This is a genomic window from Shinella sp. BE166, assembly GCF_051201095.1.
Classification (GTDB): domain Bacteria; phylum Pseudomonadota; class Alphaproteobacteria; order Rhizobiales; family Rhizobiaceae; genus Shinella; species Shinella lacus.
Window position 1 is genome coordinate 557,545 of sequence record NZ_JBPEHL010000004.1, and the last position, 57,061, is coordinate 614,605.

The 57,061-nt window shown below is 63.9% G+C and carries 51 protein-coding genes (1 of these 51 cut by a window edge); 13 read left to right on the plus strand and 38 right to left on the minus strand.

Annotation, left to right across the window (positions count from 1 at the left end; translation table 11 throughout):
* From apnL to J2Y63_RS13495, 13 genes are all read right to left on the minus strand, one after another.
* Positions 1-1,654, minus strand: partial view of a D-apionate lactonase gene (gene apnL, locus J2Y63_RS13435; protein ID WP_435266474.1) — the 5' portion only. 215 nt of this gene lie to the left of the window's left edge; 1,654 of the gene's 1,869 nt are visible here — the first part of the coding sequence; its start codon is at positions 1,652-1,654; the stop codon falls past the left edge of the window.
* Complete coding sequence (locus J2Y63_RS13440; RefSeq protein WP_435266475.1) at positions 1,651-2,685, minus strand: Gfo/Idh/MocA family protein; 1,035 nt, start codon at positions 2,683-2,685, stop codon at positions 1,651-1,653. The genes apnL and J2Y63_RS13440 overlap by 4 nt, the downstream gene beginning before the upstream one ends.
* A 2-nt stretch (positions 2,686-2,687) precedes the next feature.
* Positions 2,688-3,755: an ABC transporter permease gene (locus tag J2Y63_RS13445; protein ID WP_256119690.1), complete on the minus strand. Its 1,068-nt coding sequence runs from the start codon at positions 3,753-3,755 to the stop codon at positions 2,688-2,690.
* Positions 3,755-5,293 carry a sugar ABC transporter ATP-binding protein gene (locus J2Y63_RS13450; protein ID WP_435266476.1) on the minus strand — a complete coding sequence of 513 codons (1,539 nt, stop codon included), beginning with the start codon at positions 5,291-5,293 and terminating at the stop codon, positions 3,755-3,757. The genes J2Y63_RS13445 and J2Y63_RS13450 overlap by 1 nt, the downstream gene beginning before the upstream one ends.
* Before the next feature lie 2 nt (positions 5,294-5,295).
* On the minus strand, positions 5,296-5,934 hold the full coding sequence (locus J2Y63_RS13455; protein WP_256119688.1) for a DUF2291 family protein: 639 nt from the start codon (positions 5,932-5,934) through the stop codon (positions 5,296-5,298).
* Between the two features lie 70 nt (positions 5,935-6,004).
* Positions 6,005-6,946 carry a D-ribose ABC transporter substrate-binding protein gene (locus J2Y63_RS13460; RefSeq protein ID WP_256119687.1) on the minus strand — a complete coding sequence of 314 codons (942 nt, stop codon included), beginning with the start codon at positions 6,944-6,946 and terminating at the stop codon, positions 6,005-6,007.
* A 100-nt stretch (positions 6,947-7,046) separates the two neighbouring features.
* On the minus strand, positions 7,047-7,874 hold the full coding sequence (locus tag J2Y63_RS13465) for a phosphogluconate dehydrogenase C-terminal domain-containing protein (RefSeq protein WP_435266477.1): 828 nt from the start codon (positions 7,872-7,874) through the stop codon (positions 7,047-7,049).
* A gap of 199 nt (positions 7,875-8,073) precedes the next feature.
* Entirely contained in the window at positions 8,074-9,774 is a 1,701-nt protein-coding gene (locus J2Y63_RS13470) for a dihydroxyacetone kinase family protein (RefSeq protein WP_435266478.1), read from the minus strand.
* Between the two features lie 78 nt (positions 9,775-9,852).
* Positions 9,853-10,692: a DeoR/GlpR family DNA-binding transcription regulator gene (locus J2Y63_RS13475; RefSeq protein ID WP_435266479.1), complete on the minus strand. Its 840-nt coding sequence runs from the start codon at positions 10,690-10,692 to the stop codon at positions 9,853-9,855.
* 129 nt (positions 10,693-10,821) lie between these two features.
* A complete protein-coding gene (locus J2Y63_RS13480) occupies positions 10,822-11,769 on the minus strand; it encodes a D-ribose ABC transporter substrate-binding protein (protein ID WP_256119684.1) in 948 nt (315 codons plus the stop codon).
* Positions 11,770-11,903: 134 nt separating this feature from the next.
* Positions 11,904-12,944, minus strand: coding sequence for an ABC transporter permease (locus tag J2Y63_RS13485; RefSeq protein WP_256119683.1), 1,041 nt, complete (start codon positions 12,942-12,944; stop codon positions 11,904-11,906).
* Between the two features lie 13 nt (positions 12,945-12,957).
* Positions 12,958-14,499, minus strand: coding sequence for a sugar ABC transporter ATP-binding protein (locus tag J2Y63_RS13490; protein WP_256119682.1), 1,542 nt, complete (start codon positions 14,497-14,499; stop codon positions 12,958-12,960).
* The gene (locus J2Y63_RS13495; protein WP_435266480.1) at positions 14,496-15,146 is read right to left on the minus strand and encodes a DUF2291 family protein; all 651 of its coding nucleotides are present in this window, start codon (positions 15,144-15,146) and stop codon (positions 14,496-14,498) included. The genes J2Y63_RS13490 and J2Y63_RS13495 overlap by 4 nt, the downstream gene beginning before the upstream one ends.
* 778 nt (positions 15,147-15,924) lie before the next feature.
* On the opposite strand from J2Y63_RS13495, the gene J2Y63_RS13500 reads away from it, so the two are divergent.
* The 7 genes from J2Y63_RS13500 to J2Y63_RS13530 all read left to right on the plus strand — a co-directional run bounded on the left by J2Y63_RS13500 (position 15,925) and on the right by J2Y63_RS13530 (position 23,082).
* Positions 15,925-17,475, plus strand: coding sequence for an FGGY-family carbohydrate kinase (locus J2Y63_RS13500; protein ID WP_435266481.1), 1,551 nt, complete (start codon positions 15,925-15,927; stop codon positions 17,473-17,475).
* A 47-nt stretch (positions 17,476-17,522) separates the two neighbouring features.
* The gene (locus J2Y63_RS13505) at positions 17,523-19,034 is read left to right on the plus strand and encodes a glycerol-3-phosphate dehydrogenase (RefSeq protein WP_435266482.1); all 1,512 of its coding nucleotides are present in this window, start codon (positions 17,523-17,525) and stop codon (positions 19,032-19,034) included.
* Between the two features lie 8 nt (positions 19,035-19,042).
* Positions 19,043-19,978 carry a sugar phosphate isomerase/epimerase family protein gene (locus J2Y63_RS13510; RefSeq protein WP_435266483.1) on the plus strand — a complete coding sequence of 312 codons (936 nt, stop codon included), beginning with the start codon at positions 19,043-19,045 and terminating at the stop codon, positions 19,976-19,978.
* A gap of 72 nt (positions 19,979-20,050) precedes the next feature.
* Positions 20,051-20,995, plus strand: a complete 945-nt coding sequence (locus tag J2Y63_RS13515) for a sugar-binding transcriptional regulator (protein WP_435266484.1) — start codon at positions 20,051-20,053, stop codon at positions 20,993-20,995.
* 86 nt (positions 20,996-21,081) lie between these two features.
* Positions 21,082-21,855: a DeoR/GlpR family DNA-binding transcription regulator gene (locus J2Y63_RS13520; RefSeq protein WP_435266485.1), complete on the plus strand. Its 774-nt coding sequence runs from the start codon at positions 21,082-21,084 to the stop codon at positions 21,853-21,855.
* Positions 21,852-22,610, plus strand: a complete 759-nt coding sequence (locus tag J2Y63_RS13525) for a triose-phosphate isomerase (protein ID WP_435266486.1) — start codon at positions 21,852-21,854, stop codon at positions 22,608-22,610. The genes J2Y63_RS13520 and J2Y63_RS13525 overlap by 4 nt, the downstream gene beginning before the upstream one ends.
* A 13-nt stretch (positions 22,611-22,623) precedes the next feature.
* On the plus strand, positions 22,624-23,082 hold the full coding sequence (locus tag J2Y63_RS13530; RefSeq protein WP_256119673.1) for a D-erythrulose-4-phosphate isomerase: 459 nt from the start codon (positions 22,624-22,626) through the stop codon (positions 23,080-23,082).
* Between the two features lie 62 nt (positions 23,083-23,144).
* Here J2Y63_RS13530 and J2Y63_RS13535 read toward each other — a convergent pair whose 3' ends face one another.
* From J2Y63_RS13535 to J2Y63_RS13560, 6 genes are all read right to left on the minus strand, one after another.
* Positions 23,145-23,858: an aspartate/glutamate racemase family protein gene (locus J2Y63_RS13535; RefSeq protein WP_435266487.1), complete on the minus strand. Its 714-nt coding sequence runs from the start codon at positions 23,856-23,858 to the stop codon at positions 23,145-23,147.
* Position 23,859: 1 nt separating this feature from the next.
* Positions 23,860-24,582, minus strand: a complete 723-nt coding sequence (locus tag J2Y63_RS13540) for an ABC transporter ATP-binding protein (RefSeq protein ID WP_256119671.1) — start codon at positions 24,580-24,582, stop codon at positions 23,860-23,862.
* Between the two features lie 3 nt (positions 24,583-24,585).
* Positions 24,586-25,368, minus strand: a complete 783-nt coding sequence (locus tag J2Y63_RS13545) for an ABC transporter ATP-binding protein (RefSeq protein ID WP_256119670.1) — start codon at positions 25,366-25,368, stop codon at positions 24,586-24,588.
* Positions 25,365-26,336, minus strand: coding sequence for a branched-chain amino acid ABC transporter permease (locus J2Y63_RS13550; protein WP_256119669.1), 972 nt, complete (start codon positions 26,334-26,336; stop codon positions 25,365-25,367). Before J2Y63_RS13550 ends, J2Y63_RS13545 begins: the two co-directional genes overlap by 4 nt.
* A 4-nt stretch (positions 26,337-26,340) precedes the next feature.
* On the minus strand, positions 26,341-27,210 hold the full coding sequence (locus J2Y63_RS13555) for a branched-chain amino acid ABC transporter permease (protein WP_256119668.1): 870 nt from the start codon (positions 27,208-27,210) through the stop codon (positions 26,341-26,343).
* A 96-nt stretch (positions 27,211-27,306) separates the two neighbouring features.
* Positions 27,307-28,494: an ABC transporter substrate-binding protein gene (locus J2Y63_RS13560; protein WP_305112339.1), complete on the minus strand. Its 1,188-nt coding sequence runs from the start codon at positions 28,492-28,494 to the stop codon at positions 27,307-27,309.
* Positions 28,495-28,728: 234 nt separating this feature from the next.
* Between J2Y63_RS13560 and J2Y63_RS13565 the strand changes: the two genes are divergently transcribed.
* Positions 28,729-29,433 carry a GntR family transcriptional regulator gene (locus J2Y63_RS13565; protein ID WP_256119667.1) on the plus strand — a complete coding sequence of 235 codons (705 nt, stop codon included), beginning with the start codon at positions 28,729-28,731 and terminating at the stop codon, positions 29,431-29,433.
* A 6-nt stretch (positions 29,434-29,439) separates the two neighbouring features.
* Here J2Y63_RS13565 and J2Y63_RS13570 read toward each other — a convergent pair whose 3' ends face one another.
* Positions 29,440-29,628, minus strand: coding sequence for a DUF6894 family protein (locus J2Y63_RS13570; protein ID WP_435266488.1), 189 nt, complete (start codon positions 29,626-29,628; stop codon positions 29,440-29,442).
* A 113-nt stretch (positions 29,629-29,741) separates the two neighbouring features.
* Entirely contained in the window at positions 29,742-30,347 is a 606-nt protein-coding gene (locus tag J2Y63_RS13575) for a hypothetical protein (protein ID WP_435266489.1), read from the minus strand.
* A gap of 432 nt (positions 30,348-30,779) precedes the next feature.
* Here J2Y63_RS13575 and J2Y63_RS13580 point away from each other — a divergent pair, with 432 nt between their 5' ends.
* A complete protein-coding gene (locus tag J2Y63_RS13580; protein ID WP_435266490.1) occupies positions 30,780-32,117 on the plus strand; it encodes a HAMP domain-containing protein in 1,338 nt (445 codons plus the stop codon).
* Between the two features lie 317 nt (positions 32,118-32,434).
* Here the strand turns inward: J2Y63_RS13580 and J2Y63_RS13585 are convergent, their stop codons facing one another.
* From J2Y63_RS13585 to J2Y63_RS13610, 6 genes are all read right to left on the minus strand, one after another.
* The gene (locus J2Y63_RS13585; protein ID WP_435266491.1) at positions 32,435-33,559 is read right to left on the minus strand and encodes a substrate-binding domain-containing protein; all 1,125 of its coding nucleotides are present in this window, start codon (positions 33,557-33,559) and stop codon (positions 32,435-32,437) included.
* A gap of 62 nt (positions 33,560-33,621) precedes the next feature.
* Positions 33,622-34,623, minus strand: coding sequence for an ABC transporter permease (locus J2Y63_RS13590; RefSeq protein WP_435266492.1), 1,002 nt, complete (start codon positions 34,621-34,623; stop codon positions 33,622-33,624).
* Entirely contained in the window at positions 34,620-35,600 is a 981-nt protein-coding gene (locus J2Y63_RS13595) for an ABC transporter permease (protein WP_435266493.1), read from the minus strand. Before J2Y63_RS13595 ends, J2Y63_RS13590 begins: the two co-directional genes overlap by 4 nt.
* Positions 35,597-37,105 carry a sugar ABC transporter ATP-binding protein gene (locus tag J2Y63_RS13600; RefSeq protein ID WP_435266494.1) on the minus strand — a complete coding sequence of 503 codons (1,509 nt, stop codon included), beginning with the start codon at positions 37,103-37,105 and terminating at the stop codon, positions 35,597-35,599. The genes J2Y63_RS13595 and J2Y63_RS13600 overlap by 4 nt, the downstream gene beginning before the upstream one ends.
* On the minus strand, positions 37,102-37,950 hold the full coding sequence (locus tag J2Y63_RS13605; RefSeq protein WP_435266495.1) for a sugar phosphate isomerase/epimerase family protein: 849 nt from the start codon (positions 37,948-37,950) through the stop codon (positions 37,102-37,104). The genes J2Y63_RS13600 and J2Y63_RS13605 overlap by 4 nt, the downstream gene beginning before the upstream one ends.
* A gap of 7 nt (positions 37,951-37,957) precedes the next feature.
* Positions 37,958-38,824: a sugar phosphate isomerase/epimerase family protein gene (locus J2Y63_RS13610; RefSeq protein WP_435266496.1), complete on the minus strand. Its 867-nt coding sequence runs from the start codon at positions 38,822-38,824 to the stop codon at positions 37,958-37,960.
* Between the two features lie 161 nt (positions 38,825-38,985).
* Here J2Y63_RS13610 and J2Y63_RS13615 point away from each other — a divergent pair, with 161 nt between their 5' ends.
* Positions 38,986-40,020 carry a helix-turn-helix domain-containing protein gene (locus tag J2Y63_RS13615; protein ID WP_435266497.1) on the plus strand — a complete coding sequence of 345 codons (1,035 nt, stop codon included), beginning with the start codon at positions 38,986-38,988 and terminating at the stop codon, positions 40,018-40,020.
* Position 40,021: 1 nt separating this feature from the next.
* On the opposite strand, the gene J2Y63_RS13620 is transcribed toward J2Y63_RS13615, so the two are convergent.
* From J2Y63_RS13620 to katG, 10 genes are all read right to left on the minus strand, one after another.
* Positions 40,022-41,158 carry a GNAT family N-acetyltransferase gene (locus J2Y63_RS13620; protein WP_435266498.1) on the minus strand — a complete coding sequence of 379 codons (1,137 nt, stop codon included), beginning with the start codon at positions 41,156-41,158 and terminating at the stop codon, positions 40,022-40,024.
* Positions 41,159-41,195: 37 nt separating this feature from the next.
* The gene (locus J2Y63_RS13625) at positions 41,196-42,059 is read right to left on the minus strand and encodes an ROK family protein (RefSeq protein WP_435266499.1); all 864 of its coding nucleotides are present in this window, start codon (positions 42,057-42,059) and stop codon (positions 41,196-41,198) included.
* Positions 42,060-42,069: 10 nt separating this feature from the next.
* Positions 42,070-43,146 (minus strand): ABC transporter ATP-binding protein, encoded by a 1,077-nt coding sequence (locus J2Y63_RS13630; protein WP_435266500.1) that lies wholly within the window; start codon positions 43,144-43,146, stop codon positions 42,070-42,072.
* A 22-nt stretch (positions 43,147-43,168) separates the two neighbouring features.
* Positions 43,169-43,978, minus strand: a complete 810-nt coding sequence (locus J2Y63_RS13635; protein ID WP_435266501.1) for a carbohydrate ABC transporter permease — start codon at positions 43,976-43,978, stop codon at positions 43,169-43,171.
* The gene (locus tag J2Y63_RS13640; protein WP_435266502.1) at positions 43,978-44,847 is read right to left on the minus strand and encodes a carbohydrate ABC transporter permease; all 870 of its coding nucleotides are present in this window, start codon (positions 44,845-44,847) and stop codon (positions 43,978-43,980) included. Before J2Y63_RS13640 ends, J2Y63_RS13635 begins: the two co-directional genes overlap by 1 nt.
* Before the next feature lie 56 nt (positions 44,848-44,903).
* Positions 44,904-46,196: an ABC transporter substrate-binding protein gene (locus J2Y63_RS13645; RefSeq protein ID WP_435266503.1), complete on the minus strand. Its 1,293-nt coding sequence runs from the start codon at positions 46,194-46,196 to the stop codon at positions 44,904-44,906.
* Positions 46,197-46,281: 85 nt separating this feature from the next.
* Positions 46,282-47,295: a Gfo/Idh/MocA family protein gene (locus J2Y63_RS13650; RefSeq protein WP_435266504.1), complete on the minus strand. Its 1,014-nt coding sequence runs from the start codon at positions 47,293-47,295 to the stop codon at positions 46,282-46,284.
* 16 nt (positions 47,296-47,311) lie between these two features.
* Positions 47,312-47,986, minus strand: a complete 675-nt coding sequence (locus J2Y63_RS13655; protein ID WP_435266505.1) for an N-acetylmannosamine-6-phosphate 2-epimerase — start codon at positions 47,984-47,986, stop codon at positions 47,312-47,314.
* Between the two features lie 96 nt (positions 47,987-48,082).
* A complete protein-coding gene (locus tag J2Y63_RS13660) occupies positions 48,083-48,922 on the minus strand; it encodes a MurR/RpiR family transcriptional regulator (protein ID WP_256119648.1) in 840 nt (279 codons plus the stop codon).
* Positions 48,923-49,055: 133 nt separating this feature from the next.
* The gene (gene katG, locus J2Y63_RS13665; RefSeq protein ID WP_435266506.1) at positions 49,056-51,239 is read right to left on the minus strand and encodes a catalase/peroxidase HPI; all 2,184 of its coding nucleotides are present in this window, start codon (positions 51,237-51,239) and stop codon (positions 49,056-49,058) included.
* A gap of 151 nt (positions 51,240-51,390) precedes the next feature.
* On the opposite strand from katG, the gene J2Y63_RS13670 reads away from it, so the two are divergent.
* A complete protein-coding gene (locus tag J2Y63_RS13670) occupies positions 51,391-52,305 on the plus strand; it encodes a LysR substrate-binding domain-containing protein (protein ID WP_435266507.1) in 915 nt (304 codons plus the stop codon).
* Between the two features lie 3 nt (positions 52,306-52,308).
* Here J2Y63_RS13670 and J2Y63_RS13675 read toward each other — a convergent pair whose 3' ends face one another.
* Positions 52,309-52,743, minus strand: coding sequence for an Lrp/AsnC family transcriptional regulator (locus tag J2Y63_RS13675; RefSeq protein ID WP_256119645.1), 435 nt, complete (start codon positions 52,741-52,743; stop codon positions 52,309-52,311).
* Between the two features lie 126 nt (positions 52,744-52,869).
* Here J2Y63_RS13675 and J2Y63_RS13680 point away from each other — a divergent pair, with 126 nt between their 5' ends.
* The gene (locus tag J2Y63_RS13680; protein WP_435266508.1) at positions 52,870-55,920 is read left to right on the plus strand and encodes an aminotransferase class III-fold pyridoxal phosphate-dependent enzyme; all 3,051 of its coding nucleotides are present in this window, start codon (positions 52,870-52,872) and stop codon (positions 55,918-55,920) included.
* A 111-nt stretch (positions 55,921-56,031) separates the two neighbouring features.
* A complete protein-coding gene (locus J2Y63_RS13685) occupies positions 56,032-57,039 on the plus strand; it encodes an amino acid ABC transporter substrate-binding protein (RefSeq protein WP_435266509.1) in 1,008 nt (335 codons plus the stop codon).
* The last annotated feature ends 22 nt before the right edge of the window (positions 57,040-57,061 follow it).

Sequence of the window (57,061 nt, forward strand, 5' to 3'; positions counted from 1 at the left end):
CCTCGCCCGCCAGGGTGCCGAGCCGCGCCAGCACATGCGCGAGCGGTCGCGGCGCGTCCTTCGTCGTCGGCTCGCCCTCGCCGGCCACCAGCCCGAAGGGGCCTGCCAGCGTCGAAAGCGTCAGGACCTCCAGCCCCGCCGACGCAACCGTGGCGGCATAGGCGAGCGTCCAGGCCGCGCCGAACTGGCCATTGTGCCGCGGATCGACATTGGCCATGGCGATACGGGCGCCTGCCGGGTTCTCCTTCGTCGCGCTGCCATAGGGGTTCTGCCGCATAGCGATCGTCGAGGGGCCGATGCGGTAGGGCTTGTCGCCATAGATCGCGCGGGTGGAACTCACCACATAGCGCAGCGCCTCGAAGGTCTGCATGACGGAGAGATCGTCGGCCGCATGCACGATCGGGTTGGTGCAATGGCTGATATAATCGATGGGATCGCCGGGCACGCGCTTGCGGTTCAGCTCCGTGAAATAGCTCATCATGCCGCCGCCAATCCGGATGCCGGGAAAGACCGCGCGAGCGGCGGCATAAAGATCCTCCAGCGGCGGGCAATCCGGCCAGGCGCTGCCCGGCGGCGTCGATTGGCGATCGACCGAAGGGCAGACGAACAGCGTATCGAGCGTCAGGTTGCAACGACCGACAAGGGCGGCGAATTCCGTCATCTCCTCGTCGAGCGGGCGCAGGCAGGGCACGGCAAGTTCCAGCGTCACCTTGAGGCCTGAGCGGGCAGCAATCTCCGCGTAGCCCTTCAGCGCCGCCTCGCCATGGCCCGGGCCGGGGTCGAAATGCGCAATCAGGTGCCGCGCGCCGATCATCCCGAGGAGATCGAGCGCGGCCACTTCCTCCGCAAAACATTCCGGCCGAAGACCGATGCCGAGTTCGGGAAAACGCAGCCGCGTCGACCTCAACTCGACCGAAATCACCTCCTCCGTGTCGGCGGCGGTGGCCGCGACCTCCTCCGCCTGGATTGCGACGGAAATCCGCTGGCTGAATGGCTGGTTCGCCGGCACGAGATAGGGCCAGGGCAGCGCCAGCGGCCGCACATAGGTCTTGTAGGACCCGTCGGTCCAGTTGCGCTGGTCCTCCATCTCGAAAATATCGCCGCCGAATTCCGTCGTCGCCTCGATGCCGGGCGCGACGCTGTGCATGATCGCGGCGATATCCTTGAACGGCTGCCAGGGCTCGATCTCTTCGGGCCAGCGCGCCAATTCGAGGCTGCCATCGCCATGCCGGACCTGCACCGGCTGGCCCGCCAGGCCGACGATCGGATGCAGCACCACGAAGCCGGCTCGCGCCGTCTCGAAATCGGCATCGCTCACGCAATCGGCCGAAAAGCTCACGCCCTCGGCAGTGCCCGAGATACCGATATCACAATCGAGATGCGCGCCGGAGGGCGCGGTAAAACGGGCGCGATAGCTGACCGAAAAGCCGCGTTCGGTCTCCTCGATAGCGAGGTCCGCGATCGCCGCGCTGCATGTGCCCCAATCCTTATCGCGCACCAGAAAGGCGATGGCGCGCAGTACCTCATGGCCGCGAAAACGCAGGGTGCGAAGATTGCCGTCCTGAAGCACGACGCCGAGCGCGCCCACGGCAAGAGACCAGCTTTCCGGCTCGCGCTCGTCGGTGCCATAGAGCTGGAACGGGTCCGCACTCATCCGAGCAGGTCTCCCAGCCTTACGGTCTCGCCGCGCTCGGCGCTGAGATAGGCGGCTTCGACCAGTGCGAAGGTTTTGAGATTGTCCCGGCCGGATGTATCCGGCTGCTTCCCCTCAGCCAGCCGCTCGATCCAGTGCTTCTGGATGAGCGCCACACTCTCCTGGATATTGTGCCAGGGCCGCGAGGCCCAGGGCAGCAGGTTCGGCGCGACAGTGCTCTGTGTCGTTCCAGTCGGCCCGTGCGCGGTGAGCTTGTAGTCGTTGCCGAGCCGCAGCGTGCCCTCGCTCGCATCGATTTCGACGAAGGTTTCCGGGAAGGGTTCTTCCGGCAGCTTCGTTGCATAGCTGACGTCGACGATGGAGGTGATGCCATTCTCATGGTCGAGCAGCATCGTCGCCACGTCCTCGCCGGCAATGGCCGGATTGATGCGGCGCGTGCGGGCCGTCATGCGGCTGGCATCGCCGAACAGGAAGCGGGCGATATCCAGCGAGTGGATGCCCAGATCCTCGATGATGAAACGCTTGCCCTTCGCGAGATAGGGCTGGCCGGAGAACACATCGAAGCCGGAGCGGAAGGAGACGCGGCCCCAGAAGGGCGAGCCGATCGCACCGCTCTCCAGCACCGCCTTGACGGCGAGGATTGGGGTCTGCCAGCGGAAATTCTCGTGGATCATCAGCGGGATGCCGGCCTTTTCGGCGGCCGCCACCATGGCCTTGGCATCCTCCAGCGTCGGCGCAAAGGGCTTTTGGCAGATCGCCGGCACCTTGTGGCTGGCGGCAAGTTCCACCAGCGCCCGGTGACTACCGACCGTCGTGGCGATATCGACGAAATCGAAGCCGCCGGCAGCGAACATCTCGTCCGCCGACTGGTAGCGCCGCGTCACACCGAACTGGTCGCCGACAATTCTCAGCCGCTCCGGATCCCGGTCGCAGATCGCCGCGATCTCCACGTCGGCCAGGTCCTGCCAGCCATGCATCTGGTTAACGGCGAAGAAGCCGCAGCCGATCAATGCACCCTTGTATGCCGCCATGCTCAGCCTGCCTTTGCCATCTGCATCAAGGTCACGCGCTGCTGCAACCGGCGCTGCGCCTGGTCGACCACCACGGCAACGATGATCACCAGCCCCTTGATCACCATCTGCCAGAACGAACTCACACCCATCATCACCAACCCGTCGGACAGAATGCCGATCACGAAGGCGCCGATGATCGTGCCGCCGATCGTGCCGCGCCCGCCAGACATGGATGTACCGCCCAAAACCGCCGCGGCAATGGCATTGAGTTCCAGATTGGTGCCGGTCGCCGGGTGCGAGGCCATCAGTTCGGACGAAATGATGAGGCCGACGATCGCCGCGCAGAAGCCGGAGAACATGTAGACGAACATCTTGACGCGATTGACGCGGATGCCGGACATGCGCGAGGCGCGCTCATTGCCACCGACCGCAAAGATATGCCGGCCGAGCGGCACGAAGCGGGCGAAATAGGCCGCACCCAGCGCCACGACGATGAGAATCCACACGGAGACCGGAAGCCCGAGGATCGAGCCGGAGCCGAGATAGCTGAAACCCTGGTTGCCGAGGTCTTCGCGGCCCGTGAGATTGGGCAATGTCTGGCCATCGGAATAGAGCAGCGCCATGCCGCGCGCGACATAGAGCGTGCCGAGCGTCGCGATGAAGGGCGCAACATTCAGGCGGGTGATCAGCAGGCCGTTGATCGCGCCGATCAGGATGCCGACCACCATGACGATGATCGCGACCTCGACGATATTGAAATAGACCGTGTAGCCGAGCGGCAGCGCTACGCCATACATGATGAGCCCGCCGGCGATCATGCCGCAAAGCCCGACGATCGAGCCGACGGACAGGTCGATGCCGCCGGTGATGATGACGAAGGTCATGCCGATCGCCAGGAACGCGTTCTGCGTCGCGTGTTTCGACATCAGGATCATGTTCGCAGTCGACAAAAAGTTCGGCGCGAAGATCGAGAAGAAGATGATCACCGCGAAGAGCGCGATGAAGGTCCTAAGCTTCATCAGCGTGAGCAGCGCTGCGCCGGTCGAGAGGTGGTTGCCGGTGGCGGCAGTTTGTGTTGCTGTCGTCATCACGCATGCATCCTTTTGGTTTTATGTCCCTCTGCGGAGGCCGAGACGATCATCTCCTCGGTGGCTTGCCTGCGATCCACCACCGTCACGAGCCGGCCGTTGCTCATGACGGCGATGCGGTCGGAGAGCGCCATGACCTCTTCGAGATCGGAGGTGGAGAACAGGATGGCGAGCCCCTCGCCCGCCAGCCGCCGCATGGTGCGGAAGACATCCGCCTTCGCCCCGACATCGATGCCGCGGCTTGGCTCGTCCATCAGCAACACCTTCGGCCCGGTCATCAGCGCCTTGCCGATGACCACCTTCTGCTGGTTGCCACCGGACATGGAGGTGACGTCGAAATCCGGATTCTTCGCCTTGATCGAAAGGTTGCGGATCGCCTCCATGATCGCGCTTTTCTCAAGCTTCAGATCGATATGAAAGCCAGCCTTCAGGAACTGACCGAGGCTCGCCATGGACAGGTTGTCGGCAATCGACATGGACTGCACGAGACCCTCGCGCTGCCGATCCTCCGGAATCAGCGCCAGCCCCTCGCGAATGCGCCGGGTCGTGTCGCGCCCCTTCAGCTCCTCGCCCTCGACGAAGATCTTGCCGGTATAATGCTCGTGGCGGCCCATGATGCATTCGAAAAGCTCGGAGCGCCCTGCGCCCATCAGGCCGTAGATGCCGAGGATTTCCCCCTTGCGCACGCCGATCGAGACATGATCGACGGCATAGCCGCCTTGGGCGCGCGGCAGGCAGATGTTTTCCGTGCGAAACACCTCCTCACCCGGCTCATGCTCGACCTGCTTGGCAAAATCCTTGGCGTCCGAGCCGATCATCGAGCGCACGATCCAGCGCGTGTCGATGTCCTTCACCATGGCATGCCCGGTGATCTGGCCGTCCTTCAAGACGGTAATATAGTCGCCGATGCGCATCAGCTCTTCCAGCCGATGCGAGATGTAGACGATGGCCACACCGCGCGCCTTGAGGTCTGCAATCACGCGGAAGAGCACGTCGACCTCGGCGGCGCTCAGCGCCGAGGTGGGCTCGTCCATGATGAGGATGCGGGTGTCGAGCGAGACGGCGCGGGCGATCTCGACGAGCTGTTGCTGGCCGATCGGCAGGTCTTCCGCCAGCGTGTCGGCGGAAATGCCGGCTTCGAGCCGGTTCAAAAACTCATTGGCCTTTTCCACCTGCGCCTTGTGGTCGATGCCGCGCAGGCCGCGCGTGATCTCGCGGGTGGCAAAGATGTTTTCGGCGACGGAGAGATTGCCGAAGAGGTTCAGCTCCTGGAAGACGATGCCGATGCCGTGGCGCACCGCGTCCGCCGGGCTGTTGAGCTGGATGCGCTCGCCATCCATCCAGATCTCGCCGAGCGTCGGCCGCTCGACGCCGGCGATGATGCGCATCATGGTCGATTTGCCGGCGCCGTTTTCGCCGACGAGCACATTCACCGCGCCGCGCCGCAGCTTCAGGTCCGCCTTCTTCAGCGCCACGATGCCGGAATAAGCCTTTGTGATGTCCTTCAGCTCAAGAATGACGTCATCGGTTTCGGGCATGTTCAGCCTCCAACCGTGATGGTGGCGGGCACGAATTGCGGCAGTTGCCCCTTGGCCGGCAGCGGATAGGCGCCCGTCGCCTTGATCGTCTTGCCGGTAAGTCCCTCACGCGAAAGCTTTTCCAGCAGCGTGCCGTTCACATGGGTGTTGAACGACTTGCCGTACTGCGCCCATTCGATCTGGTTCTTGAACTCGTTGAAATTCACGAATGTCAGGCTGTCGCGCAACGCCGTGCCGCGGATCGCCGGGCCGATCGAGACGCGCACATCCGCCTTGCTGTCGCCATCCACATCCACATCGACGTAAGCCGCGCGCGACTTCGTTTCCTCGCCGACGATCACGCCGTCGATCTTCGCGGCAAATGTCCAGGGCGCATTGCCCTGCTTTTCCTTGTGGCCGTATTTTTCGGCGGCCGCATTCAGGTCGCTCGCCGCAAGTGCAGAAACCTCCTGGAAGGGACCGGCACGTTCTTCGAGATAGGGAACGACCTTGGTGTCCCAGATATCGGCGACCAGCTTGTCCGGATTGAAGGCGCCGGCTGCCGCCTGCTTCTGCTCGTCCTCCGTCTTGACGAACTTGCAGCCGCCCAGCGCCAGCGCGCCGGCAAGCAGAACCGTACAGGCAGCCTGAAATTTCGGCATTCCCATTTCTCCGTCGTGAACAGCAAACGCGAGGCAGGACCGCACCCTGCCTCGCGCCATCGCGGGAGGATTATTCGGTGAGCGCGAAGGTTTCGAGCTTGCCGGCATTGTCCGCGGTGATGAGCACGCAGTCCATGAGCTGCTTTTCCTCGGCCGGCGCCTTGCCGGTCGTGATGTATTCATGCGCCTGGGTGACGGCGAGCTGGGCCTGGGCATAGGCCGGCTGCATGACGGTCGCCTTGATGCCGCCCGCCTTGATGGAGTCGCGCACGTCGTTCGAACCGTCGAAGCCGACGACGATGACATCCTTGCGGCCGGCAGCCTGGAGGGCGGCGATCGCGCCCATGGCCATCGTGTCGTTGCCGGCGATCACGCCCTGGATATCAGGGTTCGCCTGAAGGATGGTCTCCATCTTGGAGTAGCCTTCGGTCTGGCTCCAGTTGGCCGACTGCTGGGCCACCATCTTCATGTCCGGATATTCGTCGATGACGTCGTGGTAGCCCTTGGAGCGGATGCCGGCGTTGAGATCGGCTTCGCGGCCGAGCAGCTCGACATAGTTGCCCTTCTCGCCCATCAGCTTGACGAACTCTTCCGCGCCAAGCTGCGCGCCCTGGTAGTTGTTCGAGACGATCTGCGAGACGGCGACGCCCGTGGCGTTGATTTCGCGGTCGATCAGGAAGGAGGGAATGCCCGCATCCTTCGCCTTCTGCACGGCGGCGATCGAGGCCTCCGAGCCGGCATTGTCGAGGATGATCGCCTTGGCGCCGCGGCCGATCGCGGTGTCGATGAGCTGCGACTGCTTGTTGGCGTCGTCGTCATGCACCAGAACCAGCGTCTCGTAGCCGAGTTCCTTGGCCTTGGCTTCGGCACCGACCGCTTCCGCCTTGAAGAACGGGTTGTCGTGGCTCGGCGTGATGATGGCGATGAGATCGGCGGCGAAGGACGGCATGGCGACGCTTGCGGCCATGACGGCAGCAAAGCCGACGGTGATCAGTCTGCGGGTAATGTTCATCTTTTCCTCCCGGTTAGGCACCGGTCTCCAGCGGCCATCCCTCCATTGAAAATGGCCGCCCCGGTGCAAGTCTTCGTCGGCGGGCAAAACCCGCCGGAAATCAGGTGATGCGCTGGATGCTGGCGGCGATTTCCGCGGGCTCGAAGACCCGCTTCCAGTCGTCCTTCATCAGCACCGGCTTGCCGAATTCGATCGCCTTGTTGCAGGCATCGGAGAACACGCCCGGCGTCTCCTCGAAGATCACGGCGCCGAGCACGTTCATGTGGCCAAGCAGGAAGTCGCGCGCGGCCTCCTTGGCAACGCCGCGGCGCACGCATTCGTCCATGGCTTCGCGCATGACGACGAGCAGCGAGGCGCAGACGGTTTCGGACAGACCGGGCTCCAGGAGCGCCATCTGCTCGACCGTGACACGGTGCGAACGCATGACCGGCGCCCAGATGGCCTTGGCGATCTCCTCGCCGAGCGCATAGGCCTCTTCCGGCCCCTGCATCAGCGCGGAAACGATGTGCTGCTTGGCAGCGATGCCGCCGAAGAAGTCACGCTTGGCGGATGGGTCCGTCTCGTCGTTGAAGATCGGCGGATGGCAGGGATGCGTGACGAAATAGGTGAGGTCCGCGCGCTCCGGCAGGTGGCCAGCAAAGGGTGCGGCGGCATCGAGCGCCACGACCATCGTGCCCGGCTTCAGTTTGTCGGCGATGCCGGCCGCGACCTTGCCGATCGCCGTATCCGGAACCGCGAGGATGACGACGTCAGCGCTGGCGAGACCCTCATCGGCGGAAACGCAGGCGAGGCCGAGATCATCGGCGAGCCGCGCCTTGCCGGCGTCGCTCACCTCGATGTGGCGAACATCGAAGCGCGAACCCTTGAGATTCTTGGCGAGCCGATAGCCCATTTTGCCACCGGCACCGAACAGCGCGATCGATGTCATCGAAGACCTCCCTGAATGCATTTCCTTCCCCGGTCGCCCGGTGTGAGCCTATATTTCCCAACTGGTATAACATGTCAATAAGCGCATCTAAAAATATGTGATGTTATAGTGAGTGTAATAGGTGCATGCACGCGACGCCGCGATGCCGAACGTCGCAAGACGTTCGGTGCACCTTCACAATCAATTCGATGGAAGCGCCTTAAAGGCGCGCGGCAATCGCCTTCGCGATAAGGGCTAGCGAGACCGCGCCGGCGTCGGGGTGGCCGATGCTGCGCTCGGCGAGCGGGCGCGCGCGGCCGAGCCGCGGCGTCAGCGGCGCGGTTGCCTGGGCCGCCTCGTCACAGGTGATGCTCGCCTTGTGCCACGCCTCCTTCAGGGAGAGGCCATCCTTCCGGGCGGTTTCCAGCGCCGCGACGAAGGGCAGGAAGGCATCGACCAGCGTCTTGTCACCCGGCCGCGCGCCGCCGAGCCGCATGACGTCGTCGAGCGCAAGACGCGCGCCACGCACGACATCCGCATCCCCAACGGCCTTGTCATCGGCGAAGGCCGAACTCCAGGAACGCAACAGCAGGCCCCAGATCGCACCCGACGTCCCGCCGGCGCGATCCGCCCAGGCGTCACCCGCCACGGCGAGTGCGCTTTTCGCGCCGGCACCGCTCGCAACGGCCTGGTTGATGGCGTCACGGGCGGCATTGGCCCCGCGCCGCATGCCCTGGCCATGGTCGCCATCGCCGGCAAAGGCGTCGATCCGCCCCAGTTCTGCCTCCGCCTCGGAGAGTACGGACACCATCGTATCGAGAATGCCGGCAAGGCAGCGGGCGCTTTCGCGCGAGGCACCGGAGGCCAGGGCGAAGGTCGGCGCCTCGTCTTCCGCATTCGCCTTGAATTCAGCCGGCTCGGTCGCAAACGTCTCGCCGCGGCGGAAGACGGGCGTATCGCAGGGCGCCAGCCAGTAGCGCTCCAACTCCTCGTCGAGCCACATCACGGTGAGCGAGCAACCTTGCATGTCGAGGCTCGTCACATATTCGCCGACCTCCGGCGCGATGAGATCCACACCGGCCGCCTGCAACTGGCTTTCGACGGCGCCCCAGAGAACGAAGAGTTCCTCGTATTTGGTGGCGCCGAGACCGTTCAGAAGCACGGCAGCGCGGCGGGCACCGGCCGGGCGCTCGGTCAGCACGGTTTCCACGAGCAGTTTCGCCAGTTCTCCCGCCGGCACGATGCGCGCATCCCGAATGCCGGGCTCGCCATGGATGCCCAGGCCGAGCGCCATCATGCCCTTCGGTACGGTGAACAGCGGCTCGGTGGCGCCCGGCAGCGTGCAGCCGCCGAAGGCGACGCCAAAGGAGAAGGTGCGGGCGTTGGCAAGCCGCGTCACGCGTTCCACGTCGTCGATAGCGAGACCCGACTCGGCAGCCGCCCCCGCCACCTTGAAGACGACGAAATCGCCGGCAATGCCGCGGCGCTGCAAATGGCTGTCCGCCGGTGCACTCGCCACGTCGTCCGTCACCGTGACGATGCGGACATTGATGCCTTCCGCCCGTAGCCGTTCCGCCGCGACGCCGAAATTCAGCACGTCGCCGGCATAGTTGCCGAAACCGAGGATGATGCCGCCGCCATAGTCCGCATTGCGGCAGACCCGCGCGACCGCCGCCGTGGAGGGCGAGGCGAAGATTTCGCCGGCCACCGCCGCATCAGCCATGCCCGGCCCGACATAACCGGCAAAGGCCGGATAGTGCCCGGAGCCGCCGCCGACGATGACCGACACCTTGCCGCGCGGCACCGCGGTGGCGCGCACCACGCCGCCCTTCACCAGCCGGACATAGCGCCCATAGACGCGCGAAAACCCTGCCAAGGCCGCGGACGCAAAAGTCTCGGGATCATCGACGATCTTGGTCATGGGTCTGCTCCTTGCCTGCCATTGAGCCGCGAAGATGCAACATCGGCCGCATGGAGAAAAGGGCAAACCCGCAAACGGTCAGCCAGCGCGCTCGCCGTCCGCCACGATGACGTTGATGCCCTTGGCGCGCATGCGCGAGAGGTGGGAGATCGGGATATCCTCGTCGACGATCACCGCGTCGAACTCTTCGAGCGTCGAGAAGTGGTGGAGCGCGCGCCGCTCGAACTTGGTGTGATCGGCTAGAAGCACGCGCCGGGCAGAGCTTTCAAACATCGCCCGCTTGGTCGCCACCGTCTCCGGCGACTGGTGATAGACCACGTCGTCGACAATGGCCGAGAGCGACATGAAGACCGTATCCGCCCGTAGCCGGCGGATTTCGTTGGTGGTGATATGCCCCATGAAGGCGTTGCACCAATTGTAGAACTGCCCGCCGAGACAGATCAGGTTGACGTCATTGACGTCCTTCAATTCGTTGATGAGCACGAGCGAATTGGTGATGACCGTCAGCGGCACCTTGGCGGGAAGGAACGCCGTCATCTCATGCACGGTGGTCGCATCGTCGAGGAAGATCGCCTGGCCGGGTTCGACGAAGCTCATGGCGGCGCGGGCGATCGCCTTCTTTTCCTTCGCCTGCCTCGTCGCGCGGTAGACGTCGGAGGATTCGATGAGGCTGGTGGGCGCTGCGGACACGATGCCGCGCGTCTTGCGGAAAAGACCGCGGCTGACGAGCTCGTCGACATCGCGGTGCGCCGTCATCAGGCTGATGCCGAAACGCTCGGTCAGGTCCTCGATGCGGATGGAGCCTTCGGCGATGACCGTCTCGGCGATCATCTGGCGGCGCACGAGCTGGCGCGCATGGCGGCTGTCGCTCGGCAGCTCCTCCGAAAGCAAATTCTTGACGTCTACTTTCTTGTTCACGGGAAGACCCTGCCATGCTTCGAGGATAGCGTTTCGTATCTCGTATCGGGCGGCAAGGAAAATGCCAAGCTGGCCCCGGACGACCCGGGTGCGAAATGGGAGCGCCCCGAAAGGCGCTCCCGGTCTCGATTATTCGCTCAGGACGAAGGGAGCGGTGTACTTGTCGACATTGTCCTTGGTGATCAGCAGGCAATCGAAGAGCTGCTTTTCGGTGTCGACACCGGTGGAGCCGTTCTTGATCACGTTGTCGGCCTGCTTGACGGCAGCTTCCGAGAAGACGGCGACCGGCTGGAGCACGGTGTACTGCAGTTCGCCAGCCTTGATGGCGGCGACGGCATCCGGCGAACCGTCGAAACCGCCGACCTTCACCTGTTCCAGCTTGCCGGCTTCCTTGAGAGCGGCGATGGCACCGAGCGCCATTTCGTCATTGCCGCTGATCACGCCGATGATGTCCGGGTTTGCCTGAAGCAGCGACTGCATCTTGGCATGGCCTTTGGTGCGATCCCAGTCAGCCACTTCCTTGCCGGACTTTTCGAGATCCGGGTACTGCGTCAGGACGGTTTCGTAACCGTTCGAGCGCGTTGCGGCGTTGTTGTCGGAGGGAGCGCCGAAGAGCTCGACATACTTGCCCTTGTCGCCGACCGCTTCGACCCACTGCTGGGCACCAAGCGCTGCGCCCTGGGCGTTGTTCGAAACGAGCTGCGCCTTGGCGAGGCCTTCCTGGTTGATCTCGGCATTGACGAGGATGACCGGGATGCCGGCCGCAACGGCCTTCTTGACCGCGCCGACCGAACCATCGGCATTGGCCGGGTCGAGAATGATCGCGACCGACTTGTTGGTGATCGCGGTGTCGATCAGGTTGCTTTCGGTGTTGGTGTCACCCTTGTGGGCACCGACATTGGCCGTGTAGCCAAGGCTTTCGGCCGTCTTCTTGGCGACTTCGCCTTCCGTGAACCAGTAGGGGTTCGACGGATCGTTGACGATGACGGTGATCAGGCCTTCGGCCCAGGCGGTGCTGAACAGCAGCGGCAGAGCGGCAGTTGCTGCGAAGAGTACACGCATACCTTTTTTGAACATGGTCTCACTCCCTTTGTTGAGGCCGGCCCTTTGTCGAGCCCGGTTGCGCCGATTATCGGCAATACTTTCCGCTGCCAGGCCGATCATCGATCCACCTCTCCCGGTCGCGGTCGGTTCCAGTCAGCCGTCGCTCCTTAGCGGCGGCCGTATTTCAGGCTGTTGAGCAGGACGGCGGTGACGATCACGGCGCCGGTGAAAACCGTCTGCCAGTAGGCCGAGACACCGATGATCACGAGACCGTCCGACAGGAAGCCGATGACGAAGGCGCCGAGCATCGTGCCGATCACCGTGCCGCGACCGCCGGTCAGCGCCGCGCCACCGATGACGACGGCGGCAATCGCCGTCAGCTCGTAGGTGGTTCCGGCCGTGGGGCCTGCGGAGGTGAGCTGCGAGGAGAGCACGAGGCCAGCAACGGCCGCGCAGATGCCTGACAGCACATAGACGGCGATCTTCACGCGCTTCACCGGCACACCGGAAAGTTCCGCCGCGCGCTCGTTGCCGCCCGACGAGTAGAGCCACCGGCCGAAGGCCGTGCGGGCAAGCAGGATGTGGCAGGCGACGGCGAAGACGAGGAGCACGAGCACGCCGATCGGCACGCCGGCCAGCCGGTTGAAGCCGAGCCAGTCGAAGCCGGTGTTGCCAAGCTCCGGGCGGCCGCCGAGATTGTTGTAGGTGAGGCCGTTGGTCATGAGCAGCGCGATGCCGCGGGCGACATAGAGCACGCCGAGCGTCGCGACGAAGGCGGGGACGCGCAGATAGGCGATCAGCACACCATTGACCGCGCCGACGACAGCGCCGAGCAGGCAGGTGAGCACGACCACCACCCAGACCGACGGATAGAGGATGACGCCGATCTGCGGGATCGTCACGCCCTGCATGAGGAAGCCCGCGACCACACCGGCAAGGCCGAGCGTCGAGCCGACCGACAGATCGATGCCGCCATTCAGGATGACGAGCAGCATGCCGATCGCCAAGAGGCCGAAGATCGCCACATGCGAGGCCATGATCAGGAAGTTGCTGACCGTCAGGTAATTCGGCGACATGGCCGAGAAGACCACGATGATGGCGATGAGGGCGAAGAAGGCGCGGCCTTCGAACAGAAGCTCGACAAAGCCCTTCTTGCGCTTGCCGCCGCGAACCGCTGCCTTTGTGTCGATTGCAGGTGTGACTGACATTGCTTCAGCGCTCCTAATGGGCATGCACGGCTTCGCCAGAGGCGGCCATGATCTGTTCCTTGGTCACATCAGGACCGAATTCTGCGGAGATGCGGCCGCGCCGCATGACGAGGATGCGGTGCGCGATGCTCAGGCACTCGCCGACCTCGGAGGTGGTGTAGACGACGGCAAGCCCTTGCCTTGCGCGCTCGGCGAGAAGCTTGAAGACTTCCGCCTTGGCGCCAATATCGATGCCGCGGCTCGGCTCGTCGAGCAGGATGACTTCGGGATCGGTCGCCAGCATCTTGCCGATGACCACCTTCTGCTGGTTGCCGCCGGAGAGCGAGCCGATCGGCGCGCCGCCGCCATCCGTCTTGATATGCACCTTGCGGATCGCCTCGCCGACCAGCCCCGCCTCGCGCGACGTGGAGGTGAAGAGGCGGCGCGTGAAGGCGCCGATGCTGGCAAGCGAAAGGTTGCGGCCGACCGTCATGGTCTGCACGAGGCCGTCGCGCTGCCGGTCTTCCGGCACCAGAACGAGGCCATCGCGAATGCAGCTGGCAATCGACTGCCCGGTAACGTCCCGGCCCTTCAGCACGACCTTGCCGGCAGATGCCTTCAGGCGGCCGGCAACCGCTTCGAGCAGTTCCGTGCGCCCTGCGCCCATCAGGCCATAGATGCAGACGATCTCGCCGGCGCGCACCGAGAGCGACAGCCCGTCCACCACCGAATAGCCGGCGCCCGCCGGATCCGGCACGGTGATGCCCTCGATCGACAGCGCGACATCGCCCTTCTCGTAGCCGGTCGGCGGCGAGCCGAGGTCGAAATTGTCGCCGACCATGTGGCGCACGATCCATTCGAGATCGATGTCCTTGCGCTCGGCATAGGCCGTCATCGCGCCGTCGCGCAGCACCACCGCATGGTGGGTGATCTGCAAGGCCTCTTCCAGATGATGCGAGATATAGACGATCGATACGCCGCGGCCCGTGAGGTCGCGGATGACCTTGAACAGCACTTCCACTTCCGTGGCCGACAGCGCCGAGGTCGGCTCGTCCATGATCAGGATGCGCGAATTGACCGAAAGGGCGCGCGCAATCTCGACGATCTGCTGCTGGCCGAGGCGCAGGTCCTCGACGGGGGTCAGCGGATCGATATTCTCTTCCAATTCAGCCATCAGGAGGCGCGTCTGGCGCTCTTCTTCCGCGAAGTCCACGCCCGTCGCCGTCATGATCTCGCGACCCATGAAGATGTTGTCGCGCACGTTCATGTTGGGAGCGAGGCTCAGCTCCTGATGGATGATGGAGATACCGCGATCACGTGCTTGGGAGGATGACGCGAAAACGATTGGCTCTCCATCTAGGACGATCTCGCCGGAAGTGGGCTGCACCACGCCGGAGAGAATTTTCATCAGCGTCGACTTGCCGGCGCCGTTCTCGCCGAACAGCGTCGTCACCTGGCCGCGGTGAATGTCGAAGTTCACGCCCTTGAGGGCATGGATATTGCCATAGGCCTTCGCCACGTTGCGCGCGGCGAGAACGACTTCACCCTTCTGATACGAGCCATCGAGCGCACTCATTGGACGTCGATCCTCACGGGGGTGACGATCCAGCTCTTCGGATTGACGAGCTTGAAGACGCCGATGACCGTCACGGTCTTGCCGGTGAGCGCCGCCGGATCGAGGCTGCCGAGCACGACCTTCTTGACCTCGTTGTTGATGGCCGAGCCGGCATCCTGGTATTCGATCTGGTTCTTGAACTGGCCGAATTCGATCTGGCCCGTCGCATCCCGCAGGTCTGTGCCGTTCAGCGCCGGGCCGGTCTGCACGCGCAGCGTCAGCTCGGCGGGAAGGCCCTCGACGGCGACCACGTTGTAGTTCGCCTTGCGCTCGCCGACGACGCCGGTAAACTTGACCGGGAAGACCGGGCCGACGGAGGTCGCCACACCGTATTTTTCGCCCGCCGCCTTCTTGTCGGCGGTGATCGCCTGCGCCAGTTCCGCGGCCTCGACGGCGCGCGTCTCGACGCTCTGCTTGATCAGCGGGAACTGCTCGGTTCCGAACGCTTCTGGCGAGAACCGCTGCACCTGCACGTCCCTTTCGGAACCGATCTGCACGATCGTCGTGTCGAGCGCCATGGCCACGACCAGCGCGACGACGGCGACGCCACCGATCCAGCGATAGCTTTTCGCGGGCTGGGGCGATTTGGAAATCGTGGTGTCAGTCATGTCGATTGGCCTTGGATGGGATGGACGGTTTCAGCGGGGATGCCGGCGACAGGCCGATGACATAGGCAGGCCCTCGGGTGGACGCGCAGCGCAGCGCCCAGGCATCGCTCTCTTCCGTAAAGACCATGTCATGATGACCTCCCCATGAACGGCGCCGGCCAGGTCTCCTCACCCGCCTTGCGCTGCATTGCACACATCTTCGCAGTTGCGATATCTGCATGTTATATGTCGCAGTGTATATGTTAAATTAACACAGCCTGTCAATTGGGCTTTTTCGCTTAGGCTTCGATCATATGCTCACTATTTCGTCATAAAAAGGCGAACCAGCGCATTGAAATGAACGCCCGGTGCAGAGGCTCACTGTACGCGAAACACTCCAACGAACCGAAAGATAAGTGGAACAACTATCAGGTTTTATTAGATAAAAATCTGAATTTCATTACGATTGAAGCACCATTCCGCCAAGCGCAGCGACGGTTGGCGACGGCAGCGCCCGACGAAAGAAGCCACCAGGCGCTCTTATTTCCTCCCTCTATCATACCTGAAAAAAAATTCTTGGTGCGCAAAATTTTACGAGACATAAGGTATCTTTGTGTTATGTTCGTTATGAGGTCCGGGAGGCCCGTGGTAAATCCTCTGAAACAGGTCGCAGGACCTCTGCTCTGCGGTACAAAGGGACCACGCGCACTTTCGCGAGAGAATTTCGGGAGGAAATCATGCTCTGTTTCGGGTCAGGCGAAGCGACGTGCGTCGTCGTGCGGTCCGTGGAGCAACAGGCATGACTGAACGCGCAGACCTCATCATCGGCATCGACGCCGGCACCTCCGTCATGAAGGCCGTCGCCTTCACGCTCGCCGGCCGCCAGGTCGCCAGCGCCTCCGTGCGCAACACCTATACCACCGGCGATGACGGCTCGGTCACGCAATCCCTCGACCAGACATGGCTCGACTGCACGCGCGCCTTGCGCGGGCTCGCTGACAAGGTCGAAGGCCTCGCCGAGCGCACCGCCGCGATCGCCATCACCGCCCAGGGCGACGGCACCTGGCTCGTCGGCGCCGGCAACCGTCCGGCCGGCGACGCCTGGCTGTGGCTCGATGCCCGTGCGGCACCCACCGTCGAACGGCTGGCCGCGACCGAGGCCGACCGCGCACGGTTCGAGGCGACCGGTACGGGCCTCAACACCTGCCAGCAGGGCACACAGCTCGCCCATATGGACCGTTATTTCCCGGAGCTGCTGGCCGGCGCCGAGACGGCGATGCACTGCAAGGACTGGCTCTACCTGAACCTGACCGGCATCCGCGCCACCGACCCTTCCGAAGTGAGCTTCACCTTCGGCAATTTCCGCACCCGTTGTTATGACAGCGACGTGCTGGCCGCCCTCGGCCTGACGCACCGCCGCGCCCTGCTGCCGGAGGTGATCGAAGGCACGGAGACTACGCATCCGCTGACGGCGGAAGCCGCAGCCGCCTCGGGACTGAAAGCCGGCACGCCCGTCTGCCTCGGCTATGTCGATATGTGCATGACGGCGCTCGGCGCCGGCGTGCGCAGCGAAGGCCGCAACGCCGCCTGCTCCGCCATCGGCTCGACCGGCGTGCACCTCCTCGCCAAATCCGTCTCCGAGGTCGTGCTGAATGCCGAGCGCACCGGCTATGTCATTGCGCTCCCCATCCCGGGCGTCGTCACCCAGGTGCAGACGAACATGGGTGCCACGATCAACCTCGACTGGCTGCTCCAGCTTGGCGCCGACCTTCTTGGCGAGTTCGGCGTCACCGTCAGCCTCAACGAGATGATTGCGCGCGTCGATCCGTGGTTTGCCGCAAGCAAGCCGGGCAACATTCTCTACCACCCCTATATTTCCGAGGCCGGCGAGCGCGGCCCCTTCGTCAATGCGCGGGCGCGCGCCAACTTCACCGGCCTTGCCAGCCGCCACCGCTATCCGGACCTCGTGCGCGCCGTCGTCGAGGGCCTCGGCATGGCAACGCGCGATTGTTACGCGGCGATGGGCACCCTTCCGCCGGAGCTTCGTGTCAGCGGTGGCGCCGCCCGCTCGGCGGCGCTGCGCAGCACGCTGGGTGCTGCCCTTGGTGCGCCCGTCCGCATGAGCCTTCGCGAGGAGGCGGGTGCGGCCGGCGCCTCGATGATGGCCGCGGTCGCCATCGGCGCCTACCGCACCATGGACGATTGCATCGCCGACTGGGTGACCCCCGAGCTCGGCGAGGCTGAAAAGCCGAAAGCCGAAGACACCGAACGCATGACGCGCCTCTTTGCCGCCTATGCTGATGTCCGCCGGGGCATCGCGCCCGCCTGGGACATCTTGGCCGCGCGCTGACACGAATGACGATTGCGCCTTCCCAAGGGGTGCCGAAGGAGACTTTGATGAACGAGCCCGAGCTTATTGACCTCTTCGTGATCGGCGGCGGCATCAACGGCGCCGGCATCGCGCGCGATGCGGCGGGCCGCGGCCTTTCCGTCGTCCTCAGCGAAAAGGACGATCTGGCGGAAGGCACCTCCTCGCGCTCCGGCAAGCTGGTGCATGGCGGCCTGCGCTACCTCGAATATTACGAATTCCGGCTGGTGCGCGAGGCGCTGATCGAGCGCGAGGTGCTGCTCAACGCAGCACCGCACATCATCTGGCCGATGCGCTTCGTGCTGCCACACAGCCCGGAGGATCGCCCGGCCTGGCTGGTGCGGCTGGGCCTGTTCCTCTACGACCATCTCGGCGGCCGCAGGAAGCTGCCCGGCACCCGCACGCTGAACCTCGCCCGCGACCCGGAAGGCACGCCGATCCTCGATCAATATGCCCGCGGCTTCGAATATTCCGATTGCTGGGTGGACGACGCGCGTCTCGTGACCCTGAACGCCGTGGGTGCTGCGGAAAAAGGCGCCGTGGTGCTGACCCGCTCGCCCACCGTCTCCGCCCGCCGCGAGAATGGCGCCTGGAGCGTCACCACAAATAACAGCGTGACGGGCGAAACCCGCACCTTCCGCGCCAAGTGCCTCGTCAACTGCGCCGGCCCCTGGGTCTCCGACGTCATCAACCGCGTCGCCGGCTCCAACTCCAGCCGCAACGTGCGCCTCGTCAAGGGCAGCCACATCATCGTTCCGAAATTCTGGGCGGGCGCGAATGCCTACCTGGTGCAGAACCACGACAAGCGCGTCATCTTCATCAACCCCTATGAGGGCGACAAGGCGCTGATCGGCACCACGGATATCGCTTACGAAGGCCGCGCCGAGGATGTCTCCGCCGACGAGACGGAAATCGACTACCTGCTCAAGGCGGTGAACCGCTATTTCAAGGAAAAGCTGCGCCGGCAGGATGTGCTGCATTCCTTCTCCGGCGTGCGCCCGCTGTTCGACGACGGCAAGGGCAACCCTTCCGCCGTCACCCGCGACTATGTCTTCGACCTCGACGAGACCGGCGGCGCGCCGCTGCTCAACGTCTTCGGCGGCAAGATTACAACCTTCCGCGAGCTTGCCGAACGCGGCCTGCATCGCCTCAAGCACATCTTCCCGAACATGGGCGGCGACTGGACGGAAAAGGCGCCGCTTCCTGGCGGCGACATGCCTGGAGCCGACTACGAAACCTTCGCCAACAGCCTGCGCGACACCTATCCCTGGATGCCGCGCAAGCTGGTGCACCACTACGGTCGCCTCTATGGCACGCGGGCAAAGAATGTCGTTGCCGGCGCCACCAGTCTTGAAGGCCTCGGCCGGCATTTCGGCGGGCAGTTCTACGAGGCGGAAGCGCGCTATCTCGTTGCGACCGAATGGGCGCAGAGGGCCGAGGACATCCTCTACCGCCGCACCAAACATTACCTGCACCTGACGGAAGCCGAGCGTGCGGCCTTCGCCGACTGGTTCCATTCCGCCCGCCTTGCCGCCGCCTGAGGACGACCATGCCGCTGACGCTTTCGCTCAACACCAATCCGCTGGTCAACCGCTTCGCCGATCCCGACGACCTGATCGAGACGGTCGCGCGCGACCTGCGCCTGCGCGATCTCCAGTTGACGCATGAATTCATCAACCCGAGCTGGAACGCTTCGACGATCCGCCGGCTGACGCGGCAGATGGACAGGGCGCTCCAGCGCACCGGCGTGCGCGTGACCTCCGGCATGACCGGCCCTTACGGCCGGCTCAACCATTTCGGCCACCCGGATGCGGATGTGCGGCGCTACTATATCGACTGGTTCAAGACCTTTGCCGACATCATCGGCGATCTCGGCGGCACCTCCGTCGGCACCCAGTTTGCCATCTTCACCTACAAGGACTTCGATGATCCGGCGCGCCGCGAGGAACTGATCCGGATCGCCATCGACTGCTGGGCCGAAGTCGCCGAGCATGCGAAAGGCGCCGGGCTTTCCTATGTCTTCTGGGAGCCGATGAGCATCGGCCGGGAATTCGGCGAGACCATTGCCGAATGCGTGAAGCTTCAGGATCGCCTCACCGCCGCGGACATGGCGATCCCCATGTGGATGATGGCCGATATCGACCATGGCGACGTGACCTCCAGCAACCCGGACGATTTCGACCCCTATGCCTGGGCGCGCGCGGTGCCGAAAATCTCGCCAATCATCCACATCAAGCAGAGCCTGATGGACAAGGGTGGCCACCGGCCGTTCACCGCCGAATTCAACGCAAGGGGCCGCATCCAGCCGGAACCACTGCTCAAGGCCTTTGCGGAGGGTGGCGCGGTGGACAACGAAATCTGCCTGGAACTCTCCTTCAAGGAGCGTGAGCCGAACGACCGGGAGGTCATTCCGCAGATCGCCGAAAGCATCGCCTTCTGGGCACCCCATATCGATACCGGCGTTTCCGATCTCAAGCTGGGCTGACCGTCCGACGGCCACTTGCTAAGACGGACCTGAAAACCGCTTCCGGTTGCAAAGCAAGGCAGGACATCGCTGATGACCGACAATGAAGACTCCCTCGCCGTCCGCGCCGCCTGGCTGCACTATGTCGGCGGGTTCACCCAGTCCGCCGTCGCCAAGCGCTTAGGGATTCCCTCGGTAAAGGCGCACCGGCTGATCGCGCGCGCGGTCGCCGAAGGCGTGGTGAAAGTCAGCATCGACGGCGACATCGCGGAATGCGCCAACCTGGAGGTCGCGCTTTCCACCCGCTACGGGCTCGACTATTGCGAAGTGTCGCCCGATATCGACGACGACCCGCTGGCGCTGACGACGCTCGGCCAGGCGGGCGCGAATTTCCTGCGGCGCGAGATCGAGCGCGGCGAGGCGTCCGTCATCGGCCTCGGCCATGGCCGCACGCTCTCGGCCGCCGTGCGCCACCTGCCGCGCATCAGCGCGAGCGGCACGCGCTTCGTCTCGCTGCTCGGCGGCCTCACCCGTAACTACGCCGCCAACCCCTATGACGTCATGCATCGCCTCGCCGAAAAGACCGGCACGCAGGCCTATGTCATGCCCGTGCCGTTCTTCGCCAATACGGAGGAGGATCGCGAGGTGCTGCTCTCCCAGCGCGGCGTCAGCGAAGTGTTCGACCTTGCCCGCAGCGCCGATCTCAAGATTGTCGGCATCGGCACCGTCGACAACCAGGCGCATCTCGTGAAATCCGGCATGTTGCAGGCGGATGAACTGGAGGAGATCGCCAGCCTCGGCGGCGTCGGCGAACTGCTCGGCCATTTCTTCGACAACCGGGGCCGCATCCTACAGACGTCGGTGACCGCGAGAACGCTTTCCGCATCCTTCTCCGAGAACGGCAAGGACCGGATCGTCGCCATTGCCGGCGGCCCGGTGAAGACGGAGGCCATCCGCGCCGTGCTTCACAGCAACAAGCTCTACGGGCTGATCACGGACGAGCGCACGGCGCACGCATTGTTACAAGGCACCCCATAAGAAAATCACAAAATCACAAAATCTGTGTTATATTCTGCAAATAATGGTGTTATAGACCTCTCCACGGCGTGAGGATGGAGAACGCGGTGAAACGGGAAGAGCGCAGGCAGGAGATCATCAACCTTCTGGTCGAAAGCCGGTCCGTCGAACTCGACGACATGGCGGCACGCTTCGGCGTCTCCAAGATGACCATCCACCGCGACCTCGACGATCTGGAGCGCGCCGGCGTGCTGCGCAAGGTGCGTGGCGGTGCGACGATCGATGCCGGCACCCAGTTCGAGAGCGATTTCCGGTTCCGCGAATTGCAGGAGGCCGACGTCAAGCGCGCGCTAGCAGAGGCCGCCGCGGAGCTGTTCGAGCCCGGCATGACCGTCATGATCAACGACGGCTCGATGGCCTCCGTGCTCGGCGACGTGCTGGCCGGCAAAAAGCCGATCACGCTCATAACGAACAATGCGGCGATCATGGAGCGCCAGAAGGGCGTTTCCGGGGTGACACTGATCGGCCTCGGAGGCGTCTATTCGGCAAAGTTCAATGCCTATTTCGGCATCGTCACGGAAGAGGCGCTGTCGCGCCTGCGCGCCGACATCGCCTTCGTTTCGGCCCCCGCCGCTTCCGGCCGGCTCGCCTATCACATGGACGAGGCGGTGGTACGCGCCAAGCGGGCGATGATGACCGCCAGCCGCCAGACCTGCCTCCTGATCAACAGCCGCCGCTTCGGCCATACGGCGCTGCATGTGCTGGCCGATCTCACGGAATTCGACACGGTCATTTCAGACAAACCCCTGCCCCACGATACCGCCGCCGAACTCGGCGGCGGCAAGACCGTGGTGACGATTGCCAAGGAGACAACGACATGACGTTCTGGGTTGGCACCAGTTGGAAGATGAACAAGACGCTCGCGGAGGCGAAGCATTTTGCTGAAGGCCTCGCTGCCGCGGATGGCGACCGCGACCCGCGCATCCAGCGCTTCATCATCCCGCCGTTTACCGCCGTGCGTGAGGTGAAGGCGATGCTCCAAAACACCTCCGTCAAGGTCGGTGCGCAGAACATGCATTGGGCCGACGAAGGCGCGTGGACGGGCGAAGTCTCGCCGGTGATGCTGAAGGATTGTGGCCTCGATATCGTCGAACTCGGCCATTCCGAGCGCCGCGAACATTTTGGCGAGACGGACGAGACGGTCGGCCTCAAGACGGAGGCCGCCGTGCGCCACGGCCTCGTGCCGCTGATCTGCATCGGCGAAACGCTCGCCGACCGTGAAGGCGGCCATGCGACCGAGGTGCTGGCGCAACAGGTGCGCGGCGCCCTTGCGCGGCTCGACAGCACGCAGAAACAGGCGGAAATCCTGCTCGCCTATGAGCCCGTCTGGGCGATCGGCGAAAAGGGCATTCCGGCGACGGCGGATTATGCGGATGCGCGTCACGCCGAAATCGCCGAGGTGGCGGAAAGCGTTCTCGGCCGCCGCATTCCCTGCCTCTATGGCGGCTCGGTCAACCCGCAGAACTGCGAGGAGCTGATCGCCTGCCCGAACATCGACGGGCTTTTCATCGGCCGCTCAGCCTGGAAGGTTGAAGGCTATCTCGACATCCTGGCGCGCTGCGCTTCCACGATCTGAAAGGAGATTTTCCATGAAACTCGCTATTGCCGGTGACAGCGCAGGCGAAGGCCTCGCCAAGGTTCTCGCCGATCACCTGAAGGACCGCCACGACGTGCACGAAGTCTCGCGCACCGATGCCGGCCCGGATGCGTTCTACGCCACCCTCTCCGACCGCGTCGCCTCGGCCGTCATCGCCGGCGAATATGACCGCGCGATCCTCGTCTGCGGCACCGGCATCGGCGTCTGCATCTCCGCTAACAAGGTGCCGGGCATCCGCGCAGCGCTGACGCACGACACCTATTCGGCCGAGCGCGCCGCCCTCTCCAACAATGCGCAGATCATCACCATGGGCGCCCGCGTCATCGGCACGGAGCTCGCCAAGGCGATCGCCGACGCCTACCTCGCCCAGACATTTGACGAAAACGGCCGCTCGGCCGGCAACGTCCAGGCGATCAACGAGGTCGATGCCAAGTACAACGCGGGCAAGTAAGCCCGGCGCACGAAGCGGAATGCGATCACCCGATCGCGTTCCGCTCTTCGCGTAAGTTTCGACTAACCGAGAGCCGCCTCGAGCTTGCTGGCCGGCGGCGGCGCATAGCCGCCAAGTCGGGATGTGCGCATGTTGAGGCCGGCCATGGCCTCGGCAAGCTTCACCGCGCAGGTGACGCCATCGAGCACCGGCAGGCCGTGTTCCTGCGCAAGGTCGTTTGCCAGGCCCGCCATGCCGGCGCAGCCGAGCACGATGGCCTCTGCCCGGTCCTCGCTGACGGCAAGGCCGATCTCGGCACTGATCTTCTGGCGCGCATTGGAGCCTGGCTGCTCCAACTCCAGCACCGCCACTTCCGAGGACCGCACCCTGGCGCAACGAACCGAAAGGCCGTAGCGCGAGAGATTGTGCTCCAGCGCCGGCACGGAGCGTGCCAGCGTCGTCACCACGGAAAACTTGTTCGAGATCATCGAGGCGAAGTGATAGGCCGCCTCGCCGATGCCGATGACCGGGCGGTCGGTGAGGCAGCGCGCCGCATCGAGCCCGGTATCGTCGAAACAGGCGATGACCACGGCGTCGCAATCCGGGTTGCTGCGGATGGTGGAAAGCAGGCCGGCGAGGCTCATCGCCTCGTCGAAATAGCCCTCGATCGAGACCGGGCCGTGCGCCGGGTTGACGGCAACGATCTCGGTGCCGGGGGAAGCGGCGTTGCGCGCCGCCACCCCGATATGCGCCGTCATCGATGCGGTCGTGTTGGGGTTGATGACGAGGATTTTCATGTCAGAGTTCGCCTCCGAGGTAGGCAGCCTTGATGCGGTCGTCGTTCATCAGGTCCTTGGAATTGCCTGACAGCGCGATCGACCCGGTGGAAAGCGCATAGGCGCGGTTGGAGATGGAGAGCGCCATGCGGCTGTTCTGCTCGACAAGCAGGATGGAGACCTTCTCGTCGCGGCTGATGGCGACGATAGCGCGCGCAATGTCCTGCACGAGCTTCGGCGCGATGCCGAGCGAGGGCTCGTCCAGAAGCAGGAGTTTCGGGCGGGCCATCAGCGCCCGGCCGATCACCATCATCTGCTGCTCGCCGCCCGACATGGTGCTCGCCTGCTGGTGATAGCGTTCGCGCAGGCGGGGGAAACGCGTCAGCACGTTTTCCAAGGTCTGCTCGATTTCCGCCTTATCCGAGCGGGTAAAGGCGCCCATCAGCAGGTTGTCCTTCACCGACATCAGCGGGAAGGCACGCCGACCCTCGGGAACCATGGAGATGCCCTTGCGCACGACATCGGCAGCGGATGTGCCGTCGAGCCGCTCGCCCTGGTAGAGGATCTGGCCGGACTTGATGCCCCGAAGGCCGGTGATCGCCCGCAGGATCGAGGATTTTCCCGCCCCGTTCGCGCCGATCAGCGCGACCGTTTCGCCTTCCGCGACATCGATGGAGACGCCCTTCAGCGCGTAGATGTGGTCGTAGTAAAGCTCGACATTCTCAACACTCAAGATCTTGGTCATGGCTTACATCCCGATCGCAGCATCTTCGGAACCGAGATAGGCTTCGATCACCTTCTCGTTCTCGCGGATTTCCTGGGGCGTGCCTTCGGCGATCTTCTGCCCGAAGTTGATGCACACGATGCGGTCGCTGATCTTCATCACCGCGGGCATGTCGTGCTCCACGAGGAGAACGGTGACGCCACGCTCGTCGCGAAGCCGGCGAACAAGGCCCACCATCTTCATCGTCTCGTCGTGGTTCATGCCGGCGAAGGGTTCGTCGAGCAGGATGACCTTCGGATCGGTGGCAAGGCCGATGGCCATGCCGAGCGCGCGCAGGTGCCCCTGCGGCAGGTTGGAGGCGAGCTCGTTGCGGATCGCCTGGAGCCCGAGGAAGTCGACGATGTCGTCTGCCGAGGAGGCGAAGGCCGCCTCGTCTTCCTTCGCCTGTTTCGTGCCGAGGAAGAAGCCGAAGAGGCTCGCCTTGGACCGAAGGTGATGGGAGACGATGATGTTCTCGCGCACCGTCATGGAGCGGAAGATCGTCGTTTCCTGGAAGGTACGCACGACCCCCATCTGCGCGACTTTGTGCGGCGCGAGGCTGGAGATGCGCCCGCCGTTGAAGAGCACCTCGCCGGAGGTCGCCGGCACGAAGGAGGAGATCAGCTTGAACAGCGTCGACTTGCCGGCGCCGTTCGGACCGATCACCGAGAGGATCTCTCCCGCCTTCACGTCGAAGGAAACATCGTTAACCGCGGTGAGGCCGCCATAGCGCTTGGTGATGTTCTTGATTTGCAGGATGGGTGTCATCTGCTGCCCTCCTTCTTGTCGAGAAGACTCAAGACACCGTTCGGCAGGACCAGCATGAGCAGGATCATGACGCCGGAGTAGATGAGGAGCTGGTATTCGCGGGCGATCGACAGCAGGTCCCAGCCGAAGTAAAGGAGCAGCGTGCCGAGCATCGGGCCGAAGACATAACCGAGGCCGCCGAGGAAGCAGTAGAGCATGAAGTTCACGCTATCGGCGACCACGAAGGAAGACGGATAGATCGACTGCGCGATCGAGGCGAACATGGCGCCCGCAATGCCGCCGAAGAACGAGGAGATCGCATAGGCGAGCACCCGGAGATAGGCGGTGTTGACGCCGATCGAGGCCGACAGTTCCTCGTTCTGCTGGAGGCTGCGGCAGAGATGCCCGAGCCGCGAGTTCACGATGCGCCAGAGCACCAGGTAGGTGATGATCATCAGGAGCACGGCCATGATGTAGAAGCCGAAGCGCGGATTGGACAGCGTGCCGAAGGCCGGGATGATCGTGAGGCCGAAGATCGACAGTTCGCCGGGCAGCGGGATGGAGGTGATGCCCTTCGCGCCGTTGGTGATGGGAAGGGCGAGTGCCGTGAGGCGCGCGACCTCGGTCAAAACCAGCGTGACCATGGCGAAGTAGACGCCGCGGAGCCTGAGGATCGGGAAGCCGATCGCCACCGAAATGATGGCGCAGAACAGGCCCGCCAGCGGCAGCGTCAACCAGAAGGAGACGTTTGCCTGGGTGACGAGGATGGTCGAAACATAGCCGCCGATCAGGGCATAGGCGCCCTGGCCGATATTGATGCGGCCGATATAGAAGGTGAGCCAGACGCCGGCAGCACCGACGGAAAGCAGCGCGACCGAGGTCAGCGTGTAGAAGAAGTCCCAGCGTCCGGTCGCGCTGATGAACAGCGGCACCAGCACGAATACGACGACGAGGAAGGCGATAAAGCCAAGGAGTTTTTTACCGATCATCGCCTCAACCCCACGGCTTGCCCATCAGCCCCTGCGGACGGACGGCCAGGAACACCATCAACGATGCGAAGATGACGAGGTAGGTGATATCGCCATAGGCGGACAGCACGGTGAGGCCGACGCTCTCCATCATGCCGAGGATGAACCCGCCGGCAATCGCCCCGGAAATCACGCCCGCCCCGCCGATCATGATCATCAGGAAGGCCTTGACCGAGGTCGGTCCGCCCATGCCGAGATTGACGCCGGTGATCGTGACGAGCAGTCCGCCGACGAGGCCGGCCAGCATGGCGCCGAGCGCGAAGCCGATCATCGAGTAGCGGGAGACATTCACGCCCATCAACTGGGCGGCTACCTTGTCCTGGGCGAGTGCGCGCATGGCGCGGCCGGTCCGGGAATAATGCATGAAGGCGATGAAGGCCACGATGAGCAGGATGGCGAGAACGCCGATCAGGATGCGGTCGTAGGGCATGATGATGCGCATATCGAGATTGAGCACGCCGTTGACGATCTTCGGCACGCCGCGCTGCTTTTCACCGAAGAACAGCAGGATGACGGCATCGAGGAAGAAGGCGATGCCCGCCGCAAGCAGCATGGTCGATTCATCGCGTTTGGAGCGGCGCACCACCGGCGCGAAAAGGAATTTCTCGATGGCCGCGCCCATGACCGCAAGCACGATCGCCGAGGCGAAGAGGCCGACGATGAAGGGCAGGCCGAGCTGCACGACGACCGTGTAGGTGACGAAGCCGCCGAAGACGTACATCTGCCCGTGGGCGAAGTTCAGCACATTCATCAGCGAGAAGATCAGCGTCAGACCAAGGGCGATCAACGCATATTGCGCCCCGAGGTAGAGACCGTTGGCGATTATCTGTTCCATCGTGAGCCTCCAATGGAAGGTTCAGGCAAAGAGGGATCCGGCCGGAACTGCACGCGCGGTCCGGATCCCGTTTCTTTGTAAGGTCCTAGGCTCGGATCAGTCGACCTGGCCGACGAACAGCGTCTCGAACTTGCCGCCCTTGTACTCGTTCACCACGAGCGGAACGGAGACCTGGCGCTTCTGGCCGAAGGAGGTCATGCCGACATATTTCAGCTTGGCGTCGCCCTTCATGAAGGGGTTCGCGGCTTCGAACGTGTCCATCGTCTTCTTGAATTCATCGACATTCTCGATTGCCGCGGGGTTCGCTTTCAGCGTCTCGAGGATGTATTCGAGCGCATAGACCTTGGTGTTCGACTCGTCGTTATATTCGCCGAACATCTTCGTATAGCGGTCGACGAATTCCGTCATCGTTTCGCTGGCAAGCTCCGGCGTGGACGCACCGCCGACGGAGATGAAGCCGTCCGCGAGTTCGCCCGCACCTTCCTGCAGGACGCTCGCATCCTGGCCGGTTTCCGTCGAGATGAGGCCGGTATAACCGAGCTCGCGCGCCGAGCGGATGAGCTGCGGCGCATTGGCCGGCGACACGCCGGAAAGCACCAGCAGATCCGGCGATGCCTGGATGACGGGCAGCAGAACCGGCGTGAAGTCGGTCGTGTCCACCTGGTAGGTCACGTTGCCGGAGACGACTTCCAGCCCGAGCGCCTCGGCGGCGGCAATGCCGGATTCACGCTGGCTGAGCGGGTCGGATTCGTTGGCGGCAACGAAAGCCACCTTCTTCACGCCCTTGTTTTCCTTCAGGAACTTGTAGATGGCGGGACCCGACTGGTAGTTCGCCACCATGCCGAGGATCGCGTTCGATGCCGGCGCCGTGAAGAGTTCCTTCGGGAAGGCATACGGGAAATACATGATGCCGTTCTGTTCGGCGACCGGGCGAACGGCCGCGGCGCCGTCATCGACGTTCGGGCCGACGACGTAGTGCACGCCGTCCTGCGCCATCTTTTCCATGCCGGCGATGGCACGCTTGGGGTCCTTCTGGTCGTCGAAGGGGACGATCTCGATATTATAGGTCTTGTCGCCGATCTTGACGCCGCCGAGCTCGTTCAGCCAGGCCGCCCGGGTTTCCATCGAGCGCTGGTTGGAAACGCCCCAGGATGCGGCCGGGCCGGAGGTGACGCCGACGAAGCCGATCTTCAGCGTCGCGTTCTGGGCATAAGCCATGAGCGGCAGCGAAAGGACTGTCGCTGCGGCAAGGGCGGAAAATTTCAGGAATGTGCGCTTTTGCATGATGTTCCACTTCCTCTGGGCCATTGATCTGTTTTCTATTGGCGAGCGGGCCGCTGAGCGCGGCCTCATTCGGCCTTTGGCATGGGCATTACGCGCATTGTTAACGATCCTGTCAAGTGGTTGTGAACAAGACATTTTGATCATGTCAACGAAATCGCGGCTTGTTGGTGAACCGAATGCGACATATTAGATGGATCATGCGAGTGCAGGCGGAGCGTATCGAGGTAAACGGCAGTGGTTGAACTCAGCAGCGGAGCTCCCTTCGAAGCGGACGAGATCGACGAGAGCGATATCGTCGAGCGTATTTTCGAAGCGGTCATCGAACAGCGGTTGCCCCCGGGCACGAAATTGTCGGAATCCGCCCTGTGCGATGCCTTCGGCGTCGGGCGCATGCGCATCCGGCGCAGCCTGCTGCTGCTCGCCAGCCGCGAGGTCGTGGAACTGCACGCCAACCGCGGCGCCTTCGTCGCCTCGCCGACGCCCGAGCAGGCTCGCGAGGTCTTCGAGGCCCGCCTGGCGCTGGAACCGAACATCGCGCGCCTCGCCGTCCACCGCGCCTCGGAGGAGGATATTTCCGCGCTGACGCGCCACCTGGAAATGGAATATGTCGCGCACAAGGAGCGGCGGCGCCACGATGCGATCCGCCTTTCCGGCCAGTTCCACACCCTGATGGCGCAGGTCGCCGGCAATGCCATCCTCATCCGCACGATGAAGGAACTGGTGACCCGCACCTCGCTGATCATCGGCCTTTTCGGCTCCGGCGTCAGCAATTGTCGCGACGACGACCACGCGGCGATCGTCGGAGCATTTCACACGCGAGATGCTGAAAAGGCGGCGTGGATGATGACGCTCCACCTGCGACACATCCAGAACCACCTGGAACTCGGCGCGAAGACCACGGATTCCGTCGACCTCATGGCGCTTTTCGGCAAGGCGTGAGGCGGTTTACGGAACCCGCATCAGCGCCTGGCCATCCGCATCGGTGACAAGCACGCTTACCTTTTCGGTCACCGCGATTTCCCGCACGATCCGCCGCGCATAGGCGTCTGCGGCCGCCGTGTCATCAAGGATGATGCCCTTTTCGTCCCGCAAGGTCTCGGTGTCGTTGGATATGTGGAAATAGAACCTGGGCATCCCGGCAGGAACTTGCGATTCATCAGTTTTGAGCATGTTCCTCGCTCTTGGCATAAAACCTCCGACCGCAATATTGATAAAAAATCACTGTGTTGAGATGAGCTTTCCAGTCGCTAGCGGGGCACTTCCACGCGGATAGCGGGATCGAAACGGTAGCGTGTCGTCGCGACGACCTTGTAGCCGTTAACCTCCGCATTGGAGACGACCGCCATTGGCAGGCGGGTCGCAGGATCGAACCAGGCGGTCACCCGGCTTTCCAGCACGCCGACCGTCTGGTTGAAGACGAAGCGTTCATGCGGCTTGCCCTCGAACGCCGCCTCGCCCGGGCATTCGAAATCCCGCGCATCCCGGTCGTAGACATAACGATCGGCGACGACGCCTTGCAGCGCCAGCGTCCGCTGCTCGGCCGGCATCGGCGTCCACTGTCCTGCCGCGAGCGTCCAGCCCTCCTCGCCGATCAGGATGAAATCGGCTTGGGTGTTGAGCCCGGAGGTCTTCATGCGGAGGCCGTCCGTCAGGTCGAACAGTGACGAGGAGGCCATGTGCTTGACCAAGCTGCCCTCGGGCGAAAGCACATCCGCCGAAACCTCCAGCGCATAACGCGCGGTGTCACGCCGCTGGCTGTTGATCGCGTTGAAATCGGCAAGGCAATCCGCCCGGCCGGCCTCTGCCCCCAAGACCGCCAGCAGACCACCAAGAAAAACCGTTCTGGCTTGCAAAACCCTCTCCCCTGCAAACAGCAGCGCTCCTGCGCATCCAGACAAGTGACGCCTCAAGCCGTGCTGCTATTCGCTGGCGCCGCAATTTCGTGCCGCGAAGGCTGAATGATGTATAAAATGGACGCATAGAGATTACATTCGGCGAATTAAACTCAACATCTTGAGTTTTTCTCAACAAAATTCGGAAGAAACGGCATATTTCTTAGCATTATTGACGATCTATACGACAGTTAATTCCAAATTTAATTACGACTTAACAATTAACGCAAATATTGACAGCACAAGCCCTTCGTTTGCCATGATGGCATCTTCACGTGCGATGCAATGTGTTGCGCGTTACCAGCCTCAGTCGGCGGCCGTGCACAGGTCGCGTCGCTGATGTGCAGGGGCGATGTTGATCATCCCGGCTTCCGCCATCCTCACGAGGCAACCATGTCTTTCCTGCAAAATGCCAAGATCATCACCAAAGTGCTGGCGCCGCTCGTCATGTTGAGCGTCATCACGATTACCAGCACCTTTTATTTATCTTGGAATTACCTCAAGGCCGATTCGGCCTATAGCGAATTCCTAGCGACCGACAACAAGGCGACCTTGTTGGTCGCAAGGGCCAATACAAGCATTCATACGATAATCTATATTGCCTACAAAGTGATCGTGTATGACGCGAACTCGCCGCAAATGCCCGGGCTGAAACAAAGCTATTCCGAAAATGCCAAAATTGCGATCGAGCAGCTCGAGACAGCCAAAGAGCGAATGCCTGCAGAAGCAATGGATATCCAGGCGTTTGCAGACGCGACCCGAGCCATAATAGTCGAACTGGACAAAGCCGTCGAATACGCATCAAGAAACAAGAACGACGAAGCGCTGGTCATTCTCGCGCGGCAGGATGAGGAAATCATCAAGCTCCGGAAGAGCATTGCCGCCTGGGTCGAGACCGGCATCGCGTCCGTCGATGCGCAGTCGGAGACATTGACCACCGATGCCCACTTCACGGTTGATACATCGCTAGTCGTCTTGGGCGTCGTTCTTCTCGCTGCAATCATCGCCTCTCTGGCAGTAACGATCTATGGCATCACCAGGCCGGTCAATGCCCTGCGCCAACGCATGCTCACACTTGCGGAGGGCGAGACGGCAGCACCGGTCTCTGGGCTCGCCCGCAAGGACGAGGTCGGCCAGATGGCCGCCGCTGTCGCCGTCTTCCGCGACAATGCGATCGAGCGCATCCGGCTCGAACAGGAAGCCGAGGCGAACCGCGGGCTTTCCGAGCAGGAACGCCGCCAGCGCGAGGAGCAGAAGGCACAGGAGGCAGCAACCATCCAGCACGCCGCATCCAGCCTGCAAGTTCAGGCAGGCGTGCAGAAGGTGCGTGAAACCGGTGCGGCCCTCGGCACGATCGCCACGGAAGTGCAAGAGATCAACCGAAACGTCTCGGCCATCGTCGAGGCGGCGCGCGAACAATCGATCGGCCTTCAGGAGATCAACACCGCGGTGAACTCGATGGACCAGGGCACGCAGCAGAATGCGGCAATGGTCGAGCAGACCACGGCGGCGACGCACAGCCTTTCCACCGACGTCTCGACGCTCTCGCAGCTTCTGGCGCAGTTCAAGCTGGACGAGCGCCAAAGCGGGCCTGCCATGGTGACGGCGATGAACCCCGCCGCCGCAAAAGCCTCCCCCGCCCGCACGCTCGCCCGCAAGGTGGCGACCGCCTTCTCGAACTCTTCCGCCCTCGCCCAGGCTCCACAAGGCGATCAGTGGGAGGAGTTCTGAGCGGCATGGGGAGAGTGGCCTCCCGCTCTCCCCATGCCTTGCCTGATCTAAGAGAAGACTGGAGATCCCATGTCCAATGTCCTCGCCTTCCCCACTGCCCAGCTGATCACGGAAAAGCGGGTAATCTGTTCGACGAAACGCAGATCCACGCCTATGCCATACGGCATCCAGATCGGGTGACGGACATGACCAACAAGCTGCGCCTCGCAGCCAGGGCTGCCCTGATCCTGCATGCGCTCATGAACGATATAAACACGCAGCTCAGCTCGTAGCGAGAAAGTCCGGGCCGCAGCATTCTGCGGCCCGGATAATGATGTTTACTGGCCGCCCCAGGCTGCCGGATAGTCGGGCAGCTTCTCGCAGCCGCACATGGCATGATGCAGCGGCGGCATCTTGTCGTTGACATACTGGTCGAGCGTTTCAGCCGTGATGGACGGCTGCGGCATCACCCATTCCGGACCCGGCACCGCCTCGCCCTTCAGCACCTTGACGGCCGCGATGATCGACGTGCGCCACTGGTAGGTCGGATAGGTCGGCGCGATCGCCTTGAAGCCCTCGGCCTTCCATTTCATCAGGAAATCCTGCTGGTCCTCGCCCGTGATGATCGGCAGCGGCAGGCCGGAATCCTCGAAAGCCTCCAGCGCCGCGACGGCCGTCGCACCCGCATCCATCCAGATCGCATCGATCGAACCGCGTTGCAGGTAGTCCTCGACGATCGACTTGGTCTTGGCATTGTCGCCCTCGGTGAACTCCTCGCCGATGACGTTCAGCCCCTTCTCCTTGAAGATGCGCTTGGCCGCCGAGGCGCGGGTTTCCAGAACATCGACGCCGGGCACGATTCGAAGCATCAGCACGTTGGCGCCGGCCGGGGCGGTGAAGGCCACGAACTCGCCGGCCTGGATGCCGAAGCCGTAGCCGCCGACGGGGTGGATGAAGGTCACCGGGCACTTGGTGTTGACGCCGCGGTCGAAGACGATGACCGGCAGCTTGGCACAGGCTTTTTCGACGGCGGGTGTCAGGGCGGCGGTGGTGTTCGGCGAGACGATCAGCACCGAGCACTTGCCGCCGTTGATGAGGTCGTCGATGTCGGAAATCTGCTTGTCGTCCGAGCCTTCGGCATCGACATGGATGAGTTCCTTGATTTCCGGATGCAGCTTGACCTCGGCCTGCATGTTCGTCCAGCCGGTGACGCGCCAGGCATTGTTCACGCCGGCATTGGAGAAGCAGATCGTATAGGGACCTTCCTTCTTGTACTGCGCGGTGTCGGCCATCTGGTCACCGTAATATTGCACCCAGGGCTCCCCCTCCGGACCATTGGCCTTCGCCGTCAGCATCTCACGCTGCCGGGCGAATTCCGCGGGATCGTCGAAGTTCAGCTGTTGGGCCTGCGCGGTGCTGGCAAAGAGGGCAGCCGAAAGGGCGGCGGTCAGCAGTTTTTTCATGTCTCACTCCCATTTGATCATGATGTTCAGGTTCCTCCCGACGGCCATGCGGCCGGCGAAATTCAGGTCCCGCCGGCGCGGTTGCGCCGGTAGGTGGCAAGCACGACGGCGACGATCAGGATCACGCCCTGCACGACGTCGCGCACCGGTTTCGGCAAGCCGATGAAATTGAGCAGCGTGAAGATCGCCGTCAGCGTCAGCGCACCGGCAATCGAGGCCGGCACCGAGCCGCGACCGCCGAGAAGCTGCGCGCCGCCGATGACGCAGGCAGTGATCGCCTGCAACTCGTAGCCGACGCCGACATCCGTCGAGACCCCGGCAAAGCCGCCAAGCAGGATGCCGGCCGTCACCGCGCTCAGCGACGAAACGACGAAGGCGATGATACGCACCCGCTCCAGCGGCACGCCCGACATCTGCGCCGCCCGCGGATTGTCGCCGATCGCATGCAGCAGACGCCCGAGATTGGTGCGGTGCATGAGCCAGAACAGGCACACCCCGACGACGATGAGCACCAGCAGCGCCACCGGCAGGAACTGGATCAGCGGAATGCCCTGGATATTGGTGCGCCCGAAGAAACGGAACGTCTCCGGCAGGTAGCCGCGCGGCGACCCGCTCGACCACATGAAGGCCGCCCCGTTCAGCGTGATCATCATGCCGAGCGTGGCGATCAGCGAGGGCACGCGCAGATAGCTGACCACAAGCCCGTTGACCACGCCGACGGCAAGCCCGACGCCATACATGACCGGAATGACCCACCAGGTCGCATCGGCATTGTTGTTGAGCAGCATGGACGAGCCGACCACCGTTAGCGTGATCACCGAGCCGACGGAGAGATCGAAGCCACCCGAGACAATGACGTAGATCTGCCCGGCAGCGAGGATCGCCAGCGGTGCGGCCCGTTTCAGGAAATTCATGTAGCCCGTGGGCTCGACGAAATTCGGGTTGGACAGCGTGATGGCGACAAGCAGCGCTGCGAGCACGAAGAAGACGGGATTGATCTTCGGCAGGCGACCACCCCTTGCGGCGCCCGGCGCCTTTGCGGAACCGACGGTTTCCTGGATCATGCCACTATCCTCTTCGAACGCACGGCGTAGAAGGCGACGGCGGCGACGATGATGATGCCGCGCATCACCTGCTTGGCGAAGGCATCGACGCCGGCGAGATTGAAGATCGAGTCGATCAGCGAGAAGATGATGACCCCCGCAACGGTGCCCCAGATGCCGCCCTTGCCACCCGAAAGGATCGTGCCGCCGATGACGACCACCGCGATCGATTCCAGATCATAGGCACCCTCCGTGCCGATCCACGGCGAGCCGGATTTCAGCCGGCTTGCGAGATAGAGGCCCGCGAGCGAAGCGCAGAGGCTGCAGATGATGTGGCTTGCCATCACCACCCGCGCCGTCTTGATGCCGGCTGCGCGCGCCGTGTCGCGATTGCCGCCGACCGAATAGATGTTCGAACCGAAGCGGGTGAAACGCAGCACGGCCCAGGCCGCAAGCACCAGGAGCGCCAGAACGATGAGGCTCACCGGCAGGCCCAGCACCTCGCCATAGGCGAAATACTGGAACGCATCCGGCACCGAGCCGCCGAAACGGCCGTGGAAGGAGGCGAGGCAGCCTTGGATGATCAGCGCCATGCCGAGCGTCGCGATCAGCGGATTGACCTCCAGCTTGGTGATCATCAGCCCGTTCAGCGTGCCGACCACAGCGCCCATCAGCAGCACGGCGAGGACGGCCGGCAGCATCATCGCCGGATCGCCGTTCATGATCGCCGAGGAGACGACCGCGGACGCCGAGATCAGATGCGCCACCGACAGGTCGATCGAGCCAACGAGGATGGCAAAGGTCTGGCCGACGGCGGTGATGCCGAGCGCGATGGAGCGGTTGAGGATGGAGATCGCCGCTTCCGGCGTCAGGAACCGCGTGAGGCCGAGGCCGAGCGCAATCGCGATGTAGATGGCGAGTGCCGCGGCAAGCAGCAAAGCCGGTGCGTAGCGCTCCATGCGCCAGGCGGGACGTTTGGTCAGGGTCGCCGTGTTCATGCCGCCACCACCTCTTCGCCCGTTGCGGCGAGCATGACATCGGCTTCCGACACGCCGCGCGGGAACGCGGCGACGAGTTCGCCGGCGCGCATGACGAGGATGCGGTCGGCAGCGCCCAGCACCTCCGGCAGGTCGGACGACACCATCATGATCGCCGTGCCCTTGCGCGCGAGATCGCGCATCAGGTGATAGATGCCGGCCTTGGCATTGACGTCGATGCCGCGTGTCGGCTCGATGAAGATCAGCAACCGCGGCGCCAGCGCGAGCCAGCGCGCGACGATCGCCTTCTGCTGGTTGCCGCCGGAGAGCGCTTTGATCTCCTGCGAAAAACTGCCGGCCCTGACGTCGAGTTCGTGCAGCAGCTTGTCCATCTCTTCGGCACTGGCAAACGGCGTCGCATCGGCCTTGCCCGCCAGACCCGAAAGCGCCCGCGCCGTCAGCAAACCGTTGTCAGAAACCGATTGCATCAGCACCAATCCCTCGGCCTTGCGGTCCCCCGGCAGGAGGCCGATGCCGGCGCGGATGGCGTCGCGGGGATTGGTGAAGCGCGCCGGCTTGCCGGCAAGCAAAACCTCGCCTTCGGTGAAAGGCGCAAAACCGAAGATCGCCTGCGCGAGCGCCACGCGCCCTGCCCCCTGCAATCCGGCAAAACCGACGATCTCGCCGGCGCGCAACTCGAAGGAAATGTCCTTCAGCCGCTCATTGCCGGCGTGGCGCACGGACAGCACGACCTCGCCGATCTCCTGAGGCGTCGCGGGTGCGGCATAGAAATCGCCGATATCGCGGCCGACCATGGCGCGCACGATCGTGTCGGGCTCCGGTACATGATCGAAGCTCGCCGCCGTCTCGCCGTCCTTCAGCACAGTCACCCGGTCGGCAAGCCGCGTGATCTCGCGCATGCGGTGGGTAATGTAGACGATCGCCACACCGCGCTTCTTCAGCGTATCGACGAGCCCGAACAGCACCTCACATTCCGCCTCGTTGAGCGCCGCGGTCGGCTCGTCCATCACGATCACCTTCGCATCGAGCGATACCGCCTTGGCGATCTCGACGAGTTGCTGGCTCGCGACGTCGAGATCGGCAACGACCGTATCCGGCTCAATGCGGTGCGCCGAGCCGAACAGTGCGAGCACCCGCCGTGCCTCCGCGTTCATCGCCCTGTGGTCGATCAGGCCAAGCCGCGTCGGCTCTCGGCCGAGAAAGATGTTTTGCGCCACCGTGCGCTCCGGCAGCAGGGAGAATTCCTGGTAGATCACGGCGATGCCGGCGCGGATCGCCTCCAGCGGATGGCTGAAATGCCGCTCCTCGCCGCCAACGACGACCGCGCCGCCATCCAGCCGGTAGACGCCGGAGAGGATTTTCATCAATGTCGACTTGCCGGCGCCGTTTTCGCCGGCGAGCGCATGCACCTCGCCCGGATAGGCCGAAAAACTCACGCTCTTCAGCGCCTTCACGCCGGGAAAACTCTTGGTGATGCCGCGCATCTCGATTGCGGGATTGCTCATGCTTCAGCCCATGTCTTGCGAATGAACGTTGCGCTTTCTGAAAAAAGCGTCTCGAAATCCGGAAACAGCGGCCGCCAGACGCGGGTCGCCGTCGCGATTGCCGGCAGGCCGGCCCCAAACGCCTCGAGCGTCAACCAGCCGTCATAACCGATCTCCTTCAGCACGGTGAACATCGCCGGGAAATCTATGTGCCCGCGCCCGGGGATGCCACGGTCGTTTTCCGAGACATGGAAGACGCCGATATCCGGGCCGATCAGCCGGATCGCTTCTTCCGGCCGGCGCTCCTCCACATTGGCGTGGAAGGTGTCGTACATGATCTTGAAGGCGGGGTGCCCGACCCGGTCGACATAGGCGCGGGCCTGCTCCATCGTGTTGAGGTAATAGGTCTCGAAACGGTTGAGCGGCTCCAGGCTCAGAAGCATGCCGTTCGCCGCCGCCCGCTCGGCCAGTGCCCGGTGCGCATCCGCGCCGTATTTCAGCTCATCCTCGCTGGCACCGGCGCCGGTGAAGAAGCCGATCGGCGCATGGAACGGCCCGCCCATGCTCTCCGCACCGAGCGCGATGGCGCAATCCAGCGCCCAGTCGAGATGGGCAAGCCCCCGCGCCCGCACCTCGGCATCGCAGCTGACGGGATTGGCCTCCGGCGTCGGCACGATGGACGTGGTCGACCGGGCGAGGCCGAGCGCATCCAGCGCCCTGCCGAGGCGCTCGTAGTGGCCGATGTCCCCCTTTAGGACCGGCACCTCTACGCCGTCATAATCGAGGTCGCGCAAGCGCCCGATGCTTTCGAGATGCTGGTCCTCGACGAAATCCGTCAGGCACAGCAGGTTGATGCCGAGTTTCATGGCGCGCTCAATGCAGCTTGATGCCGAGATCGCGGCAGGTGGCGCGGATCCAGGCGAGCGATTTCTCGATCATCGGCCCGGCCGCTCCTTCGCATTCGAGACTCAGCACACCGTCATAACCATGGGCGCGAAGTTGCGCGAGGCAGGCCTTGATGTTCTCCGCATTGACGCCGTCGCCGAGCGCGCAATGGCTGACCGCAATGCCGGTCTGCCCGCCGCGCACCGCATCCGCCAGCGACTGCGACACGTCCTTGACGTGCACATGGCTGACCTTGTCGATGAAGCGCGAGAGAAACTCGGTCGGCTCCTGGCCGGCGATGAAGGTGTTGCCGGTGTCCATGTTCATGCGCAGCCACTTCGAATCGACGAAGGCCAGCATGCGCGCCATGAATTCGGGGCGGGTCGTGAAATGGCCGTGCGGTTCGATATTGACGATGATCTCGTGCGCCTCCGCGACCTCGATGATCTTCTCGTAGCTGCGCTTCATCAGCGCCATCGATTTCTCTTCGCTGAGGCCCGCCGGCATGTGCAGCCCGTCGGTCGTATCGACACAGGGGCTGCCCGCCTGCGCGGCCCAGGCGATCGATTTGAGCACATAGGGCACGCCCCGCAGCGGCCCATCCTCGCCGGAAAGCGGATAGGCGGCATCGACCTGGGAGAAGCGCACGCCGTAGCGATCCATCTTGCGGCGCAGCAGCGCGGGGTCCTCGTAGAGCGCGACATGCGGCTGGTAGCCGAGGCCATGGATCCAGCTCACGCCGTCGATCAGGCCGCACTCGATAAAGTGCACATCGTTGTCGCTCGCCCACTGCAAGCATTTTTCGAACGACCAGTAGGCCGAGTTGAACGCGTCCGTGTGGAAGCCTATCCGCACCGGCAAATCCTCCCTGATTCTCCTCCATGCCGTTGAGTTTCAACGACAAATCACCAGCGCCTCCATTTGTCGCTTGATGATGTCCCAGCATTGCGCAATAAATCGCTGCCGGCGTTCGAAATAGACGACCGGTAAATTTTAGACATCGACGGAGGGGAGCGATGACCAAGGGCAGCAACGAACGGGCCGTCAACCGGCCGGCGGTTTTCCGCGAGCCGGGCGCCCTGCTCTATGCCGGCAATTGCCAGGACCTGATGAAGGCCTCGCTTGCCGGGCAGGTCTCGCTCAATGCCTGGACGCGGCGCGGCTATCCGGGCATCGATCTCGGCCATGCGCTGCCGCAGGTCTGCTCCGTCGGCGGCTGGGACGCGACGATCCCGCAGGACTGGGGCCTGCGCGAACATTGCAACGAGGGCGTCAAGATCGCCTATCTCGCCCGCGGTTCGCTGGCGATCACCATGGATGGCCGCAGGACGGTCATCAACGAGGGCCAGATGTTCGTCGTGCGGCCCTGGCAGCTGCACGCGCTCGGCGACCCGAATATCGGCGCCAGCCACATCATCTGGGTGCTGATGGACATGGGCGTGCGCCGGCCGCACGAGACCTGGCTCTGGCCGGACTGGATCGGCTGGCCGGAGCGCGACCGCAAGCGGCTGAGCGAGCTCTTGTCGAAAAACGAACAGCTCTCTTACCTCGCCTCGCGCGACGTCGCGCGCACCTTTCTAGAGATCCACGAGGTGGTGGCGGGCCGCGATATCGACGGCGGGGAGGCACGCCTGCGCCTGCTCATCTCGATGATGCTGCTGCAGTTCCGCCAGATGCTGGAAAGCCAGTCGCCCGTGCTGGACCTCGCGCTGGCGAGCTCGAAGCGCACGGTGGAGATTTTCCTGAAGCGGCTGAAACACGCGCTGGACGAGGACTGGACGCTGGAGAACATGGCGGCGGAGTGTAACCTCTCACGCACGCAGTTCACCCAGCATTGCCAGGTGCTGACCAACATGACGCCGGTGCGCTATCTCCAGATGCTGCGGCTCAATGCAGCGCGGCAACTGCTGGAAAGCGGCCAGCAGACCGTCACCAACATTGCCTACGACTGCGGCTTCTCCTCCAGCCAGTATTTTGCGACCTGCTACAAGAAACGCTTCGGCTTCTCCCCGATCGAGACCCCGCGCCAGCAGGCTCACATGAACGGCTAACTCAAAAATGCTCGGCGACCCAGGGCGGTGGGCCGGCAAAAATGCGGTCGGCGAGCACAATGGCCTCGGGATCGCCGTCGACATGGCCGGCACGTTGCAGGAAGCTCGCCGAGCGGAAGCCGGAGAATAGGCTTGGAAGCTGGGCCGCTTCGATCGATACGGCCGGTCCCTCGCCACGACCGGGCATGCAACTTGCCTTGCCGTCACGAAGGACAAGGTGCAGGACCTGCGGCTCGCCCCCTTCGATCGTAAGCGTCAAATTACCATCATCGGAGGTATACCCCCGCGCATTCAGGGCAGCGACGGGGTCCAGCACGCGCATCAGAAACTCTTCCTGGTGGACCAGCGACCAGCCCTTGTCCGGCATGGCGAAGACCAGCGCATCCTGCGGGGCGCCGTGCCAGCGCACCGTGCGATAGACCGTCGAGAAGGTGCCGATGAATTTCAGGATCTGCCGTGCAGCCGCGCCGTTGAGCGCCGCCCAATCGCGGATTTCCAGAACGTCCTCACTGGGCGTTTCGATCACCACATAGCCTTCGTCCTCACCCAGGACGAAGACGGAGGGTATGTATGTCGTTTCGTCGAGGCGGGCGTTCCAGTGCGCATCATTGCGGTCGAGCAGGCCGGCCTCGTTGCGGCAGGCGCGCCGGTAGATCGGATCGAGGACGGCCTGCGCCTCGGCGAGGGGTATGCGGCGAACGCGGATGTCCTGTCGGATCTTGTAGAATTCCGCGGTTTGCGCCTCGTAGATCATCTCGTGGCCGGCGAGGTTGAAGCCGGAGCGGCGGTAGACCGGGCGCGTCGAGGCAAAGAGGCTGGCGAGGCAAGCGCCGCCCTTGCGCGCGTCGCCGCAGGAAAGCTCCATGATCTCCGCGGCAAGCCCTCCGCCGCGAAATTCCGGCTGGATCGCGATATGGGCGATGTTGGCGGCCGGCACCGCCCGTCCGCCGAACCAATGGCCGCAAGGCACGACCGCCCAGACCGCGGCCGGCACACCGTCCTTTTCTAGGATGCGGAAGCAGTCGATGCCCGTCATGCGCACATAGTTACGCGTCCACGCTTCGTTGACGGCGAAGGCCAGGCGATAAGCGTCCATGATGAAGGCCATGTCCGCCATGGCCGCGTTGCGAACCGACATCCGGTTCCTCCTTTTCGACAAATGGGGACGGCGCGCCTTAGCGGCCCCGCCCCGAAAATGCGATACGCGCGAGATCCGCGACCCCGAGAATGCCCGCGCGAACACCGAGCTCGGCCCGGCAGATCGGCACCGGCGAAACGGCACCGAGCGGCGGCCGGAGAGCACTGACCCGATCGATGAAACCCTCCGCCAGACCTATGCCGCCACCGAGCACGATGCGCGGCGGATCGAGCGCCAGCTGGATGTTGCGGCAGAGGCGCCCAACGCGCTGGGCGGAAGCCGCGACGATGTCCATCGCCCATGTCTCGCCACGCAATGCGGAGGCAAAAACCTGCCGCGCGTCGGCGCCATGCCCTTGGCGCCGGGCTTCCGCCGCCATCCAGCGTCCGGAAACGCGGTCTTCGAGGAAGCTGCCGTCGTCACCATCGGTAGTAAGCCCGAAATGCCCGGCGAGACCCTTTTGCAGCCGGCCGCCGAGCACGATGCCGCCGCCGATGCCGGTCGATATGGTGAGGAAGACGAGGTCTTCGCCCCGCCCTGCGCCAAAGGCATGTTCGCCCCAGGCGGCGGCCTGCGCATCGTTGACGGCGATGGCCGGCAGGGAGGTAAGCGCCTCGACTCGGGCGATGAGCGGGTAATCCGGCGGAATGCCCAAGGTCGCCGGGTTCATCGCGGACCAGCAGCCGTTCCGCACGAAGCCGGTGACGGCAAGGCCGACGCCATGGAACCGCCCCTGCCAGGGTTTTGCGGCGGAAAACGCCGCTTCGAGCCAGCGGTCGGGACCGTCTTCCCGGGCGGTCGCGACCGTGACCTCTTCCACCACGCCGGACGCATCGACGAGGGCGACCAGAGTTTTCGTGCCGCCAATATCCACGGCGAGGATTGCGCTATCGTCCGTCATAGGCGCGATCCTAGCCGATCAGCCGGCCGCTGGCGGCATCGAAAAGCGAGACCTTTTCGGCCGCGATCGTCACCGGCACGGTGGAACCCTGCGAGACGCTGCCGGTCTCCATGCGGGCGACCAGCAAATGGCCGTGCACCGACAGCGTGACATTGTCCTCCGGCCCGGTGGATTCCACCATCTCGACCTTGGCGTCGATCACCTGCGATCCCGCCCGCGCAAGCCGGATATGTTCCGGCCGGATGCCGAGCAGCACGTCGCTGTTTGCCGCGGCATCCGCCGGCAGGGCAAGCGGTAGCGTCCAACCCTTCCCGTCGCTGAAGCACGGTTTTCCGTCAGCGAGCGCAAGCACGCCGGGCACGAAATGCATGGCGGGCGAGCCGACGAATTTTGCAACGAAGAGATTGGCCGGGCGGTGGTAGATCGCGTACGGGCTGCCGATCTGCTGCACCTCGCCCTTGTGCATCACGACGATCTTGGTGGCGAGCGTCATCGCCTCGATCTGGTCATGCGTCACATAGATCATCGTCTTGCCGATGCGCTCGTGCAGCTGCTTGATTTCCACACGAGTCTCGACGCGAAGCGTGGCATCCAGATTGGAAAGCGGCTCGTCGAACAGAAAGACCTTGGGATCACGCACGAGCGCCCGGCCGATCGCCACGCGCTGGCGCTGGCCACCGGAAAGTTCACGCGGCTTGCGCTCCAGCAGTTGCTCGATCTGCAGCAGTCTTGCCACCTGCATGACCTTGTCTTGCATGTCCGCCGCATTGGTACGGCGCATGCGCAGCGGAAAGGCGATGTTCTGCCGCACCGTCATGTTCGGATAGAGCGCATAGGACTGGAACACCATGGCAATGTCGCGCTCGCGCGTCGGCACGGCCGTCACGTCCCGGCCGTCTATCTCGATCAACCCGCCATCGATCGGGTGCAGACCGGCTATGGCGTGCAGCAGGGTGGATTTCCCGCAGCCCGAGGGGCCGAGCAGCACGACGAAGTCGCCTTCGTTGACCTCGATGTCGATGCCCTTAAGCACGCTCACGCTGCCATAGGATTTGCGGATGCTTTTCAAGAGAAGGGACCGCGTCATTGTGTTGGTTTCCATCATCGTTCTATCCCTTGATGCTGCCGAGCGACATGCCGCGCACGACCTTGCCCTGAACCAGCATTCCCAGAACCAGCATCGGCAGCATGACTAGCGTCGCCGCTGCCGTCAGCGGTCCCCATTGCACACCCTGGAAGGTGAGGAAGGAGGTGATGCTGACCGGCAAGGTCTGCGTATCGCGGCCCGTCAGCACCAGCGCGATGAAGAACTCGTTCCAGGTGAAAAGTACGCAGAGAATGAAGGTGGCGACGATGCCGCCGAACGCCACCGGCAGGAAGATCTCGCGAAAAATGGTGAATTCGCGCGCACCGTCGACCTTCGCCGCATCCCGCAATTCCCGCGGAATATCCTCGAAGAAGGTGATCAGCAGCGAGATCGCGAAGGGGATATTGACGAAGGCATAGACCCCGATGACGATCCAGTGGTTGTTGAGAAGCTTCATCTGCGCTGCCAGGAAATAGGTCGGGATGATGAAGATCAGCGGCGGCGCGATGCGGAGACTGAGGATGAATTTCTCGTTCTGCCGCTTGGTCGCCTCGTCCTGCGCCACCAGGCCATAGGCGACGAGCGCGCCAACGCCGACGGAGATCAGGCTTGCCGAAAACGAGATCACCACGCTGTTGAAGAAGGCGCGGATGAAGACGCCGTTGTTCAGCACCTTGGCATAGTTCTCCCAGGTCGGCGCAAACAGCCAGACCGGCGGCATGGCGAAGGCATCGCGCTGGGTTTTCAGCGAGGTCGCCACCACCCAATAGAGCGGGAAGAGCACGCAGAGGAGAAGGATGGCGAGCGCAATCCAGAAGATGATCCGGCGCATCAGGCTTCTCCTTGCTTGGGCGCCTTGAAGGCGAGGTTGTAGAGCAGCAGCAGGGCGACGTTCGTGAGAATGGTCAGCACCATGGCTATTGTCAGCGAATAGGAGATGTCGAAATTGGTGAAGGCGGAGATGTAGCCGTAGAGGTTGAGCGTCTCCGTGGAGAGCGCCGGCCCGCCGCGCGTCATGATGTAGAAAATGTCGAAGGCCTTGACCGCATCGATCGCCCGGATGAGCGCCACCACCATCAGCGCCCGCTTCAGCGCCGGCAGCGTGATGTACCAGAGCACCTGCCATTCCCGCGCGCCATCGACACGCGCAGCATTCTGCGGATCGCCCGGCAACGATTCCAGCGAGGCCATGGTGAGCAGCACGACGAAGGGCGTCCATTGCCAGATGTCGGCCATCAGCAGCGAGAACAGCGCGACATTCGGATTCCCGAGCCAGTCGACCGGGCCGAGGCCGCTGGTGGAGAGCAGGTAGTTCATCATGCCGTTCGACGGATCGAGCAGGAAGCGCCAGGTGAGGCCGACGACGACCGGCGTCATGACAATCGGCACCAGCAGGATGCCGCGCACGATGCGTTTTCCCAGGAACTCCCGGTCCACCAGCAGCGAGATCGCCAGCCCGAGCGAAACTTCGATGACGGTCGCGGCGACCGTGAACAGCACGGTGCGCCCGAGCGCGTTGATGGCGCGGCCGTCGAACAGCAGTCGGACATAGTTGTCGAAGCCGATGAAGCTCTCCTGCCCCGGACGAAGCAGGCTGATATTGTGCAGCGTCAGCCACACGACATAGACGGTCAGGATGACCGAGACCGTGCCGAAAAACAGGACGACCGGACGGTAGAAATAGGTGGTCGCATCCTTCATGGTGCCGCTCCCCGTGAGGCTGGCCATGCCCGGCGAACCGGGCACGGCCGTGATGATCAACGGCTGAGGGCCGCGTCGTTGGCGGCGTTCGCCTCGGCGAGCGCATCCTTGGCCGTGGCCGTGCCGGCGAGCACCTTCGATACCGCGATGCCGGCATTGTTTATGACCTCGTTGGCGGCCTCGACGGTCGGCAGATATTGCGGATTGCCGGCATTGATGGAGGCAAGCATGGCATCCTTGAAGGCGCCGTAGCGCTTGTTGAACTCTTCCGAATTCAGCGCCGCAAGCGAGGTCACGCCGGAATTCGGCGCGAGGCCGAAGGACTTGACCTGCTGCTCCTTCGCTGTCGCCCAGGAAGCGAAGAGCCAGGCCGCTTCCTTCTGCTGCGAGGCCTCGGAAACATAGAGACTGTGCACGGCGAGCGACGAGGAACCGCCCTTGAGCTTGTCGGTCTCGACAGGCACCGGCACGTAACCGACCTTGCCGACGACGGAGGATATCGAGGCGTCCTCGTTGAAGGCGCCGTTGACGGTGGCGTCCATCGTCATGCCGGCCTTGCCCTGCTGGAAGAGCACGCGGTTCTCCTCCCAGCCGAAATTGGCGACGCCGACCGGGCCATAATCCCGCAGCACGCCGGCGAAGGCATCGAGCGAGGCGGCCGCCTCATCACTGCCGAGCGCCGACTTGCCGTCCGCGCCGATGAACTCGCCGCCATAGCCCCACAGCCAGCCGGCCCAGACATAGACGTTCTGGATGCCCTGCGCGCCGCGCATGGTGATGCCGGCGACCGCGCCGTTCGACTTTTCCTTGATCGTCTTCGCGGCCGCCGTCACCTCGCCAAAGCTCTTGGGAGGAGCAATGCCATATTCTTCGAACAGGTCCTTCCGGTACATCAGGAAGGTGCTTTCGCCATAGACCGGCAGGCCATAGAGCTTGCCATCGACGATATTGGTGTTGAGGTAGCCGGGCACGAAATCGGCCTTGTCGTAATTGGCGGGGAACTTGCCCGCCAGCTCGTCGAGCGGCGCGATATAGCCGGCCTTCAGGAAACCCGGAATGTAGATGATGTTGTTCTGGACCACGTCATAGCGGCCCGAGCCGGAGGAGAACTCCAGCAGCATCTTGGCGGTGATGTCGGATTCCGGCACCACTTCGAGCTCGACCTCGATGCCGGTCGCCGCGGTGAATTCCGGCAGCAGCGCCTGGATGCCCTCGGTGGTCGGGTGACCTTCCATCAGCACGGCAAGGCGGGTGCCCTTGTAAGGCTGGTCCGCATCCTGCGCGAAGGCCGGCACCGTCACGGACGAGGACAGTGCAAGTGTCAGAGCAATAAAATGACGTCTTTTCATGTCGTTCCCCTTTTTTGGATAGCGCTCGTCAACGAGCCGTCAGTTGCACTTCGCAGCGCCTAGCCGCGCTGTATCTCTGTCGAGTTCAGAACCGCTGCACCTCGCCCGTATCCGCCGAGCGCACGAGCGCCTGCGTGAGTTCGAGGGACAGCAGCGCCTCCTCGCCGGTCGCGACCTGGCATTCGGCGCCGTCGATCCATTCGAGCACGCCGGAAAGCTGGAGGCGCAGGTCGCCGCCGACCTTGCCGCCGATCTCCGGCCAGTGCTGGGTGTCGATTTCGCGCGAGGCCTGGTTGTCGGCGAAGTAGAGGCCGCTATCGCCGCACTGCACTTCGAAGGAACCTTCCGTGCCGATCATTTCAAGGCGCGCATCGATCATGTGGCGGGCGCCCGCCGGCAGCGACCAGGCGCTTTCGAAGGTCACCACCGTGCCGCCGGAAAAGCGCACGACGCCGGCAATCGTGTCCTGTGTGCCCATTTCGCCGAGCAGGATTTCGGTCTGCTGCGCATAGGCTGTCACAGGCGTCTGGCCTTTCAGCATCCACAGCACCATGTCGACGTCGTGCACCGTGACGTGCATGGCGAGCGGCAGCGTGCCGGCATAACGCTTCGGCCCTTCGGTGCGGGCGCTGTTGCGGCGGGCATAGACATGGATCGGCGTACCGATCTTGCCGGTCTCGATCAGCTCGCGCGCCTTGTAATAGCGCGGGTCGAAGCGCAGCAGATAGCCGACGCCGAGCTTTACCTTGGCCGCCTGGCAGGCCGCCACGATCTTGCGTCCGTCCTCCAGCGTCGAGGCGATCGGCTTCTCGATGAAGAGGTTGACGCCCTTGGCGGCGATCGCCAGCGCGGGTTCGAGGTGGAGATGATCCGGCGTGCAGATGCTGACGAGGTCGAGCGTTTCGGCCGCAAGCAGTTCGTCATGCGAGCCGTAGACGCGCACACCGCCGCCAAGCCCGTCCGCCACGGCCTGCGCCCGGGCAACATCCCGGTCGACGATCGCCACCAGCTCCGCCCGCGGGTCGCTGGAAAAGATCGAGGCGTGCATGGAGCCCATGAAACCGGCGCCGATGACGGCGACTTTTTTCGTCCTGATCATATCGTCCTCCAAAATCTCAACGCGTGCCGCCGGCAAGGGCGTCGGCAAACCGTCTGGTAATCTCGTCCGGCCGGGTAATGGCGGAGCCGACGACCACGAAGGCCGCTCCAAGCTCCAGGGCGCGCCGCGCCTGCTCCGGCTCCCAGATCCGCCCTTCCGCGACGAAGGGGATGCCCGCTGCCGCCAGTTCCTGCATCAGCGCGAAGTCCGGGGCCGTGGTGCCGGTCGTATAGGGCGTGTAGCCGGACAGCGTGGTGCCGACGAAATCCGCGCCGGCGGCAATCGCCTGCCGTGCCTCCGCCAAGGTGCTGATATCGGCCATGCTGATCTTCTTCAGCCGGGTGATCTCGCCAACGATGTCGGCGACCGGCACCGGGCGCGGCCGGTCCGTCGCATCGAAGGCGATGACGTCAGCGCCCGCCGCGGCAAGGCCCTGCACGTCTTCGAGCGAGGGCGTGATGTAGACGTCGGAGCCCGGCTGGGCGATTTTCGTGATGCCGATGACCGGCAAGCTGATAGCGCCGCGCACCGCCTGGACATTGCGCACACCCTCGATCCGCACACCCGAGGCGCCGCCGAGGACGGCCGCACGGGCGAGCGCCACGATATGCTCCGTGGCATGGAGCGGGCTGGTTTCCGCCGCCTGGCAGGACACGACAAGCCGGCCCCGCATTGTTTCCATGATGTCCATAAACGCCGCATCTCCTTGACTGGAGACGACGTTACGGCTTTTGGCGAAAACCGTCAATAATTTTTTTCATCTGAAGATTATCTTCAAAGGAAATCTTCAGATGTTGCGGTCGCTGACGCTCTCCGCCGTATCCTTGATGGTTTCGAGGCGTGCCGGATCGAGCTTGGTGATCGTGTTGGCTATGGCATCGACGATCAGCAACTGGCTGATCTTCGAGGGAAAGGCCCCGCCCGTCAGTGGCGTTTCCGGCGAGGAGGCGAGCAGCACGAAGTTGCAGATCGCCGCCAGCGGGCTCTTCGTCCGGTGCGTGATGCCGACGATGCGGGCGCCGCGCGCATGGGCATTCTCCGCCACGCGCAACGTATCGATGGTCGAGCCGGAGGTGGAAACGAGGATGTAGAGATCGGCGGGCGAGGCGGTCGCGGACGCCATGGTGGCGAGATGCGCATCGCGGCCGATATGAGCGGAAATGCCGAGGCGGGCGAGCTTGTATTCGAGATATTGCGCCGTGATGGCGGATGCGCCGACGCCGAAAATCTCGACATGGCGCGCCGAAAGCAGCAGCGAGGACACCTCCTCGATGGCCCGCCGGTCGAGCATCCTTTCGGTTTCCTCCAGCGCGATGCGGGCGGTCTCGACCAACTCCTGCACCATGTCGCCGGGGGCGGAGGTTGAAGCGGTCTGCTGGAGCGTGGCGAGCTCATGCGCGAGCGCCAGCTTGAAGTTCTGGAAACCGGGATAGCCGAGTTCGCGACAGAACCGGATGACGCTCGCCTCGGATGACTGGGCCTCGTCGGCAAGTTCCGTGATGCTCTTGAAGAGCACGGATTGCGGATCGGCCAGCACGAAGGAAGCGACGCGCTCCAGCGCCCGCGTCATGGCGGGTCCCTGCGAGCGGATTCGCGCGATCAGCGGCGGTTGAGGATGTACGTCCACCTTGTTTCCTTGCAGCAGGCTTAAGCTTCGGATGGCCCGATTCATATGCGACGGCTGGGGGAAAGGAAACAGGCCCGGTTGGCGGGCAGGTTGTCAGGGCGCGGGTAAACCGCGCCCTGAGCTATGTCATTGATCAGACGAGATCGAAGCGGTCGGCGTTCATCACCTTGTTCCAGGCCGAGACGAAGTCCTTGACGAACTTTTCCTTGGCGTCGGACGAACCGTAGACTTCGGCGAAGGCGCGAAGCTGCGAATGCGAGCCGAAGATCAGGTCGACGCGCGTGGCGGTCCACTTGGGTTCGTTCGTCTTGCGGTCACGGCCTTCATAGACGCCCTTCTTGTCGGCGACGGGCGCCCAGACGGTGCCCATGTCGAGCAGGTTGACGAAGAAGTCATTCGTCAGCGCTTCCGGACGGGTCGTGAACACGCCGTGTTCCGGTTCACCGGCCTTCAGCACACGGAGGCCGCCGAGGAGCACTGTCAGTTCCGGCGCCGTCAGCGTCAGGAGCTGCGCGCGGTCGATGAGCGCCTCTTCCCCCTTCAGGAACTGATGGCGGTTGGCGTTCACATAGTTGCGGAGGCCATCGGCGCGCGGCTCAAGGGCTGCGAAGGATGCGGCATCGGTCTGGGCGTCCGACGCATCCGTGCGGCCCGGCGTGAACGGCACGGCGACGTCATGACCGCCAGCCTTCGCCGCCTTCTCGACGCCGGCAGCACCGGCCAGCACGATCAGGTCGGCGAGCGAGATCTTCTTGCCGCCGCTCTGGGCCGCGTTGAAGTCCGCCTGGATGCCTTCGAGCACGCCCAGAACCTTGGCGAGCTGCGCCGGCTGGTTGACCTCCCAGTCCTTCTGCGGTGCAAGGCGGATGCGCGCGCCATTGGCGCCGCCGCGCTTGTCGGAACCGCGGAAGGTCGAGGCCGACGCCCAGGCGGTGGAGACCAGCTCCTGCACCGAGAGGTCGGTGGCGAGAACGCGCGCCTTGAGGTCGGCGACGTCCTTGTCGTCGACCAGCGGATGATCGACGGCCGGGACGACGTCCTGCCAGATCAGGTCTTCCGCCGGCACTTCCGGGCCGAGGTAGCGGGCCTTCGGGCCCATGTCGCGGTGGGTCAGCTTGAACCAGGCACGCGCGAAGGCATCGGCGAACTGGTCCGGGTTTTCGAGGAACCGGCGCGAGATCTTCTCGTAGATCGGGTCGAAACGCAGCGCGAGGTCGGAGGTGAGCATCTTCGGCAGGTGCTTCTTCGTGGAATCGAAGGCATCCGGGATCGTGGCGCCTGCACCCTTTGCGACCCACTGGTGTGCGCCGGCCGGGCTCTTTTCCAGTTCCCATTCATAGCCGAACAGGTTCCAGAAGAAGTTGTTGCTCCACTTGGTCGGCGTCGAGGTCCAGGTGACTTCGAGACCGCTGCCGATTGCATCCGTGCCGACGCCCGAATTGAACGTGCTCTTCCAGCCCAGACCCTGCGCTTCGAGTGCGCCGCCTTCCGGGTCGATGCCGACGAACGACGCGTCGCCGGCGCCGTGCGTCTTGCCGAAGGTGTGGCCGCCGGCGATCAGCGCCACGGTCTCTTCGTCGTTCATCGCCATGCGGGCGAAGGTGTCGCGGATGTCGCGGGCGGAGGCCAGCGGATCGGGATTGCCGTTCGGGCCTTCCGGGTTGACATAGATGAGGCCCATCTGCACGGCGCCGAGCGGTTCTGCCAGCTCGCGTTCGCCGCTATAGCGCTCGTCGCCAAGCCAGGTGCCTTCCGGACCCCAGTAAAGTTCTTCCGGCTCCCACACGTCGGCGCGACCGCCGGCAAAACCGAAGGTCTTGAAGCCCATGGATTCGAGCGCGACATTGCCCGTCAGGATGAGAAGGTCGGCCCAGGAGATCTTGTTGCCGTATTTCTGCTTGATCGGCCAGAGCAGGCGGCGGGCCTTGTCGAGGTTGACGTTGTCCGGCCACGAATTGAGCGGCGCGAAACGCTGCTGGCCCTGGCCGGCGCCGCCGCGGCCGTCGGTGATGCGGTAGGTGCCGGCCGAGTGCCAGGCCATGCGGATGAACAGGCCGCCGTAATGGCCGAAATCGGCCGGCCACCACTCCTGCGAATCCGTCATCAGGGCCGTGAGGTCCTGCTTGACGGCGTCGAGATCGAGCGTCTTGAAGGCCTCGGCGTAGTCGAAATCCTTGCCCAGGGGATCGGAAAGATTGGAATGCTGGTGCAGGATCTGGACATCCAGCTGGTCCGGCCACCAGTCGCGGTTGGATCTGCCTTTGGGTGCCGCATGGGCGACGGGACACTTGCCCGCGGTGTCAGTTTTCTGGTCCATGATTCTCTCCTGTTGTTTCCTGGGGCCTGCCGCTCGGGACAGCCTTGCGAACGCTTGGGGAGAAGCCTGCGCCCTCCCCTTGATACCTTCTTATCGGAAGCCTGCGATAAATTTAAGTTGGATTTACTGATCGCTGCGATAAGCTAAGATTATGACCAACCTTACACTGAAACAGCTACGCTATTTTGAAGCCCTGGCGCGCCACGGCCGGTTCCGCCATGCGGCCGATGCCTGCGCGATTTCCCAGCCGGCATTGTCCATGCAGATCAAGGAGCTGGAGGAGGAACTCGGCAACGACCTCTTCGAGCGGAGCGCCCGCGAAGTGAAGCTGACCGCCTTCGGCCAGACCTTTGCCATGCGGGTGCGCGGCATCCTGCGCGCCGTCGACGAGCTCGGCGACCTTGCCCGCGCCTCGCGCACGCCGTTCCTGTCGCGCCTGCGCATCGGCATCATCCCCACCGTCGCGCCCTACCTTTTGCCCGCCATCATAAACGATCTGAACAAAACCTTCGACGGCATCCAGATCGAGGTGCGCGAGACGATGACGGCAAAGCTGATCCAGGAACTGGGACAGGGCGATCTCGACATGGCGATCGTCGCCCTCCCCGTATCGGAGCCATCGCTCACCGAACTCAAGCTGTTCGAGGAGGAATTCGTGCTGGTGCGCCACCGCGAGGACGAGGGCAAGCCGACGCCCGAGCCCGACAAGCTCCGCGAAATGCGCCTGCTGCTCTTGGAGGAAGGCCATTGTTTCCGCGATCAGGCGCTGTCCTTCTGCCGGATCGGCTCGGCGCGGCCGCGCGAGGTGATGGAGGGCAGTTCGCTCTCCACCCTCGTCCAGATGGTCGGCGCCGGCATCGGCATCACGCTGATCCCCGAAATGGCGGTGCCGGTGGAAACCCGCTCGGCACAGGTCTCGATCGCCCGCTTCCAGACGCCGCGGCCCGCCCGCACCATCGGCATGATCTGGCGCAATTCGACGCCGCTCGCCAAGCAACTGCTGGAGATTTCCGAAGTGGTGCGCCGCTCGTCCGATGCCATGCGCGAACGCTGCGGGCCGCTGTAGCGATCAGCTCCGTTCGATATCCCGCCGCAGCACGATGGAGGTCGTCAGGTCCTCGACATTGTCCATGGTCGAGACCTCGTTGCGCAACTCGTTGAGCGCGTTGATCGAGCCGACCTCGACTTCCACCACCAGATCGAGCTGGCCGCTGACGGAAGAAACCTTGCGCACCGCCGAAAAGCCCGCGAGGCGATCGAGCACGCCGATCGAGGGCGTGCGCTTTAGCGTGACAAGCAGGAAGGCCTGCACCTGCCCGTCGTCGAGCTGGCCGATATCGGCGCGGTAGCCGCGGATGATGCCGGCCTTTTCCAGCCGGCTGACGCGTTCGGTGGTCGCGCTGCGCGAAAGGCCGATCCGGCCGGCAAGCGACTTCATGGGGATGCGCGCCTCCTTCGACAGGATGCTGAGGATCGTCCGGTCGATGGCGTCCGTATCCTGCATGGCCCCTCCTCCAATCCTGCCGACAAGATGACGGTTATTACATACAGAGTGCCGGCACAACCGGCATAATGCCGGATGCGCCTTGGCGCCGTCCATGCAACTCTTTGCGTCACGAAGAGGATTGCCATGAACGACATGCTGAAGACGAAACCGGATTTTTCCATCGAGGCCGCAGCCGCGCTGCTTTCCGAGCACTACGGGCTTTCCGGCACGCTCTCGCCGCTCGCCAGCGAGCGCGACCAGAATTTCAAGGTGGAAACATCGGATGGAACCTTCATCCTGAAGATCGTCAACGCCGCCGAGCCGGAGGTCGAGAGCGACTTCCAGACGGCGCTGCTCGCCCATGTCACCGCGCATGCCGGCGACCTGCCGGTGCCGCATATCCGCCAGACGCTTTTGGGCACGAGCCTCGCCAGCACCACCAGCCCGCACGGCGTCGCCCATCGCATCCGGCTGGTCGGCTGGGTCGTCGGCCAGCCGCTTGCCGAAACGGGCCGCAGCGATGCCGCACTCGAATCGCTCGGCCGCATGCTCGGCCGCTTCGATGCCGCGCTGAAGGGCTTCATGCATCCTGGCGCGCTGCGCGATCTCGACTGGGACATCCGAAAGGCCGGCCACTCGGCCGAACGCCTGCAGCATGTCGCCTCCACCGAAGACCGGGCTCTGCTGGAGCGCTTCCTCAAGCGTTTTGTATTCCTCGCCCCGCGCCTTGCGACGCTGCGCGCCGCCGTCATCCACAATGATGCCAACGACTGGAACGTGCTGGTCGACGGCGCGGATCACGACCGCATTTCCGGCCTGATCGATTTCGGCGACGCGCTGCATGCGCCTGTCATCGCCGAGGTGGCGATCGCCGCCGCCTATGCCGGCCTCGACCATGCCGACCCGATCGGCGCCGCTGCCGCCATCGCCCGCGGCTTCCACGCCGAATATCCACTGCTGGAAGAGGAAATCGACCTCCTCTACGACCTTATCGCCGCCCGCCTCGTTACCTCCGTGACGATCTCGGCCTCGCGCCGCAGCCACACGGAAGACAACCCCTACCTCGCCATCAGCGAGCGGCCCGCCTGGACGCTGCTGCGCAAGCTCGACCGGATGAACCCGCGTTTCGCCACCGCCATCCTGCGCAAGGCCTGCGGCTTCGAGGCGGCCCCCGGCGCGCATGCCGTTGCCGACTGGATTGCGAAGAACCGCAAGGCGCTCGCCCCCCTGCTGGAGCGGCCGGCCGCGACCTACCCCGCGGCCCTCGTGCCCTATGGCGACCCGACCCATCCGATGACGGTCAAATCGGCCGCCGAACAGCCGGACGAGGCACAAGCGATCTGGGAGACCCATTGCCGTGAAAACGGCATCGCGCTCGGCATCGGCCCCTTCGGCGAGGCGCGCACCGTCTATGCGGGCGACATGTTCGTCTCGCGCTTCATCGAAAACAGCCGCCGCACCCATCATCTCGGCCTCGACCTCTTCATGCCCGCCGGCACGAAAGTCTTCACGCCGCTGCCGGCAACCGTCGTAAGCGTCGAGATCGAGCAGGACCCGCTCGGCTACGGCTGCCTGATCGCGCTCAGCCACGAACCGAAAGGCTGCCCGCCCTTCGTTTCGCTCTGGGGCCACCTCGCGCACGAGGCCATGCAGCGTCTGAAGGCCGGCGATCGGCTGGATGCCGGCACCCTCGTCGGCGAAATGGGCGCGCCTGCGGAAAACGGCGGCTGGGCGCCGCACCTGCACCTCCAGCTTTCCACCGACACCAACCTCTCCGCCACCGAGATCTTCGGCGTGGGCGAGCCGCGCTATCTCGACGTCTGGGCAGAACTCTTCCCGGATTCCCGCACCTTCGCCGGCATCGCCGAGGAATTCTACGAAAGGCAAGGCCGGTCGCACGACGAGATCGTCAAGCTGCGGCACGAACTGCTGCTGCCGAACCTCTCCATCTCCTACGACAAGCCGATCAAGTTCGTGCGCGGCGAGGGCGTCTGGCTGATCGACGACAGCGGCCGGGCCTATCTCGATTGCTTCAACAATGTCTGCCACATCGGCCATGCCCACCCGACCGTCGTGGAGGCGATGGCGAAACAGGCGGCCACGCTCAACACCAACACCCGCTACCTGCACGACAATATCGTCGCCTATGCCGAGCGCCTGACGGCCACGCTGCCGAAGGAGCTGACGGTCGCCGGTTTCGTCAACAGCGGCTCGGAAGCCAACAGCCTGGCCTTGCGGATGATGCGAGCACATACGGGCCGCGAAAACGCCATCGTGCTCGACTGGTCCTATCACGGCACGACGCAGGAGCTGATCGACATCAGCCCCTACAAGTTCCGCCGCAAGGGCGGCAAGGGGCCGAAGCCGCATATCCATGTTGCAGCCATCCCCGATAGCTACCACGCACCGGAGGACTGGCCGATCGAGGAGCACGGCAAGCGTTTTGCCGAAAGCGTCGCCGAACTGATCGCAGCGATGCAGGCAAAAGGCGAAGCCCCCGGCTTCTTCATCGCGGAATCGATCCCGAGCGTCGCCGGTCAGGTCTTCCTGCCGGACGGCTATCTCAAGGAGGCCTACCGCCTGGTGCGCGAGGCCGGCGGCGTGTGCATCGCCGACGAGGTGCAGGTCGGCTTCGGCCGCGTCGGCAGCCATTGGTGGGCCTTCGAAACGCAGGGCGTCGTGCCCGACATCGTCACCATGGGCAAGCCGATCGGCGACGGCCATCCGCTGGCGGCCGTCGTGACGACCCGCGAGATCACCGACAGCTTCAACAACGGCATGGAATATTTCAACACCTTCGGCGGTAATCCGGTGTCCTGCGCCGTCGGCCTCGCCGTGCTCGACGTCATCGAAAGCCAGGATCTGCGCGGCAACGCGCTCACCATCGGCAACCACCTCATGGACGCCTTCCGCGACATGCAGAAGCGCTACGACGTGATCGGCGACGTGCGCGGCCTCGGCCTGTTCCTCGGCATCGAACTGGTGACCGACCGCAGGACCAAGGCACCCGCGACAGATTTCGCTCGCGCCGTCTCCAACGGCGCGCGCCGCCGCGGCGTGCTGATGGGCACCGAAGGCCCGCATGACAACGTGCTGAAGATGCGCCCGCCGATGATCTTCTCGAAACGCGACGCCGACCACCTGATCGCCGTGCTCGAGGAAACCTTCGCCGACGTCGCAAGAACGCTCGGCTAAGGCGAACCGCACGACCGCTCAAAACCTGTCAACCGGGAGGGACGCCTCTCCCGGAGGCGACGACGCATGCCCAAAAAACCAACCCCAAAATTCAACAAGGAGGAGAACCACATGAGGATGACAATTCTAGCCACGATCGCCGCAGGCCTCGCCGCCGGCACCGCACATGCAGGCACGTTCGACGTCATCAAGGAGCGCGGCGAGGTGCGCTGCGGCGTCAGCCAGGGCGTGCTCGGCTTTTCCGTGCCCGACAAAAACGGCATCTGGAGCGGCTTCGATGTCGATTTCTGCCGGGCGATCGCCGCCGCGACGCTCGGCAATCCGGACAAGGTCGCCTATGTGCCGCTGTCCACCAAGGACCGCTTCACGGCGCTGCAATCGGGCGAAGTCGACCTTTTGTCGCGCCAGACCACCTGGACGCTGTCGCGCGATACCGACCTCGGCATGAGCTTCGTCGGCGTCAACTATTATGACGGCCAGGCCTTCATGATCAACAAGGACCTCGGCGTGAAGAGCGTCAAGGAGCTCTCCGGCGCCTCCGTCTGCACGGAGACCGGCACGACGACCGAGCAGAATATGGCCGACTATTTCAGTGCCAACAAGATCGAGTACCAGGTCATCGCCTTCGAGAAGCCGGACCAGACGATCCAGGCCTTCAACACCGGCCGCTGCGACGTCTATTCCACCGATGCCTCGGCCCTCTATTCCCAGCGCCTGACGCTCAACGACCCCGAGCGTTTCATCGTGCTGCCGGAGGTCATCTCCAAGGAGCCGCTCGGCCCGGCCGTGCGCCAGGGCGACGATCAATGGTTCAAGATCGTGCGCTGGACGCTCTTCGCGCTGGTCGAGGCGGAGGAAATGGGCATCGGCAAGGAGAACGTCGCGTCGCTTCTCGAAAGCGGCACCGTCGCCCAGAAACGTTTCCTCGGCATCGACAACGAGGCCGGCAAGACGCTCGGCCTCGATCCGAAATGGGCCTACCAGGCGGTCTCGGCCGTCGGCAACTACGGCGAGGTCTTCGAGCGCCATCTCGGCAAGGACAGCCCGCTGAAGATCGACCGCGGCCTTAACCGGCTGTGGAACGACGGCGGCCTGATGTACGCCCCGCCCGCCCGATAAGCACATGGAACCAACGCCGCGG

Excerpts from the sequence above, each read along its gene's own strand:
- J2Y63_RS13440 (WP_435266475.1), bottom strand. The coding sequence starts at position 2,685 with ATGGCGGCATACAAGGGTGCATTGATCGGCTGCGGCTTCTTCGCCGTT.
- J2Y63_RS13445 (WP_256119690.1), bottom strand. The coding sequence starts at position 3,755 with ATGACGACAGCAACACAAACTGCCGCCACCGGCAACCACCTCTCGACC.
- J2Y63_RS13450 (WP_435266476.1), bottom strand. The coding sequence starts at position 5,293 with ATGCCCGAAACCGATGACGTCATTCTTGAGCTGAAGGACATCACAAAG.
- J2Y63_RS13455 (WP_256119688.1), bottom strand. The coding sequence starts at position 5,934 with ATGCCGAAATTTCAGGCTGCCTGTACGGTTCTGCTTGCCGGCGCGCTG.
- J2Y63_RS13460 (WP_256119687.1), bottom strand. The coding sequence starts at position 6,946 with ATGAACATTACCCGCAGACTGATCACCGTCGGCTTTGCTGCCGTCATG.
- J2Y63_RS13465 (WP_435266477.1), bottom strand. The coding sequence starts at position 7,874 with ATGACATCGATCGCGCTGTTCGGTGCCGGTGGCAAAATGGGCTATCGG.
- J2Y63_RS13470 (WP_435266478.1), bottom strand. The coding sequence starts at position 9,774 with ATGACCAAGATCGTCGATGATCCCGAGACTTTTGCGTCCGCGGCCTTG.
- J2Y63_RS13480 (WP_256119684.1), bottom strand. The coding sequence starts at position 11,769 with ATGTTCAAAAAAGGTATGCGTGTACTCTTCGCAGCAACTGCCGCTCTG.
- J2Y63_RS13485 (WP_256119683.1), bottom strand. The coding sequence starts at position 12,944 with ATGTCAGTCACACCTGCAATCGACACAAAGGCAGCGGTTCGCGGCGGC.
- J2Y63_RS13490 (WP_256119682.1), bottom strand. The coding sequence starts at position 14,499 with ATGAGTGCGCTCGATGGCTCGTATCAGAAGGGTGAAGTCGTTCTCGCC.
- J2Y63_RS13495 (WP_435266480.1), bottom strand. The coding sequence starts at position 15,146 with ATGACTGACACCACGATTTCCAAATCGCCCCAGCCCGCGAAAAGCTAT.
- J2Y63_RS13500 (WP_435266481.1), top strand. The coding sequence starts at position 15,925 with ATGACTGAACGCGCAGACCTCATCATCGGCATCGACGCCGGCACCTCC.
- J2Y63_RS13505 (WP_435266482.1), top strand. The coding sequence starts at position 17,523 with ATGAACGAGCCCGAGCTTATTGACCTCTTCGTGATCGGCGGCGGCATC.
- J2Y63_RS13510 (WP_435266483.1), top strand. The coding sequence starts at position 19,043 with ATGCCGCTGACGCTTTCGCTCAACACCAATCCGCTGGTCAACCGCTTC.
- J2Y63_RS13515 (WP_435266484.1), top strand. The coding sequence starts at position 20,051 with ATGACCGACAATGAAGACTCCCTCGCCGTCCGCGCCGCCTGGCTGCAC.
- J2Y63_RS13525 (WP_435266486.1), top strand. The coding sequence starts at position 21,852 with ATGACGTTCTGGGTTGGCACCAGTTGGAAGATGAACAAGACGCTCGCG.
- J2Y63_RS13530 (WP_256119673.1), top strand. The coding sequence starts at position 22,624 with ATGAAACTCGCTATTGCCGGTGACAGCGCAGGCGAAGGCCTCGCCAAG.
- J2Y63_RS13535 (WP_435266487.1), bottom strand. The coding sequence starts at position 23,858 with ATGAAAATCCTCGTCATCAACCCCAACACGACCGCATCGATGACGGCG.
- J2Y63_RS13540 (WP_256119671.1), bottom strand. The coding sequence starts at position 24,582 with ATGACCAAGATCTTGAGTGTTGAGAATGTCGAGCTTTACTACGACCAC.
- J2Y63_RS13545 (WP_256119670.1), bottom strand. The coding sequence starts at position 25,368 with ATGACACCCATCCTGCAAATCAAGAACATCACCAAGCGCTATGGCGGC.
- J2Y63_RS13550 (WP_256119669.1), bottom strand. The coding sequence starts at position 26,336 with ATGATCGGTAAAAAACTCCTTGGCTTTATCGCCTTCCTCGTCGTCGTA.
- J2Y63_RS13555 (WP_256119668.1), bottom strand. The coding sequence starts at position 27,210 with ATGGAACAGATAATCGCCAACGGTCTCTACCTCGGGGCGCAATATGCG.
- J2Y63_RS13560 (WP_305112339.1), bottom strand. The coding sequence starts at position 28,494 with ATGCAAAAGCGCACATTCCTGAAATTTTCCGCCCTTGCCGCAGCGACA.
- J2Y63_RS13570 (WP_435266488.1), bottom strand. The coding sequence starts at position 29,628 with ATGCCCAGGTTCTATTTCCACATATCCAACGACACCGAGACCTTGCGG.
- J2Y63_RS13580 (WP_435266490.1), top strand. The coding sequence starts at position 30,780 with ATGTCTTTCCTGCAAAATGCCAAGATCATCACCAAAGTGCTGGCGCCG.
- J2Y63_RS13585 (WP_435266491.1), bottom strand. The coding sequence starts at position 33,559 with ATGAAAAAACTGCTGACCGCCGCCCTTTCGGCTGCCCTCTTTGCCAGC.
- J2Y63_RS13590 (WP_435266492.1), bottom strand. The coding sequence starts at position 34,623 with ATGATCCAGGAAACCGTCGGTTCCGCAAAGGCGCCGGGCGCCGCAAGG.
- J2Y63_RS13595 (WP_435266493.1), bottom strand. The coding sequence starts at position 35,600 with ATGAACACGGCGACCCTGACCAAACGTCCCGCCTGGCGCATGGAGCGC.
- J2Y63_RS13600 (WP_435266494.1), bottom strand. The coding sequence starts at position 37,105 with ATGAGCAATCCCGCAATCGAGATGCGCGGCATCACCAAGAGTTTTCCC.
- J2Y63_RS13605 (WP_435266495.1), bottom strand. The coding sequence starts at position 37,950 with ATGAAACTCGGCATCAACCTGCTGTGCCTGACGGATTTCGTCGAGGAC.
- J2Y63_RS13615 (WP_435266497.1), top strand. The coding sequence starts at position 38,986 with ATGACCAAGGGCAGCAACGAACGGGCCGTCAACCGGCCGGCGGTTTTC.
- J2Y63_RS13620 (WP_435266498.1), bottom strand. The coding sequence starts at position 41,158 with ATGTCGGTTCGCAACGCGGCCATGGCGGACATGGCCTTCATCATGGAC.
- J2Y63_RS13625 (WP_435266499.1), bottom strand. The coding sequence starts at position 42,059 with ATGACGGACGATAGCGCAATCCTCGCCGTGGATATTGGCGGCACGAAA.
- J2Y63_RS13630 (WP_435266500.1), bottom strand. The coding sequence starts at position 43,146 with ATGACGCGGTCCCTTCTCTTGAAAAGCATCCGCAAATCCTATGGCAGC.
- J2Y63_RS13635 (WP_435266501.1), bottom strand. The coding sequence starts at position 43,978 with ATGCGCCGGATCATCTTCTGGATTGCGCTCGCCATCCTTCTCCTCTGC.
- J2Y63_RS13640 (WP_435266502.1), bottom strand. The coding sequence starts at position 44,847 with ATGAAGGATGCGACCACCTATTTCTACCGTCCGGTCGTCCTGTTTTTC.
- J2Y63_RS13645 (WP_435266503.1), bottom strand. The coding sequence starts at position 46,196 with ATGAAAAGACGTCATTTTATTGCTCTGACACTTGCACTGTCCTCGTCC.
- J2Y63_RS13650 (WP_435266504.1), bottom strand. The coding sequence starts at position 47,295 with ATGATCAGGACGAAAAAAGTCGCCGTCATCGGCGCCGGTTTCATGGGC.
- J2Y63_RS13655 (WP_435266505.1), bottom strand. The coding sequence starts at position 47,986 with ATGGACATCATGGAAACAATGCGGGGCCGGCTTGTCGTGTCCTGCCAG.
- katG (WP_435266506.1), bottom strand. The coding sequence starts at position 51,239 with ATGGACCAGAAAACTGACACCGCGGGCAAGTGTCCCGTCGCCCATGCG.
- J2Y63_RS13670 (WP_435266507.1), top strand. The coding sequence starts at position 51,391 with ATGACCAACCTTACACTGAAACAGCTACGCTATTTTGAAGCCCTGGCG.
- J2Y63_RS13675 (WP_256119645.1), bottom strand. The coding sequence starts at position 52,743 with ATGCAGGATACGGACGCCATCGACCGGACGATCCTCAGCATCCTGTCG.
- J2Y63_RS13680 (WP_435266508.1), top strand. The coding sequence starts at position 52,870 with ATGAACGACATGCTGAAGACGAAACCGGATTTTTCCATCGAGGCCGCA.
- J2Y63_RS13685 (WP_435266509.1), top strand. The coding sequence starts at position 56,032 with ATGAGGATGACAATTCTAGCCACGATCGCCGCAGGCCTCGCCGCCGGC.